Source organism: Mesorhizobium sp. M0060, from assembly GCF_040323155.1.
Taxonomy (GTDB): domain Bacteria; phylum Pseudomonadota; class Alphaproteobacteria; order Rhizobiales; family Rhizobiaceae; genus Mesorhizobium.
Genome location: NZ_JAMYUP010000010.1, coordinates 1 through 54,923, shown reverse-complemented (window position 1 = coordinate 54,923; position 54,923 = coordinate 1). Strand labels below are relative to the sequence as shown.

The window sequence follows — 54,923 nt, the reverse complement described above, 5'->3', positions numbered from 1 at the left end:
CAGATCGGCCGGACCGAACCGGTCCTTCGCCGTGAACTGCTGGTGCCAGTAGGGATAGAGCACGGGTGGCCTGCTGACCGCGTCGAGGCGTGTGCGCTCCTCATCGGCAAGCACCAGGCTTGCAGCAGCGATATTGTCCTTGAAATGCGCTTCGGTTCGTCCGCCGATCACCAGCGAGCTGACAGCGGGCCGGCCGAGCAGCCAGGCAAGCGCCACCTGCGCCGCCGACACGCCATGGTTGTTGCCGACGTCGATCAGCACATCGACGATCCGCCACAGCCGGTCCTCGTCGCGGATCGGCGGTTCCGACCAGCCGCTGAGCTGGCGGGCGGTCGGCTGGTCGCGGCGGTATTTGCCGGACAGCAATCCGCCGGCGAGCGGGCTCCAGACCAGCACACCGAGCCCCTGGTCGACCGAGATCGGCAACAATTCATACTCGGCTTCGCGCGCTTCCAGCGTGTAATGGATTTGCTGGGTAACGAAGCGCGGCTGGTGCTGACGGTCGGCGATGCCGAGTCCCTTCATTACTTGCCAGCCCGAATAATTGGAACAGCCGACGTAGCGAACCTTGCCCTGCGTGACCAGAGTGTCTAGCGCGGCAATGGTTTCCTCGAGTGGTGTCAGGCCATCCCACTCGTGCAGGAAATAGATGTCGATGACATCGGTTCTGAGCCGCTTCAGGCTCCTCTCGCATTCGCGGATCAGATGGTAGCGCGACAGGCCTTCATCATTAGGGCCTTTGCCGATCCGCATGCGCGCCTTGGAGGCGATCAGCACGTCGCCTTTGCGCTTGCCGCCGAGCGCCTCGCCGATGATCTCTTCCGACAGCCCGTTCGAATAGACGTTGGCGGTGTCGATGACATTGATGCCGGTGTCGATGCAAAGGTCGATCATCCGGCGCGCCTCGTCGAGATCGGTCTTGCCGACCGCCGAAAACGCGCCGCCGCCGCCGAAGGTCATGGTGCCCATGGTCAGCGTCGAGACCTTCAGCCCGGAATGGCCGAGAGTGCGGTATTCCATGTCGTATCCTCACGATTTATTGGAAAAGGCCGCGCTTCAAGCGTCAGCCCTGAATGAACCGGGCATTTGTAGGACAATTCGTGCCGCTTGTCTCCCATGCTGCAGGGGCAAGATCGATCACATCTTGCGGATTGGACGCGCAGCCGGCGCAGGGTGGGCTGCAATAAAACCGTCATTGCCGGCCTATAGTAATTTCGGTTCGGCGCTTTGTTTTCCGGCCGCCCGGCCGGGCGGCAGAGCGTCTGGCGGCTGTAAGCGGAGCGGCGCAAATGACCGAGACAAAACAGAATTCCCCGGCCAGGGACTGGCTCGAAGCGGAACTCGCCGACACGCTCGACGAAGACTATGAGCTGGAAATCTCGGAGCCGGCGCTGTCGATGGAGATCGCCAAGATCTACAAGGATGCACATCCGCCATCGATCGACCGCCTGCAATATTTTCGCGATCTCATCACGCTGCAATCCGAATTGATCAAGCTGCGGTCCTGGGTCGCCTATCACAAGAAGAAGCTCGTCGTGGTCTTCGAGGGCCGCGACTCGGCGGGCAAGGGTGGCGTCATCAAGCGCATCACCCAGCGGCTCAATCCGCGTATCTGCCGCGTCGTAGCACTTCCGGCGCCGACCGAGCGGGAGAAGTCGCAATGGTATTTCCAGCGCTACGTTCCGCATCTGCCGGCCGGCGGCGAGATCGTGCTGTTCGACCGCTCCTGGTATAACCGCTCCGGCGTCGAGCGGGTGATGGGCTTTGCCCAGCCGGATCAGGCCGAGCAGTTCTTCCGCGACGTGCCGGATTTCGAACGCATGCTGGTCCGTTCCGGTGTCACGCTGGTCAAATACTGGTTCTCCATCACCGACGAGGAGCAGCAGATGCGCTTCCTAATGCGCATCCACGACCCGATGAAGCAGTGGAAACTGTCGCCGATGGACCTGCAGTCGCGCGTGCGCTGGGAACAGTACACCAAGGCCAAGGAAGAGACATTCGCCCGCACCAACATTCCCGAAGCCCCGTGGTTCATCGTCGAGGGCAACGACAAGAAGCGGGCACGGCTGAACTGTATCGACCATCTCCTCAAGCAAATGCCCTATGAAGAGGTGCCGCACGAGGAGATCACGCTACCGGAGCGCGTCTTCAATCCCGAATACGAGCGCCAGGTGCTGCCGCGCGAGCTGTATGTGCCGGAGAAATACTGAGTAAACGAGCGAGGAAGGCGCTGCCTCAGTGGCGGCGCCCTGCAACAAGCTAGGCGCGCTTGATGATGACGTGCGTTGCATTCGACGTCGCAACCTGGTCGCTGCACCGGTAGCCGAGCTTGAGCATGTCAATGCCGGCAAAAAGGTTCTCGCCTGAGCCGAGCAGCATTGGCGATATCGCCAGATGCATGTCGTCGATGAGCTTTTCCTGGAGATATTGCCGGATCGTGGCGACGCCACCGCCCAGCCGTACATCCTTGCCGTCAGCCGCTGCTTTCGCCTTTTCCAGCGCTGAGTGGATACCGTCGGTCACGAAATAGAAGGTCGTGCCGCCCTCCATGACGATAGGGTCCCGCGGATGATGCGTGAGCACGAAGACCGGCACATGATAGGGCGGATTGTCCCCCCACCAGCCTTTCCAGCTTTCATCCTTCCAGGGTCCGCGGATCGGCCCGAACATGTTGCGGCCCAGGATCCACGCCCCGATATTTTCGAAACTGCGCGCCGCGAACGCGTCGTCCGTGTCCGTGGTCCCGCCATCTTTGCCAAACATGTCGCGGAAGGTTCGGGTGCCGATCATCCATTTGTGCAGGGCTTCCCCGCCGACACCCAGCGGGTTCTTCAGATCCTGATCGGGACCGGCGCCGAAGCCGTCGATCGACAGGGTGAAAGCTTTGACAGTCAGCTTGGGCATGATTTCCTCCTAACCAGTTGTGATTTGCAATCGGTAATTTTCTAGCTTGACTGATTGCGTTTCGCAAGCGGTATTTTCGGGCGGCGAGCAGCGGCGGCGCAGCTGCGCAATCGCTTCAGACAATAGGGGCCGCGACCTCGCCGCACTTTCTGCAACGCTGGCAATTGGCGAAACTTTTGTGAAGGCGTCTTTCTCCCGTCACTATACGGCGAGAAATGCCCGGCAGGGCAATGAGGGGCAAACCTGACATGATCTCCCTGCGGCGAGGACGAAAACGAAGGAGCGTTACTCGACGTTGGCGCTACGGAGGCGCATCACCCCTTCAGCATCTCAGCCACTTCCGGCGCGAAGTAGGTCAGGATGCCGTCGCAGCCGGCGCGCTTGAAGGCCAGCAGCGATTCCAGCATCGCCCTGTCGCCGTCGATCCAGCCATTGGCGGCGGCCGCCTTGATCATCGAATATTCGCCCGAGACCTGATAGGCGAAGGTCGGCATCTGCAACTCGTCCTTCAGTCTGCGGATGATGTCGAGATAGGGCAGGCCGGGCTTGACCATCAGCATGTCGGCGCCCTCGGCGAGATCCTGCTCGGCCTCGCGCACCGCCTCGTCGGAATTGGCGTGATCGATATAATAGGTCTTCTTGTCACCCTTGAGCAGGCCGGCAGTGCCGACCGCCTCGCGATAGGGCCCGTAAAAGGCGGACGCGAACTTCGTCGCGTAGGACATGATCGCCACGTCCTGAAACCCATTGGCGTCGAGCGCATCGCGGATGGCACCGATACGGCCATCCATCATGTCGGAGGGCGCGATGATGTCGGCCCCCGCCGCTGCCTGGATGACGGCCGCCGCCGTCACCTGCTCCACCGTTTCATCATTGACGATGATGCCGTCGCGCAAGATGCCGTCATGGCCGTGCGAGGTGAACGGGTCGAGCGCGGCGTCAGTGATGATGCCGATCTCCGGGACGGCATGTTTGATGGCGCGTGTGGCGCGGTTGATGATGTTTTCCGGATCGAGGATGTGCGAACCGGTCTGGTCGCGCAGGCTGAGCTCGACGTTGGGAAAGGTGGCGATCGCCGGAATGCCGAGCTTTGCCGCCCGCTCGGCCTCCTTGACGGCGAGATCGAGCGACAGGCGGAAGACGCCCGGCATGGCGGCGATCGGTTCGCGCACATTCTTGCCGTCGACGACGAAGATCGGCCAGATAAGATCGTCGACCGAGAGCCGGTTCTCCTGGACAAGGCGGCGCGACCAGTCGGCCTTGCGCATGCGCCGCAAACGGCGGCTGCCGGTGATCTCGTCGACGCTGCGCGCGCCGGCAGGCCTTGCGGGGGTGAATTTGTTCATCGCCAAAACTCCGGATCGGCGGCTTTTACCACGAGCCTCCACCGCTGACCAATGCGACACGATTGTGCCAGGGCTTGTTCGAATCCTACTCCGGTTGGCCGTTGCCGGACAGCACCTGCGCCGCGCCGCGGATGGCGACGCGAAATGCCTCGTCGAAGCTGACGCCGCGCACTTGCCATCTATAGGCTTTGGCATTCATGGCAAGCCGCCAATCGGCTATCCAGCCCAGTTCCTTGTCGCTCCAGATGATGCTGCCGGCAAGCGCCTGGTCGCCACCGGCTTTTCTGGCAAGCTGATCCAGTGTCGCCATATCGGCATGGCTGAGGCTCCGGTCGTCCAGCTTTGAGGCGGAGAGCAGCGACGCTTCGGGAAATACAATCCGCATGATCAGCGGACCGGTGGCGTTGGCGAAGGATTCGCGCATCGGCGCCCCACGCTGATCGTCGGCGGTCAGCGCGAAGTGCCTCGCGCCTTGCTCCGCCACCAGAAAAATTGCCAGGCGTGGCCGCTCGGCAAGCCGTGGCTTGCTGCCCAGCGCTGCAAGCACCGGATCGATAACGTCAGGCTTGTACAGGCAGGTGAGATCGTGCGGCCGGTCATGAGTGCCTTGTTCGTCATGGACCGGAATGCCTTCCAGGCGGTCGTGATAGCGGAATCCGGCAACGAAACTGCCGGCCTTGTCGCGCAGCGCCGCCATATCTGGTCTTTTCGGCAGCCGCTGGTCGCCGGAGACACGGACCAGCACCGCATCGAGGCAGGCCTTGAAACCGATCTGGCGGTTCTCTTCGCCCTGGCCGGTGACGATGGTCTGCGATTGGTAGAGCTCGTCGACGGTTGCGGCCGATACGGGAGAAGCGGTCGCACCGATCAGGCCGACCACCACAACAGCAAGGCACGGCAACCAAGGCAAGGGCTCAAACTCCGGTTCAAAGAACCAGCTTTAGCACCGGCTGCTGCCAACGGCCAAGCAGCGGGATTGGCCGCCGCCATTGACGCGGCCATGCAGCACGCTTTAGCACTTCATTCCCGCGGGGCGCGGGGAGGGAGTCTCTGGCGATGGATTTTGGCGGAGGCGACGAGATTCGCTTCGAAAGATTGGGCAGGGCCGGCGTCGTCACGCTGACGCGGCCGCAGGCGCTCAATGCCGTAACCCATCGCATGGTCCAGGCGCTGGACAAGGCGCTGCGCAGCTGGGAACGCGACGACCGTGTCGACGTCGTCATCGTCAAGGCCGAGGGCAGGGCGTTTTCGGCAGGCGGCGATATCCTCCACATCTACGAGGCCGGCCGGGCAGGAAAGCCTCCGGTCGATTTCTTCGCAGACGAATACCGGTTGAACGCCCGCATCGCCCGTTTCAAAAAACCCTATGTCGCGCTGATCGACGGCATCGTCATGGGCGGCGGCGTCGGCATCTCCTTCCATGGCTCGCAGCGGGTGCTGACCGAGAACGCACAGTTCGCCATGCCCGAAGTCGGCATCGGCTTTTTTCCGGATGTCGGCGCCAGCCATCTGTTGCCGGATCTCGGCGGCAGCTTCGGCATGTATCTTGCGCTGACCGGCAACCGCATCCGCTGTGGCGATGCCTTGTGGTCGGGCCTCGCCACGCATACGATCAAGGCGGAGGATCAGGCCGGCTTTCTCGACCGGCTGGCTGCCTCAGGCGATCCGGAATCGGTGCTGCGCGGCTGCTTCGTCCCGGCCAAACGCGAGACCGACAGGCCGACGCTGGAAGCCATCGCCCGGCACTTCGCGCAGCCGTCGCTGGCCGATATCATCGCCAGCCTGGAGCGGGCAGCCATCGCCGACGAATTCGCGGCAAAGACGCTGGCCACCATCCGCACCCGCTCGCCGACCAGCCTGCATGTCGCCTGGCGCCAGATCAGTGCCGGGCTGACATTGTCGATGGACGAGTGCATGAAGATGGAGTTCCGTATCCTCAACCGCATGCTTGCCGGGCACGACTTCTATGAAGGCATCCGCGCCGCCATCATCGACAAAGGCTCGACGCCGCAATGGCGGCCGGCAGGCATCGATAAGGTCAGCGCCGCCGATATCGACGCCTATTTCGCATCGCTCGGCGAACGGGAACTGAAGCTGTGAGCGAGGTCGCCTCGAGACGCGTGGTGCTGCAGCCCTCGACGGTCGAGGTCATCTTCGCCTGGTTCCAGCGCGTCATCGCCGGCTACTGCCTGCTGTTCGGCGTCTTGTACTGGATCCGGCTGATCGGCTTTTATCCCGGCTCGCTGTGGCGCTTCGACCTTATGCCGGTGCACTGGCAGGTGGCGGCGGTGGTGCTGGCGGTGTTTTTTCCATTCGCCGCCGCCGGCCTGTGGATGCTGGCGTCCTGGGGGCCGGTGATCTGGTTCATCTGCGCGGTGACCGAGAGCGTCATGTATGCCGGCTTCCCCGAGCTGTTCGGCCACCGGCTGCTGATCGTAGCCTCGCACCTTGCGGTGGCGCTGCTCTACATAGTGTTCCGCGTGGTGATCTGGATCCAGAAGCGGCAAGCCCGGCGATAGCAATTCCGGCCAGAATCATTGGCTAAATCTTTAGGTTAATTATCCTTGCTCGGGTGACTGTCCGTTAAGCCTCTTTCGAAACCCCTTACCGGTAAGCTCTTGTTAGCCTTGGCGTTTAAGTCGAATTTTATGAGTATTCGATAGTGTCGCGATCAAGGTGAAGAACAAAAAATCACCGGGCGACAAACGAGAGGCAAAGACAATGATCAATTCGCGTCCGGCGGCGAAGACCGCCAACGTATCCGATGACCGCCGCGAGGCGATCCGTTCGCTGTACATGGAATCGCTGCAGCTGGTCGAGCGGCTGCATCGCCGTCTGCTTGATGTGATCAAGGACGAATTCGACCGCAACGGCCGCTCCGACATCAACGCCATCCAGGCGCTGCTCCTGTTCAACATCGGCAACTCGGAGCTGACCGCCGGCGAACTGCGCTCGCGCGGCTATTATCTCGGCTCGAATGTCTCCTACAATCTGAAGAAGCTGGTCGATCTCGGCTTCATCAATCACCAGCGCTCGCGCATCGACCGCCGTTCGGTGCGGGTCTCGCTGACGCCGAAGGGCAATGAGGTGGCGGAAGTCGTCGCCGGCCTTTACGAACGCCATGTCGGCTCGATCGAGCAGGTCGGCGGCATCAATACCGAAGAGTTCAAGCAGATGAACCGCGCCCTGCAGCGGCTCGACCGCTTCTGGAACGATACGATCGCGTATCGGATGTAATCGCATCCGCTGCATCAAGATCTGAAGCCATGCCACGGAAGCGCTGCCGCGGAGCAGATCAAAGGCCGGTGCCGAAAAGCACCGGTCTTTCCGTTTCGTCAGGCCGGCCGATTCAAATTCGAGCAACAGCCACGTTGCCGCCATATTCCAGTGGAACCGAAGATGCGGGTGATGCTGGGGCCAAAGCCGCGCATTTGTCCTGTGCTCAAGTCACTTCCCATGTGTTTTTACACCGAAGTGATGCGGGCCATGGTTGGCTAATTGTTAAGAAAGCCAACTCTAGAGTGCGGGCGAGACCGCCCGGTGAGTTGAATTGTAGCAAGAATGTCTGGAACGTCCATGAGAACCAGCCGCCGTTTCTTCCTTTCAGGGGCCTCCGCGCTCGCAGCCGCTATCGTCGCCGGCCGCGCCAGTGCGCAGGATGTGATCGGCGACATCCTGAAATCCTCGGCACGCGGCAATTGGGACGACCAGTTCGACGCCCGCCCCAGCCAGGGCGGCAAAGTGGCCTCTACGCTGCCAATCTTCAGCCTGCAGACCGTTTCGTTTACCGAGCAGGCCGTCGCGCAATACCAGAACATCGTCGCCCAGGGCGGTTGGGAGCCGGTTCCCGACACCAAAAAATTGCAGCTCGGCGTCGATGATCCCGACGTGGTCCCGCTGCGCAAGCGTCTGATGATTGCGGGCGATCTGGCGCAGAGCGCCGGCATTTCGACAGCTTTCGATTCCTATGTCGACTCCGCGGTCAAGCGCTTCCAGGCGCGCCATGGCCTGCCTGCCGACGGGACGCTGGGCCAATATTCTTATGCCGCGATGAATGTTTCGGCGCCAATTCGGCTCGGCCAGTTGCAGACCAATTTGCAGCGGCTGCGCGAGCGCGCCGGCACGCTGGGCAACCGTTACGTCCTGGTCGACATCCCGGGCGCTCAGATCGAGGCGGTCGAGAACGATCGCGTCGTGCTGCGCCATACCGCGATCGTCGGCAAGATCGACCGCCAGACGCCGATCGTTAATTCCAAGATCAACGAGATCATCGTCAATCCCTACTGGAACGCGCCGGTCTCGATCGTGCGCAAGGACATCATTCCGCTGATGCGGAAGGACCCCAACTATCTCAAGGACAGCCACATCCGTCTGTTCGCGCCGGATGGCAGCGAGGTTGATCCGTTGACCGTTGACTGGTCGACCGACGACGCCGAGAAGTACCGCTTCCGGCAAGATCCGGGTGCTGGCAATGCAATGGCCTCGGTCAAGATCAATTTCCCCAGCCCGGACGGCGTCTACATGCACGACACGCCGCAGCAGAGCCTGTTCGGCAAGATGATGCGCTTCGATTCCTCGGGCTGCGTGCGCGTCCAGAACGTGCGCGATCTCGTCACCTGGATTCTGCGCGACACGCCGGGCTGGAATCGCCAGCACTTCGAGGCGGCGATCAAGAGCGGCGAGAACGTCCCGGTGCAGGTCACCAATCCGGTGCCGGTCTATTTTCTCTACATCTCGGCCTGGTCGACGGGACCGGGCGTGGTGCAGTTCCGCGATGACATTTACGGCCTCGACGGAGCCAACGAGCTGCAGATCACATCGGCGCTCTAAAGATCTGATTTCTTTCTGAAAAGGCCGCCGGCGAGGGCGGCCTTTTTCGTTGCTGGGTCTCTCGGGGCAATCTTTGCTGGACCGATCGCCGGGCAAAAGGACGCGCGGCGCCGTAGTCGGAATCGCATCATGCATGTCGCTATGTTCATTCTGGTCGTGCTCATCTTTGTCGCGGTTTCCGGCGCGCTGGTCCGGATGGTGCGGGTGCCGCTGCCGGTGCTGCAGATCGCTATCGGTGCAGCACTCGCCTGGCCGGTGCGCGGCATGCATGTCGAGATCGATCCTGAGCTGTTCCTGCTGGTGTTCATCCCGCCGCTGCTGTTCGGTGATGCCTATGGAGCGCCCAAGCGCGAACTGATCGCACTGCGCGGGCCGATCCTCGACCTAGCCATCGGGCTGGTCTTCTTCACCATTGTCGGCTTCGGCTACGCCTTGCACTGGCTGGTGCCGAGCATCCCGCTCGTCGTCGCTTTCGCGCTTGCTGCGGTGCTGTCGCCCACCGATGCGGTGGCCGTCTCCTCGATCGTCGACAAGAGCGTGATTCCGGCCCGGCTGATGCATATTCTGGAGGGCGAGTCGCTGCTCAACGACGCGTCGGGCCTCGTTATGTTTCGCTTCGCCGTGGCAGCTGCATTGACCGGCAGCTTCTCCTTCGCAGCCGCGTCAGTAACCTTCCTCTACGCCGTCGGAGCCGGCATCCTGGCCGGCGTGGCGGCGTTGTTCGTCGCCGCCAAGGTGCTGCAATTGCTGAACCGTATCGGCGGCGTTCCGGCCGAGGCGCAGGTGCTGGTCATGGTCCTGCTGCCGTTCATCGCCTATCTCGGCGCCGAGCATGTCGGCGCCTCGGGCATTCTGGCGGCGGTCACCGCCGGGTTGCTCACCGGCGGCTCCGGGATTTTCCGCTTTCTCGGCGTCTCGGCGCGCATGCAAACGATATCGCTGTGGACGACGCTTTCCTTCGTTTTCAACGGTGCCCTGTTCATCCTGCTTGGGCTGCAGCTTCCCGAAATCATTGGCAACGTGCCGCCTGAACTCGGCAGCCGCTATCCGGTCATCCAGCCGATCGCCACCGTGGTCGCGCTGACGCTATGCCTGATCGGGCTGCGTTTCCTGTGGATCTGGATCGGCGATATCGCGACGCGCCTCTCGGCGCGATTGCGCAAGCGCAAGGCCGAGCCGTTCGGGCTGCGCGTTCGGATCGCCGGCTCTGTCGCCGGCGTGCGCGGCGCCATCACGCTGGCCGGCATCCTGTCGCTGCCGCTCGCCATGCCGGACGGTTCGCCCTTTCCGGCGCGCGACGTGGTGGTCTTCCTCGCCGCCGGCGTCATCATCTGCTCGTTGCTCATTGCCAGCCTTGCCTTGCCCAAGGTGGCACGTGGGCTGGTCGAGCCGGGCGAGGATCCTGGCGCTGCCGAGGAGCGTCTTGCGCGTGTCGGTGCGGCCAGGGCCGCCATTGCCCGCATCGAGAGCATGGCCGGCGCGACCGACGGCGACGAACGGGAAATACCCGGCGCCCGGCTTGCCGCCGCCGACAGCATCGTCGCCGGCTACCGGCGCCGCATCGCTGCCTCCGACGAGGCGGACGAGGCGCGCGCCGAGGCCCGCGAAGCCGGACGGCTGGAGCTCGAATTGAGGCTGGCCGGCATCGAGGCTGAACGCGCGGCCGTGCGCGCAATGTTTCGCAGCGGTCAGATCAACGACCATACGATGCAGGCGCTGTTCACCGAAATCACGCTCACTGAGGCGTTGCTGAAGGGCCGGCAGGCAAGGAAATAGAGACCTGCCAACCCCGCTGCCGCAATCCGGCCAGCAAATTTCGCGCTGCAAACGTGGCGGGCCGAAAGCAACTGTGTTAATGGCGCGACAGACCCCGAACTTGAGGATTTCAACCCATGGCAACAGCAGCGGCAGTGTCGAACAAATTCGAATCCTTCTTCGAAACCACGCTTGCCGATGCCGACCCCGAGATTTTCGGCGCGATCCGCAACGAACTCGGCCGCCAGCGCCACGAGATCGAACTGATTGCCTCCGAGAACATCGTCTCGCGTGCCGTGCTCGAGGCGCAAGGGTCTATCATGACCAACAAATATGCCGAGGGCTATCCGGGCAAGCGCTACTATGGCGGCTGCCAGTTTGTCGATGTCGCTGAGGGCCTGGCCATCGAGCGCGCGAAAAAGCTGTTCGGCTGCAACTTCGCCAACGTCCAGCCGAATTCCGGCAGCCAAATGAACCAGGCGGTGTTCCTGGCGCTGCTGCAGCCCGGCGACACCTTCATGGGCCTCGACCTCAATTCCGGCGGGCACCTGACGCATGGCTCGCCGGTCAATATGAGCGGCAAGTGGTTCAAGGTCGTATCCTATGGCGTGCGCAGGGACGATCATCTGCTTGACATGGACGCGATCGAGAAGACCGCCCATGAGACCAAGCCGAAGCTGATCCTGGCCGGCGGCACGGCCTATTCTCGCGTCTGGGACTGGAAGCGTTTTCGCGAGATCGCCGATTCGATCGGTGCCTATCTGATGGTCGACATGGCCCACATCGCCGGTCTGGTCGCCGGCGGCATGCATCCGTCACCGCTGCCGCATGCCCATGTGGTGACCACCACGACGCACAAGTCGCTGCGCGGCCCGCGCGGCGGCATGATCCTGTGCAATGACGAGGACATCGCCAAGAAGATGAATTCGGCCGTCTTCCCCGGCCTGCAGGGCGGTCCGCTGATGCACGTCATCGCCGCCAAGGCGGTGGCCCTTGGCGAGGCGCTGAAGCCGAGCTTCAAGGCCTATGCGGAGAGCGTCGTCGCCAATGCCAAGACGCTGGCCTCCAGCCTGCAGGAAACCGGTCTCGACATCGTGTCCGGCGGCACCGACAACCATCTGATGCTGGTCGATCTACGTCCCAAGAACGCCACCGGCAAGCGCGCCGAGGCTGCCCTTGGCCGCGCCAACATCACCTGCAACAAGAACGGCATCCCCTTCGATCCGGAAAAGCCCTTCGTCACCTCGGGCGTTCGGCTCGGCACGCCGGCCGGCACCACGCGCGGCTTCGGGCAGGCCGAGTTCCGCGAGATCGGCAAGCTGATCGCCGAAGTGCTGGATGGGCTGAAAGTTGCTAATTCCGACGAAGGCAATGCTGCAGTCGAGGCGGCGGTCAAGGCCAAGGTAGCGGCATTGACCGATCGTTTTCCACTCTATCCATATCTTGGTTGACCGACGCCGGGTGTCATCTGTGTCCGTGACAACCCCGGTGCGGCAGCACGGCAACTGCGGAGACGCTTTATGATGCAAACTCTCCGTTTCGCCGGCTTTGGCGTCGTGCTCACACTCGCCACCTTGCAGGGGGCCGCCTTGGCGCAGACCGAGCCGACCCCGGCAGCACCCAAGACAGAGACCTTCGGCAGGTGGTCCATCACGGTGGACGAGGTCAACACCGGTGAGGATGTGCGCAAGACCTGCGCCGCCTCGACGGTCTTTTTCGACGCAAACGGCACCAGCGGCACCCTTACGCTGGCCATCTCGAATGGCGACGTACTGCCGCCCGAGGGCTATCCGAGCCTCATCATCGCCGTGAAAAACAGTGATTTGCCCAAAGGCGAGAACATCCCAGTGGTGTTCCGCGACGTCAACGACAAGATCAAGACCAGTTTTCATCTCAGCGCCGATGGACAGTGGATGATGAACAACAAGACCGAGACCACGCTCGCGGTCCTGCGTGCCATGCGCCGTACCAGCGCCCTCGATGTCAGCTTCGCCGACAAGCCGGTCGCGACCATATCGATGGACGGCTTCACCAAGGCCTATCGCTATCTCGGCACATCCTGCGGCTTCCCGACCGGCGACGTCGCGCCCTGATCGGCGTATCGCCGGCCAACTGACTGCCGCTCTCGCAATTTTCCTCGTGCTTCGCTATCTCTGAGGCGCGAGAGGCCGTCTCCGACGCTTTGCCACCGTCACAAAAACCTCTAAGCCTTTCGCTCCACGAGAATCGCGAACCGAAGGCTCTCCATGCGCTGCCCCTATTGCCAGTCCGAAGATACGCAGGTGAAGGATTCGCGCCCCGCCGAAGACGGCGCGGCGATCCGCAGGCGGCGCGTCTGCCCAGATTGCGGTGGCCGCTTCACTACTTTCGAGCGCGTGCAATTGCGCGACCTCGTCGTGGTGAAGAAGTCTGGACGCAAGGTGCCGTTCGACCGCGACAAGCTGCTGCGTTCGGTCGAGATTGCCGTCCGCAAGCGCAATGTCGACCCGGAGCGCATCGACCGCGCGGTGACCGGCATCGTGCGCCAGCTCGAAAGCTCGGGCGAGACCGAAGTGGCCTCGGGGGAAGTCGGCCGGCTGGTCATGGAGGCGCTTAAGTCGCTCGACGATGTCGCCTATGTGCGCTTTGCCTCCGTCTACCGCAATTTCCGCGAGGCCAAGGATTTCCACGACGTGCTGGGCGAGCTCAAAGGCGACGAGCTCAAGGGCGAAGAGGTGAAGAGCGAAGAGGACGCCGGCTGAGCATGGCACGGTCCCAGCGCAGCACCGCCGAGCAAGAGCTTCTCGATCGCCGCTATATGGCGGCAGCCCTCAGGCTGTCGCGCAAAAATGCCGGCCGGACCTCGACCAATCCTTCCGTCGGCACGCTGATCGTACGCGACGATGGCGACGGGCCGATGATCGTAGGCAGCGGTGTCACTGCCGTCGGTGGCCGGCCGCATGCCGAAACCGAGGCGCTGGCCGAGGCCGGCGAATTGGCGCGCGGCGCCACCGCCTATGTGACGCTGGAGCCTTGCGCGCATCACGGCCGCACGCCGCCTTGCGCCAATGCGCTGGTCAGTGCCGGCGTCGCGCGGGTGGTTGGCGCCGTCAGCGATCCGGACCCGCGTGTTTCCAGCAAGGGCTACGCCATCTTGCGTGCCGCTGGTGTCGAGGTGGTCGAAAAGGTGCTGGCCGCCGAGGCCGCAGAGCAGATGGCCGGCTATTTGATTCGATCTATTAAAAAACGTCCGGAAGTGATCCTGAAGCTTGCGCTTTCGAGCGACAATAAGATCGGCGTGAAAGGTGAGGGGCAGGTCTCCATCACCGGCGATATTGCCCGGCGCGAAGTCTATCTGATGCGCGCCGAAGCCGATGGCATATTGATCGGCATCGGCACGGCGCTGGAGGACGATCCGGCACTGACGGTGCGGCTGCCGGGACTTGAGAACCGTTCGCCGGCGCGCATCGTGCTTGACCGCCAGATCAGGCTGCCGGAGACCTCGAAACTGGTTGCCGGCGTCGACCGTGTTCCGCTCTATGTCGCGGCCTGCGCCGAGGCCGATCCGCACCGGCGGGCCGCGCTCGAACGCGCCGGCGTGCGCTTCATCGGCACTGAGACGTATGAAGGCGATATTGCGCTGCCGGAACTGCTCGAGGATCTGGCGGCACTCGGCATGGCCAGCGTCCTGATCGAGGGCGGCGCCAAGGTCGCCAAGGCCTTCCTCGCCGAACAAGTAGTCGACCGCATCGTGCTGTTTCAGGGGCCGGACGCGATCGGCGAGGGCGGCATTGCATCGCCGATCGATGCCAACCATATCCCGCCAGGGTTTCGTAAATTGCGCGACATGCGTTTCGGCGAAGACACGTATGCCGAATGGATAAGGGACATCTAGGGCCAAGCCGATGTTTACTGGGATCGTCACCGACGTCGGCACTGTCGCTGCCGTGAAGCCGCTCAGGGAAGGCGTCGGTTTGCGCATCGACACCGCCTACGATCCGCAGACCATTGCTATCGGCGCCTCGATTTCCTGCGGCGGCGTCTGCCTGACGGTCACCGCATTGCCGGAAGATGGCGCCAACGCACGCTGGTTCGAGGTCGAGGCCTGGGAAGAGGCCCTCAGGCTGACCACCGCGATGGGCTGGAAATCCGGCACGCGTATCAACCTGGAACGTGCGCTGAAGATCGGCGACGAGCTTGGCGGCCATATCGTGTCCGGCCATGTCGACGGCATGGCCGAGATCGTGGCGCGCAAGGAAGAGGGCGACGCCGTTCGCTTCACCCTGGAAGCACCGCGCGACCTCGCCAAATTCATCGCCCCCAAGGGTTCCGTCGCGCTCGACGGCACTTCGCTCACTGTCAACAAGGTCGAAGGCACCCGCTTCGACGTGCTGTTGATCCACCATTCGCTGACCGTCACCACCTGGGGCGAGCGACAGGTCGGCGACCGCGTCAACCTCGAGATCGACACCATGGCCCGCTACGCGGCGCGACTGGTGGAGGCGGCGAAGGAGGGGCTTTGATGGACAAGAGCGGACGGACTTCCAACCTGGAGGAGCAACTGACGCGCGGGGCAATGGCCGATGTGGACGCCGGCCGTGTGATTGATCACCGGTTGGTACAGGCTTGGGCTTCGAGCCTCGGTACCAGTCATCCGCTTCAGGTGCCGCGCTGGGAACAAGACAGTTCCGCAGACCTTTCCACCTTCGGCAATCTTCCGCTTGCGATCAAACCGGCTTCGGCCTAAGTCACCGGCGATCCCCGGAGACATCTATGGCTGGCACCTCCCAACACGGCAAAGCGTTCATCCGTCCGAAGAAGAAAGCGCACCTTCTTGTCATCGAGGCGCGATTTCACGACGATCTTGCCGACGCGCTGCTCGAAGGTGCGACCAGCGCGCTCGACGAAGCGGGCGCGACATACGATGTCGTCACCGTTCCTGGCTCGCTCGAAATCCCGGCGGTGATTTCCTTCGCGCTCGACGGCGCCTCCGAAGGCGGGACGAGCTATGACGGTTTCGTCGCCCTCGGCACGGTGATCCGCGGCGACACCTATCATTTCGATATCGTCGCCAATGAATCCAGCCGTGCGCTGATGGACCTGTCCGTGCAGGACTCGATCTGCATCGGCAACGGCATCCTGACCACCGAAAACGACGAACAGGCCTGGACGCGGGCCAGGCGTTCGGAAGGCGACAAGGGCGGCTTTGCAGCGCGTGCGGCGCTGACCATGATTGCGCTCAAGCAGCAGTTGGGAGAGCGATCGTGAGCGAACCCGCTTCGCCCGGCCAGCCTGCGGTTCGCCACGCCAACAAGCGCGGTGCTGCCCGACTGGCCGCCGTACAGGCGCTCTACCAGATGGATGTCGCCGGCAGCGGCGTGTTTGAGACTACCGCCGAATACGAGGCGTTCAGGCTCGGCAAGGAAGTCGATGGCGCGCTCTATCGCGAAGCCGATGCGCAATGGTTTCGCGCCATTCTTGCCGGCGTCGTCGAGCACCAGAAGACCATCGATCCGATCATCCGCCAGGCGCTGACCGAGGACTGGCCGCTGTCGAGGCTCGATTCGACGTTGCGCGCCATATTGCGCGCCGGCGTCTACGAGCTGATGAAGCGCGAGGACGTGCCGGTGGCGGTCATCGTCTCCGAATATGTCGACATCGCCAAGGCATTTTACGAGGAAGACGAGCCGAAACTGGTCAATGCGGTGCTTGATCGCGTGTCGCGCCGGGTGCGTGGCGAGGGCCGCGGCAAGGACGCCTCATGACTGCTGTCGTCGCCGTTGAGGCGGGCAAGGAAGCGCGTCGCACCGCCTTCATCCTCGCAGCCTCGCAGGCGATCATCGGCTCGGCCGCACCCATCGCCATTTCCATGGGCGGATTGGCCGGGCAGTACCTGCTCGATGCTGACAAGTCGCTGGCAACCGCGCCGATCACCGGTTTCAATGTCGGCGTGGCGCTCGGTTCCCTGCCGGCCGCGGCGATCATCCGCCGGCTCGGCCAGCGCGACGGCTTCATGACCGGCACAGCGGTCACGGCGCTTGGCGGGCTGGTCGCCACGCTGGCGCTGTTTCATGCCAGCTTCTGGCTATTCGCTTTCGGCTTGGCCGTGATCGGCATCGGGGGCGCCTTCGTCCAGCAGTTCCGCTTTGCCGCCGCCGACAATGCGCCGCCTGAATTCAAGGCGCGCGCCATCTCCTTCGTGCTGGCCGGCGGCATCGTCACCGCCATCCTTGGGCCGCAGATCGTCATCTTCACCGGCGACCTGTTCTCGCCGGTGAAGTTTGCCGGCTCGTTTGCGTCCATCCTGGTGCTGGCGGCGGTTGGCGCCGCCATTCTCTCTTTGTTGCGCATCCCGGCCAAGGCAACCGACAAGGTGGAAATCGCCGACAGCGACGCCCGGCCGCTCTCGGAAATCGTCACCAGGCCGCGCTTCGTCGCGGCGCTGTTTTGCGCCGTCGGCAGCTACGCGCTGATGAGCTTCGTCATGACCGGCGCGCCGCTGGCCATGGTCGGCTGCGGCCTGTCGACGGACGACGCCACGCTCGGCATTTCCTGGCATGTGATGGCGATGTTCGCGCCGAGCTTCTTCACGGGGTCGCTGATCTATCGCTTCGGCGCTGAGCGGATCGTGGCCATCGGCCTGGTGCTGCTGATTGGCTGCGCCATAGTGGCGCTGTCAGGGTTGGCACTGTGGCAGTTCTGGACGGCGCTGATCCTGCTCGGCCTTGGCTGGAACTTCAGCTTCATCGGTGCCACCGCCATGGTGGCCGACAGCTACCAGTCATCCGAAAAAGGCAAGGTCCAGGGGTTCCACGATTTCGTCCTGTTCGGCTCCGTTGCCTTCGCCTCGCTGATGTCGGGGGCGGTCTACAATGCCTGGGGCTGGGAGATGTTGAACTGGATGATTTTCCCGGTCGTCGTGCTGTGCTTCGTGGCACTGGGCGTGTTGAAGATGACGGGTTTGCGCGCGGCCAACTGACGTCACGCTGTCGGGACGAGGCAACAGCGGAGTCACTCGCATCCGAACAAAATTATTGCGCCCATCCCCCTTCTTATGAAACCGTGTACCCCGACGGGGCATCGAAGCCATGCTCATATGCGGCAGCCGTATTCCGGTTCACAGCAAGGGATTTGTGAGATGTTTTCAATCAGGGTTCTGGCCGGCGCTGTACTAGCGCTCGGAATTGCGTTGGCCTCGGCGAGTGCCCAGGTGGTGGTGTCGTCGAAGATCGACACCGAGGGCGGCGTACTCGGCAATATCATCCAACTGGTGCTGAACGCCAACAATATCCAGACCACCGACCGCATCCAGCTCGGCGGCACACCTGTGGTGCGCAAGGCGATTACAGCCGGCGAGATAGACATCTATCCGGAATACACCGGCAACGCCGCCTTCTTCTTCGAGAAGGCCGACGATCCGGTGTGGAAAGATGCCGCCAAGGCCTACGAGACTGCCAAGAAGCTCGACTACGACGCTAACAAGATCGTCTGGCTGTCACCGTCACCGGCCAACAACACCTGGGCGATCGCCCTGCGCAAGGAAGTCGCCGATACCAACAAGCTCGTCACCCTCTCCGACTTCGGCAAATACGTCTCGGGCGGCGGCAAGGTGGTGCTGGCGGCCTCTGCCGAGTTCGTCAATTCGGCGGCCGCGCTGCCCGCTTTCCAGAAGACCTATGGCTTCACGCTGAAGCCGGACCAGTTGATCACGCTGTCGGGCGGCGATACGGCGGCGACCATTGCCGCTGCGGCCAACCAGACCAACGGCGCCAACGCCGCCATGGTCTACGGCACCGACGGCGGCATCGCGCCCTCCGGCCTCGTCGTGCTTGAAGACGACAAGGGTGTGCAGCCGGTCTACCAGCCGGCGCCGATCATCCGCGAGGCGGTGCTGAAGGAGCATCCCGAAATCGAGACGTTGCTGAAGCCGGTCTTCGCCAAGCTCGATCTCGTCACGCTGCAGGAGTTGAATGGCCGCGTGCAGGTTGGCGGCGAGCCGGTCAAGGGCGTCGCTGAGGACTTTTTGAAAAAGAACGGCTTCCTGAAGTAAGGCGATTCCGGCGCTCCGCTTTCGAGGTGCGCCGGATCGGCCGATGGGGGAGGGCGTGCGCATCCGGTTCGACAAGCTCGGCGTGGTCATCGCGGCGATATCGGCCTATGCGGCTTTTGCGGCGCCATTCGCCACCTTCCGCGCCAATCGCATCGTACCCGGTGAGGCGCGCTCGATCCTCGAATCTTTGCCCGCGACGGTCGGTCCGCTGTTGATGGCGATTGTTGTCGCAGCGGCGCTCATTGCGCTGCTGAAAACGCCGCTTGCTCTGCGCCTCGCCGCCAGTGTGGTTGCACTTGCGGCGCTGGCGCTGCTGATCGGCGTTGCCGGCAGCTTCCTGACGCCCGCCGGCAACACCTTCGCCCGTATCTCGCCGGCTTCGGGCTTCTGGCTGCTTATCTTCGCCTTCACCCTTCTGCTCGCCGACGTGCTTACAAGGCTGTACCTGTCGCCGCAGGCACGGGTCGGCGTGCTTGTTGTCGCCGCAGCGGCGATCGGCCTGCTGCTCGTCTCGGGAAGCTGGAACAGCCTGTCGATCCTCAAGGAATATTTCAATCGCTCCGATAGTTTTTGGGCGGAAGGCTCCAAGCACGTGACGTTGGCGCTGGGTTCGCTGGCGGCTGCGGTGATTATCGGCCTGCCGCTCGGCATCCTCTGCCATCGCGTCGAGAAATTGCGGGCCGGCGTGCTCAACGTGCTGAACATCATCCAGACCATTCCTTCGATCGCGCTGTTCGGCCTCTTGATCGCACCGCTCGGCTGGGTCGCTTCGCATGTGCCGGGTGCTGCCGCGCTCGGCATTCGCGGCATCGGCACAGCGCCGGCTTTCGTCGCCCTGTTCCTCTATTCGCTGCTGCCGGTGGTGGCCAACACCGTGGTCGGCCTTGCCGGTGTGCCGCGTGCCGCCAACGACGCAGCGCGCGGCATGGGCATGACCGACCGCCAGCGGCTGTTCGACGTCGAGTTTCCGCTGGCCTTCCCGGTGATCCTCACCGGCATCCGCATCGTGCTGGTGCAGAATATCGGCCTCGCCACGATTGCCGCGTTGATCGGCGGCGGCGGCTTTGGCGTGTTCGTGTTCCAGGGCGTCGGTCAGACGGCGATGGACCTGGTGCTGCTGGGGGCCGTGCCCACGGTGGCGCTGGCCTTCGCCGCCGCCATCATCCTCGATGCAGTGATCGAAATGACCGCCAGCAAGCGCAGGGTTGAAACGGCATGATCGAGATCGAAGGCATCACCAAGCGCTACGGCGAGACGACAGTCGTCGACGACGTGTCGATAGTAGTCGAGCCGCGCAGCATCGCCGTCATCGTCGGCACCTCCGGCTCCGGCAAGACGACGCTGCTTCGCATGATCAACCGGCTGGTCGAGCCGACATCGGGCGTGATCAAGCTCGACGGCGCCGACAACCGCTCGGTGCCGGATTATGAGCTGCGTCGCAGCATCGGCTACGCCATCCAGGGCCACGGCCTGTTTCCGCATCGCACGGTGGCGCAGAATATCGCCACGGTACCGGTGTTGCTCGGCTGGGATGCCAAACGCATCAAGCTCCGTGTCGACGAGCTGATGACGCTTTACCAGCTCGACCCGGAAGCCTACGGGCCACGCTATCCGCATGAGCTTTCCGGCGGCCAGCAGCAGCGCGTCGGCGTCGCCCGCGCGCTTGCCGCGGAACCCAACGTGCTGTTGATGGATGAGCCGTTCGGCGCGCTCGATCCGATCATCCGCAACAAGGCGCAGGAGGATCTGCTGGCGATCCAGAAGCGCTTCGGCACCACTATCATCCTTGTCACCCATGACATGGAAGAGGCCGTGCATATGGGCGACAAGATCGCGGTAATGGATGGCGGCAAAGTGGTGCAATATGCCGGGCCGGCCGAGATACTGGCGAAACCGGCCAGCGCGTTTGTCGAGACCCTGGTAGGCGCCAGCGAAAAACCGTTCCGGCTGTTGTCGCTTGGCCGGGTTCGCGACGCGGTGGAAAAAGGCACGGCCGCAGGTGAGGCAATCCCCGGTGACGCCAGCCAGCGCGACGCACTGGCCGAACTCCTGTGGTCGGGCCGCCCGGCGCTGCCGGTGAAAGATACCGACGGCAAGCCGCTTGGCCGCGTCACGGTGGACGGGCTGGTTAAGCGCGCGGCGAGGCCGGCATGAAAGCCTGGCTTCCGTCGCTGCTCAGGCTTGCCCTGGTGGTGCTACTTATTGCCTTCGTCACCAATCCCGGATGGTTCGAACCGCTGCTGAAGCCGCTGACCGAGAACAACGCGCCGGTAATCTACAATCAGGGCAGCCTGTTGACGCTGACGCTGCTGCATCTGCGGACCGTGCTGATCGCGACACTGGCCGCGACCTTCGTCGCGGTCGCGCTCGCCATCCTGGTCACCAGGCCGGCCGGCGTCGAATTCCTGCCGCTGTCGCGCAGCCTGGTCAATATCGGCCAGACGTTTCCGCCGGTGGCGGTGCTGGCATTGGCGGTGCCGGCTGTCGGCTTCGGCGAGAAGCCGACGCTGATCGCACTGTTTCTCTACGGCCTGCTGCCGATCTTCGAGAATGCGCTGACCGGTCTGACCACGCTGCCGGAGAATGTAGTCGAGGCGGCGCGCGGCGCCGGCATGACCGGCTGGCAAAGGCTGGTCAAGGTCGAACTGCCGCTCAGTGCGCCGATCATCCTCGGCGGCATCCGGCTGTCGGTGGTGATCAGCCTCGCCACGGCGACCATCGGCTCGACGGTGGCGGCGAGGACACTGGGCGAGGTGATCATCGCCGGCCTGCTGTCGAACAACCTCGCCTTCATCCTGCAGGGCGGCCTGATCGTCGCCGCCCTTGCCGTGCTGATCTATGACGGGCTGTCGGCGATCGAGCGCTACACCGCGCGGCGCATGGGACGCGAGGTGGAGTAGCCTCTCGGGCAAAGTTCGTTCTTTTCAGTGGCCGCTCGAACGCGCCGGATGATCGAGCGTCAGTTCGAGCCTTGTGCCCGTCTCGCTGGTGATCCAGCGACGGCGGATGATGGCGAAATCGTGCTGTGTACCGGCTCCCACCACGGAGACAAGGTCGCCCACGGCACAATGTCTGTCGAGATCAAGGGCTTCGACAGTCTCGGCAATGTCTTGCTTGCCGGCATAATGTCTCGCGACAGCCGTGAGCACTATGATCACTGGACTCCCCGTTGCGCGATCTTCGGGACTCGGCGATTGATGAGTGCGATGCTCCGATCTTTCAGCAGGAGTTCTTGCCATGACCGCGCGTTTCTCCAAGATCGTCATGTGTTTGTGTCTGGGGGCTTTCGCCTTCCTCGTCGCCTTTGGCAACATCACCGATTACGGCTCAAACTTCGCCTTTGTCCAGCATGTGCTGAGCATGGATACGACCTTTCCCGGCAATGCGCTGATGTACCGCTCTATCACCAGCCCAGCCTTGTGGACGGCAGGCTACTGGCTGATCATCCTTGGCGAGGCGCTGACCTGCCTGCTCTATCTGATCGCCGCCTGGCAACTCTGGCAGGCGCGCAACGCCAGCGGACAGGCTTTCAATGATGCCAAGACGTTCGCCATCATAGCCGCCACCATGGGTTTCCTCGTTTGGTATTTCGGCTTCATGGTCGTTGGCGGCGAGTGGTTCGCCATGTGGCAGTCTTCGACATGGAACGGTCAGGAAGCTGCGTTCAAATTCTACATGACAATGCTGGCGGTGCTGATCTTCGTCATCCAGCCGGACCGCGACCTGCGCAAAGCCTGACCGGTCGTTCGCCGATTTCAATCGATCTAATCGGACGGCAGTGTCGAGAGGCGCGCTGCCGTCCAGCCTTTTGGGCGAAACCCGGGGTCTTTTGGGGGAAAGCCGGGCAAAAACCGAACAATATCTTGACGTTCCGAGCCCTGTTTCGCATAAGCCGCTGCGAAGGGACGGATTCCGGTTGCGGAAAATTCGTCCCCTGTCTCAACGGCCCGGGGAGGGGTTCTTTTGGGCCACCAATCGAGGAAAATTCGGCAATGACCATAATTTCAGCTGTCATCGCCTGCGGTCTGCTTTCAGTCCTTTACGCCATCTGGGCGACACGTTCGGTCCTCGCGGCCGATCAGGGCAATGCACGCATGCAGGAAATTTCCGCGGCCATCCGCGAAGGCGCGCAGGCCTATCTGGCGCGCCAGTACACCACCATCGCCATCGTCGGCGTCGTGGTCCTGCTGCTCGCCTGGTGGCTGCTTTCGATCACCGCCGCCATCGGCTTCCTGATCGGCGCCGTTCTATCGGGCGCCGCTGGCTTCATCGGCATGCACGTCTCGGTGCGCGCCAATGTGCGCACCGCGCAGGCCGCCTCCAACAGCCTTGCTGCCGGCCTTGAGATCGCCTTCAAGTCGGGCGCCATCACCGGCATGCTGGTTGCTGGCCTGGCCCTGCTTGGCGTTTCGATCTACTATTTGATCCTCACCCAATTCATGGGCCTTCAGCCCGATGACCGTGTCGTCATCGACTCGCTGGTTTCGCTCGGCTTCGGCGCCTCGCTGATCTCGATCTTTGCCCGTCTCGGCGGCGGCATCTTCACCAAGGGCGCCGACGTCGGCGGCGATCTCGTCGGCAAGGTCGAAGCCGGCATTCCCGAAGACGATCCGCGCAACCCGGCCACCATCGCCGACAATGTCGGCGATAATGTCGGCGATTGCGCCGGCATGGCCGCCGACCTGTTCGAGACCTATGCGGTAACCGTCGTCGCCACCATGGTGCTCGCCGCCATCTTCTTCGGCGGCACCGCCGTTCTCGGTGCAGCTATGCTCTATCCGCTGGCCATCTGCGGCGCCTGCATCCTGACCTCGATCGTCGGCACCTTCTTCGTCAAGCTCGGTTCCAGCGGCTCGATCATGGGCGCGCTCTACAAGGGCCTGATCGTCACCGGCCTGCTGTCGATCGTCGGCCTTGCCGTCGCCACTTCGGCATGCATCGGCTGGGGCGAGATCGGCACTGTCGCCGGCATGGCCATCACCGGCACGAACCTGTTCATCTGCGGCCTGGTCGGCCTTTTGGTAACCGGCCTGATCGTGGTGATCACCGAATATTATACCGGCACCAACAAGCGCCCGGTGAACTCGATCGCCCAGGCCTCGGTCACCGGTCACGGCACCAACGTCATCCAGGGCCTCGCGGTCTCGCTGGAATCGACGGCGTTGCCGGCGATTGTCATCGTCGGCGGCATTATCTCGACATACCAGCTTGCCGGCCTCTACGGCACGGCGATCGCGGTGACGACGATGCTTGGCCTCGCCGGCATGATCGTCGCGCTCGACGCCTTCGGCCCGGTTACCGACAATGCCGGCGGCATTGCCGAAATGGCCGGCCTGCCCAAGGAAGTGCGCCAGTCCACCGACGCGCTCGACGCGGTCGGCAACACCACCAAAGCGGTAACCAAGGGCTACGCCATCGGTTCGGCCGGACTTGGCGCGCTGGTGCTGTTCGCGGCCTACTCTAACGACCTCAAGTTCTTTGCCGCCAATGGCGACAAATACCCCTACTTCCAGGGCATGGGCGAGGTCTCCTTCGACCTCTCCAATCCTTATGTCGTCGCCGGCCTGATCTTCGGCGGCCTGATCCCGTATCTGTTCGGCGGCATCGCCATGACCGCCGTCGGCCGCGCCGCGGGTGCTATCGTCCAGGAGGTGCGCAAGCAGTTCCGCGAGGATCCGGGCATCATGGCCGGCACCTCGAAGCCGAACTATGCGCGCGCCGTCGACCTTCTGACCAAGGCAGCGATCCGGGAGATGATCGTTCCATCATTGTTGCCGGTGCTGGCGCCGCTGGTGGTCTATTTCGGCGTCCTCCTGATCTCCGGTTCGAAGGCATCCGCCTTTGCCGCCCTCGGCGCCTCGCTGCTCGGCGTCATCGTCAACGGCCTTTTCGTTGCCATCTCGATGACCTCCGGCGGCGGTGCCTGGGACAACGCCAAGAAGTCGTTCGAAGATGGCTTCGTCGACAAGGACGGCGTCAAGCACCTCAAGGGCTCCGAAGCGCACAAGGCCTCGGTGACCGGCGACACGGTTGGCGATCCCTACAAGGATACTGCTGGCCCGGCGGTCAACCCGGCGATCAAGATCACCAACATCGTCGCGCTGCTGTTGCTGGCCGTGCTCGCGCACGGCTAAGCTCGGTCGCTACGGCTCGAAACAAAAACCCGCGGGATCGCTCCCGCGGGTTTTTCATTGCCTGAGATGTGCTGCTTCCGGGGAGGGAAGAGAAAAGAAAGAAGCCGATACCGTCGGGGTGGATCAGGTGCCGCCGAGCGTGCTGCCACCGCTGCCGCCGGGAACACCGGGCGCCAGCTTGCTGGCGCCACTGATGATCTGGCTGAGGAAGTTCTGGTCCTTGCCGCCGGTCGGCGTGGTGCGCGAGATGAAGTCGAACACTTTGCCGTCCTTCAAGCCGTAATTGGCGATCTGGGTGACGCGCCCATCATCGCCGAAATAGACCGCCAGCACATGCTGGTCGACCAGCCGCGGCTTGTCGAAGGCGACATAGCGCTTGCGCGTCTGCGAAATGTAATAAAAGGCCTCGTTGTCGAAGGTCGCCTTCGTCGAGGGAGTGCCGAGCGCCAGCAGCACCTGTTCGCGGCTCGAGCCGACAGGCACCAGGTCGATCGCCTGCTGGTCGATGACGTAGCCCTGCGTCAGCGTCTCGCTGGGATTGAGATCGCCGATCATCTTGGACGAATTGCAGGCGGAAAGCGCCGCAGCGATCACCAGCAGCGAAACCGCACCGGCGGGCCTGGGCAGGAAAGTCGACTTGAATTTCAGCGCGTGCAACTACAACTCCACAAGCTGGCCGCAACTTGCGCTGGGCCGCAAAACCGGTAAACCAGCTTGCTTGCCGATGCAACAAGGCCACTTCAACAAACGGTCCCGGGAGACCACCCTCAATGTTCCAGCGCCTCTTTGGCCGCGAACGTCATGCCAACCGCGCCATCACCGAGGCGCTTTACGCACAAATCGTGGCGGCGGCGCGGCAGACGGTGTTTTATTCCGACTGGAACGTGCCGGACACGCCGCTTGGCCGCTTCGAGATGCTGTCGTTGCATATGTTCCTGTTCCAGCACCGGCTGCGCGGCGAGGGCGGTGCTGCGGCAGAGGTTGCGCAGGTGCTGATCGACGAGTTCTTCATGGATGTCGAACATTCTCTGCGGGAACTGGGCATCGGCGACGTCGGCGTGCCGAAGCGCATGCGGAAACTGGCGAAGATGTTCTACGGCCGCACCGCCGCCTATGACGATGCGCTGAAACGAAATGACCATGATGCACTTGCCACCGCCCTTGCCCGCAATGTCAGGCCCGATGCCGGCGTCTGGCCGCAGGCATCGCAGCTGGCACTCTATGCCGCCGATGCATCAAGGCAACTCACGGAACAGCCGACTGAATCGATCGTTTCCGGCACGGTGGCATTTCCCGTGGCCAACTCTGAGCGAAGGCGGACTGAGTGAAGGCGGCGCAGTGGAGGCGAAGATGAAACATCCTGATACCCACAGCCCAGTGTCCTTCCTGGCAAATGTCGCCCGGCTGCCGCAAAAGGGGCTGCCGGTGGTGATCGACGCCGACGCCGGGCAGCGCGCCGTGCTGGCCGTCGAGCACGAGCTGCTTTCGGTCGAGAACTATCGCGCCGAACTCCTGGTCGAGCCGTGGAAGCGCAATGGGGTGAAAGTCAGCGGCCATGTCGAGGCCGATATAACGCAGGCCTGCATCATCACCCTCGACCCGGTCCAGGCGCATATCGACGAGCCGGTCGAGGCGCTGTTCCTGCCGGAACACTCCAAGCTCGGGCGGCAAGGTTTCGACAGTGGCGGTGAGATCCTGCTCGACGCCGAAGGGCCGGACAGCCCGGAAACGTTTTCCGGCGACGCGATCGACGTCGGGGCGCTTGCCGAGCAGTTCTTTGGCTTGGCGATCGATCCCTATCCGCGCAAGTCGGGTGTGTCGCTGGAGGCTGCCGGCGATGCCGAGCCTGTGGAGAATGAATTCCAGCAAAAGCTCAGATCACTGCTGGGAAAATCCTGATAGCTGACCCAATTTGAGAAAAGTTGGTTGTGCGGCAGCCCAAAACCGTTATTTTCGCCGAACCTTCGCGAGCCCCGTACCCTGGCAAGCCCGCTGGCCAAGCAACCGTGAGATGAACACCGCGTGATCAGGATTTCCATCGATGCCATGGGCGGCGATCACGGGCCAAGCGTGGTCATCCCGGCGCTCATGACCGTCGCCACCCGCCGTCCGGATATACGCTTCGTCATCTATGGGCGTGAAGAAGTGGTAAGGCCCGAACTCGCCAAATTCCCCAAGCTGGCGGAAGTGAGCGAGTTCATCCACTGCGAGATCGCGGTCAGGATGGACGACAAGCCGAGCCAGGCGCTGCGCCATGGCCGCTGGAAATCATCGATGTGGAAAGCCGTCGAGGCGGTCAAGGCAGGCACTGCCGACGCCTGCATCTCGGCCGGCAATACCGGCGCGCTGATGGCGATGTCCAGATTCTGCCTTCGCACCATGGCGACCATCGACCGCCCGGCGATCGCGGCGCTCTGGCCGACATTGCGCGGTGAAAGCGTCGTGCTTGACGTCGGCGCCACCATCGGTGCGGATGCGCATCAACTGGTTGATTTTGCCATTCTGGGCACCGGCATGGCGCGCTCGGTTTTCGGCATCGAACGGCCGAGCGTCGGCCTGCTCAATGTCGGCGTCGAGGAGATCAAGGGTCAGGAGGAGGTCAAGGAGGCGGGTCGTATGCTGCGCGAGGCCAACATGGCCTCGATGAACTACCATGGCTTTGTCGAGGGTGACGACATCGGCAAGGGCACTGTCGACGTCGTCGTTACCGAAGGATTTGCCGGCAATATCGCGCTCAAGACGGCGGAAGGCACGGTCAGGCAGATCGCCGGCTATCTGCGCGCGGCGATGAACCGGACGCTGATGGCCAGGATCGGCTATGTCTTCGCCAAGACCGCCTTCGATCGCCTGCGCGAGAAGATGGATGTCGGCCGCTCCAATGGCGGCGTCTTCCTGGGATTGAACGGCATCGTGGTGAAAAGCCATGGCGGGGCTGATTCGGATGGCTTCGCGGCGGCGATCGAGCTTGGCTACGACATGGTGCGCAACAATCTGCTTGACCGCATCGAGGCTGATCTCGACCTGTTCCACGCACGCAATCCGAATGCCCAGACAATCCGGAAATCCGACGTCGTCATCGACGCAAAGGAATAGGAAAGAGCATTGATCAGATCAGTCGTGCGCGGCACGGGCGCCGCGCTGCCCCGCCGCATCATGAAGAATGCCGACTTCGAAGGCATGGTCGAGACCTCAGACGAGTGGATCGTCCAGCGCACCGGCATTCGCCAGCGCCACATCGCGGCCGACGACGAGACGACGGCCTCGCTGGGCGAGGCGGCCGCGCGCGCAGCCCTCGACAGCGCCGGCCTGACTGCAGCCGACATCGATTTGATCGTGCTGGCGACCTCCACGCCCAACAACACCTTTCCCGCGACCGCGGTCGAGATCCAGAACCGGCTCGGCATGCACCACGGTTTTGCCTTCGACCTGCAGGCGGTCTGCTCGGGCTTCGTCTATGCGGTGACGACCGCCGACCTCTATATCCGCGGCGGCTTGGCCAGACGGGTGCTGGTGATCGGCTCGGAAACGTTTTCGCGGATTCTCGACTGGAACGACCGCTCGACCTGCGTTTTGTTCGGCGACGGCGCCGGCGCAATGGTGCTGGAAGCAGGCGCTGGGGCAGGCGGCATCGCCGACCGAGGCGTTCTGGCGGCCAGCCTGCGCTCCGACGGCATCCACAAGGACAAGCTTTTCGTCGACGGTGGGCCGTCGACCACCGGAACGGTAGGACATCTCCGGATGGAGGGCCGCGAAGTGTTCAAGCATGCGGTCGGCATGATCACCGACGTCATCGAGGCGACGTTCGCACAGGCCGGCATCAGCGCCGCCGATCTCGACTGGTTCGTGCCGCATCAAGCCAATAAACGAATTATTGATGCTTCGGCCAAAAAGCTCGGGATAGAGGAGCGGAAGGTGGTGGTGACCGTCGATTTGCACGGTAACACCTCGGCTGCTTCCGTGCCGCTGGCACTGTCCGCGGCCGTCGCCGACGGCCGCATCAAAAAGGGTGACCTGGTGCTGCTTGAGGCGATGGGCGGGGGCTTCACCTGGGGGGCGGTGCTGCTCCGTTGGTAAGTGCCGAACTAACGGGTTCGGGTCCTTGACCTTGACGGATCAATTACTTAGGCTCTGCCGTTGCTTGTATCGATTTATTTTTTTGAGCTGATGGGACGGTTCGTATGGGGGGAAAGACACTTACGCGCGCCGACCTCGCCGAAGCCGTTTACCGCAAGGTTGGGCTGTCGCGTACTGAATCGGCCGAGCTTGTCGAGGCGGTGCTGAATGAGATCTGCGAGGCGATCGTTCGCGGCGAGACGGTGAAGCTGTCGTCCTTCGCGACCTTCCATGTCCGCTCCAAGAACGAGCGCATCGGGCGCAACCCCAAGACCGGTGAGGAAGTGCCGATCCTGCCGCGCCGGGTGATGACCTTCAAGTCGTCGAACGTGCTGAAGAACCGCATCCTGCGCTCCCATCAAACCAGCAAGGCCAAGGGCAGCAAGTAGACGCCCAATCTCCCTTGCCGAGAATCATGCTCCAGGCTTCGGTTGAAAAACGAACCCTGCTTTTACGCCGGGCTTGAATATTGTTTCATAAACCGCTGAAATAAGATGCGATTCGGCAGGCCGGATCGGTATTTGGGTGTGATCCGTTCCGGTGGGGCGGAAAGCTGATCTCTTTGTTTAAGCATGATGTTGCCCGAAAACCGGTTCCCGCCTTTCGCGATCATGCTCTAGCGTGAGGATTTGCCCATGGACAAGAGCCCCGATGCTTTCCGCACCATCAGCGAGGTCGCGGAGGATCTGGATTTGCCGCAGCACGTGCTGCGCTTCTGGGAGACGCGTTTCAACCAGATCAAGCCGATGAAGCGCGGCGGCGGCCGCCGCTACTACCGGCCGCAGGACGTCGAGCTGATCAAGGGCATTCGTCATATGCTCTACGATCAGGGCTATACGATCAAGGGCGTGCAGAAGCTATTGCGCGAGAACGGCAACCAGTTCCTGATCGCCGTCGGCAGTGGCGATATGGCGGCGGTCGAGGCGATCTCGCAGCGCCGACAGGCTGACGCGGTGCCGCTGACGCAAGCGGCGCAGCCGCGCGGCCCGGACGACGAAATGCTGGTCGGTCAACCGAGGGTGAAACCCAGCCGTCGTTTTTTCGGCATCGGCAAGACCGACGAGGAAGGCCCGGTTCCGCCGGACGCGTCAAAACTTTCCCGTGACAATCGCGCATTGCTGCAGGAGGCGCTGTTCGACCTCTTGGAATGCAAGCGCCTGCTCGATCAGGTTCGCTAGAGCCCGCCGGGGCAAACCGGAACGGTCTTCGGGGTCATGCGTTAGGCTTCCTTCTGCAGATGAAGGAACCACGTCATGGCATCGCTTTCGAGCATCTCCGACACCGATCTGGACAAGCAGGTCGCGGCCCTGACCAGAGAACTGGCCACCTTGAAGAAAGCCGTGTTGAAGCGAGGCGGCGCCTATTACGAAGACGGGCGCGATACCGCGTCGGACTATTATTCGGACATCACCGAGCGCCTCGGCGACGCCTTGCCGGCGATCAGAAGGCAAGGCCGGGCGATCGAGAAGACCGCCCGTGATCACCCGGCGACGGCGGCCGCTGTTGGGCTGGTTCTGGTCGGGCTCGTCGCCAGTCTGTTCCTTGGCGGCGGGCAGCAAAAAACGCCGCGAGCGCGATCAAGGTCGGCACATTGAGACATGGGAAATTGCGGTCGTCAGCGGACGGCCGCATTTTTCGCTGACGCGGCAAACCCGGCAAGCTGGCCGCCCTTGATCAAAGACCAAGAATGCCTGCTTGCCGGCTGTCTGTCCTAAGGTGTTTTCAGTACTTCTTCGCCACAACCTTCTTGTGATGATGGCGGTAGTGGTGGACGCGGTGGTGGTAGTGATGGCGATGATGCTTCTTGACGGTGGTGTGCATCGTCGCCGCATTCGCGTTGCTCGCGCCGATGATCGGCATCGAGAAGGCAAGTGCGATTGCAAGTCCAAGGGCGGAGAGAAGAGACTTCTTTATGACGTCGTTTCCTTTTTTGCGCAGGCGGAATTTGAGCGTCACTGATTTAGGTCGGTGACTCGAGCGCTGCGGTTAGGACTATCGCCCTGGAATTTTTCGCCAGTGTCTCCGGACTGTAGAATTTTGTTTCTGAGCCGTGTCTGAAGACCTTTGCCCCACCGGGCTACCGGTCGATCACGCCTCGGCACGCCATTCACCTCACATCGGTGGCACCACGCCATTGTTTCCGACGACGACCCGGCCGGATGTCAGTGTGCCGCCCTTGCCGCGCTCGGCGTTGACGAAGACCGTCGCGCCGGGCTTGAGGTCGGCCGGTGTCGCGGCAGCGAAGGTCACGATCGGCGTGGCTTGCGGGATCGAGATATTCTTCTGCTGGCCATTGTCATAGATCAACGTCACGGTGCGGCCGTCGACATTCGTCACATCGGCGATGGTGCCGTTGGTCATCCGGCTGTTGGGCTGCAGGTCCCAGGGGCGGTCGCCTTCGCCGGTCCCCTTGAGGGCCGCAGGAAAGATCACCACTTCCAGCCCCCCGCTGCCGCCGTCCGCCTTGGCGACGGAGGCGATACCGACGAAGTCGCCCTGCTTGATATCGTCTGCCGACGCTTTGGCAACGCCGGAGATTTTCCAGCCGGGCGCAAGAGCTATCGTGTCGGCGTCGCCTTGGCGCGTCTTCACGGTCAGCGTCGACCCGGCGAGGCTGACGACCGTGCCGCGCACGCGCATGGTGTCCGCCGCCTGCGTCACGTCTAATGTGATCCCGATAAGGCCGGAAATCGTGCCAAGCACGATCGCGAAGGTCTTCAAATTCATGGGATTGATCCTTTTCAAAACGGCTGGCGCGCCAGCAACAGCCGCTTAACGAGTTGGCGGCTCGAAATCGTCGAACGATTCGGCGTCCGGCCATTCAAAAGAACTTGATAGGAAAGACGTGCCGTATGACCATTCCTGCGTCGGTTCACGATGCCGTGACGCTATCTTTGATGCTTGGCAAATCACCAGCGAGCAGGCATTCTCCCGACCGTCTCAGGCAACAACATGATTTGATCTAACTCTTTCATCCCACGGAGTTGCCAATGCCCCAAATAGCAAAACGCGAACCTTACTCCGAACTGGCGGCGAGCGCGGTTACGCCTGAACGCAGTGCCGTCCGAACCGCCCGGGAAGCCCGTGGATACAGCATCGAAGAGCTGTCCCTGGCGTGCGGGCTGGCAGCCTATGAGATTGCCGACATCGAAAGCGGCAAGGATGCCGATCCTTCGAAACGTCGGCGTATAGCCTCCGCGCTTCAACTTCCGGAAAGCGCTCTGTTCGACGAAGCCGTCTTGCCTGCGGAAAGGCGATCGGTCTCGTAGCCTAGTGCCATGCGTTTATTCGACGAGCTCGCCATGGGTTGCCCTGGCGGGCTTCGTTTTGCCGGCCGCTTAGCGGACTTGCCGGCCGCCATGGCAACGCGAGACGGGAATTGTCGGAGATGAGCCTCGAATCCGTTCGCGCCTTCTTCGCTGCCCGTGCGCCCGACATCGATGTCATCGTCACGGAAGCCAGCTCGGCGACGGTGCCTCTGGCCGCCGAAGCGCATGGCGTAGCGCCGGCGCAGATTGCCAAGACGATCTGCTTGCGCGCCGGCGACCAGACGATGCTCATCGTCGCCAGCGGCATCTCCAGGCTGGACAATCGCAAATTCAAGGACCGGTTCGGCGGCAAGGCGCGAATGCTGGACGCCGAGCAGGTGTTCGCCGCGACCGGACATCCCGTCGGCGGGGTATGTCCGTTCGGCCTGCCCGCGCCGCTGCCGGTCTATTGCGACATGTCGCTGCGCGCTTTTGACGAAGTCGTGCCCGCGGCAGGCGCAGCGAATGCGGCGGTGCGTCTCAGCCCGCAACGCATGGCCGAACTCGTCGAAGCCGAGTGGGTGGATGTTTGCCAATAGTCAATCATCGAGGTCCCAACCCTGACGACTGCAGCTGGATGGAAACCGGGATTGAGAGGAAGGGACTTTGGGGGCAAGTCCTTGTTGAAATGGTCGGAGTGGCCGGATTCGAACCGACGACCCCTTGACCCCCAGGAATGCCAAAGCCGTTTTCAGGCCATTTCAGTCAAGTGCGCTATCTTTCAAAAGCCTTGCAACATAAGGGGTTGAGCGGTAACCCTGTTTTCAGGGCTTTTCGATTGGGGCCATGGGTTTTCAAAAGAAAGGCCCCAAAAAGGCCCCAAGCGGAAAAGGCCCCAAAATGATACCAGCAAGGGGCCGACGAAAAAATGCCGAGAGTTCTCCTCGACGATACCTTCGCCAGGAAGGTCGACCGATCCGCAGCCAGCCAAATCGAATTCACTGACGAACGCATCCGAAGCTGGAAAGCCCGCATCTATGCCGACAGGATTGTCGGTTCGCTGCGCTACAAGCCGCTTGGTTCGACAGTGAAGAAGCGCTTTCCCCTTGGCGAGTATCCGAACATCACCATGGCAGAAATGCGCCGCAGGGCCGAGGCCGCGCTCGGCAAAATCCGTACTGGCGCTGACCCCGCAGCTGAGCGCGAGGCGATCCGCAAGGAGCGCCAGCAGCAGGAAAAGGAATCGGCGCTAGATCTCGGGGGCCTGCTCGACCTCTACTATCCGGCGTTGGCCAAGCAGAAATCATCGTGGGAGCAGGACAAGGGCTATCTTGAGCGCGATATCCGCTCGCAATGGGCCAAACTGAAGCCGCGCGACATCACCACAGCCGATTGCACCACCCGGCTCCAGATTGTCGCCGTTCGCGCGCCGGTCGCCGCCAATCGGCTCCGCTCCGCCCTTCTTCGCTTTTTCGATTGGGCCATCGACCAGAGCCACCTCACCGTCTCGCCCATGCTCGGCGTGAAAAAACCGACCAAGGAGAGAAAGGACGGCGAGGTCGACCGCGTGCTGTCCGACGCCGAATTCGTCGTGCTTTGGCGGGCAATCGAGACATCCAGAATGATCCCCGGTATGCGCGCGGCCCTGCAAGTGCTGGCGCTGACCGGCAAGCGACCCGATGAAATCGCCGGGCTGTCGCTGGCCGAATTGCAGCACCTCGATGACCCGGCCGAGGCGATTGCCGATTTCCCGGCCAGCCGCATGAAAGCTCGCCGGCGACATATACTGCCGCTCTCCGCACCTGTCATTCGGATTATCAAGGAACAGATCGCCCGCCAAGCGGCGGAAGCGCAAGCCGAGCGGCGGGCCATGCTCGATCATATTTTCGCTTCCCGCTTCGCCGACCGCAAAAGGATCGCCCGCCATTCGCTTTCGCAATGCCTGCGCCGCATTATCCCGGCGCTCGACCCGAACGGCGAGGACGGCGAGATCGTCAAGCGCCTGCAAGCCGATCCGCCGACGCCGAAGGCTTTCCGCGCCACTTGCGCGACCGGCATGGCCCGGCTCGGCATTCCGCGTGAGGATCGCAAGGCGGTGCTGGCACACGTTGAGGATGACGTGATGGCCAAGCACTACGACGCCTACGACCGCTTGCACGAAAAGCGAATCGCGTTGGAGGGATGGGCTCGGCATGTCGAAAGCCTGTTGTCCGGCGACAGGAAAACAGGCGCCGTCATTCCGATCCGGGTGGCGCGGTCATGACCAGCGAGGTTGACCGGCTCGCCCTAATCGCCCGCGTGCGAAAATTGCGCGCGCAAGCTGCCGACGGTGAAGCGGTCGTCGCTATGCGGCAGTTGGTGGATCTGCTCGATGAAGTCATTGACGCGCTAGCAGTAAAGCACCAGCCGCGCGGCCGCCCTCCCGGCCGGCTGAGCGTGCATGCCATTGTTGCGACCTTCCTGATCCGTCAAATGCGGTGGGACAAAGAGGAGGCCCTGGAGTCGGCCGCTAGCGTCGCGGACGTCGAATTGACCAAGGACGAGGCACGAAAATTCCGGATCATGGTGAATGCGCTTCTGCGAAAGGATCGAGAGAGTTGGGAGGCGTATTATCGCCGAAAAACAAACCCCGGCGCGGAAAGAAAATCGGCTGATTTAGTTTAGCTTGCAGGCAGTTTCCGACACACGCATGCTTTGGCATGAAAGCAAATCTTGCAGTGTTTCGGAGGAGCTGCTCATGAACAATACCCTCAAAAATTTTATCGACGACGACGACCGGATTCTTAGCGAAGACGAACTCGACGTGCTGACCGGCATTTCGAGCACAACGCGGTGGCGGGAGCGCAAGGCTGGCAGGTTCCCGCTCTTGATGGAGCTGTCGCCGGGCCGCAAAGGCAACACGCTGCGGCAGGTTCGCGAATGGCGAAAGGAACGTCAGGCCGCCGCCGAAGCGCACGCCAAGGCCAAGTGCTTGGAGCCTCCGGGGCGCGGCAGGCCGCGCAAGAACGCCGCCGGGCTACCCCCGGCCATCTGAAACGAAAAAGGCCCGACCGCGCTGGTGACGCGATAAGGCCGAGGAAAGGCATTCTTTCTGAGGGCGGGGCAAGTATGCCTTCCACGGCCTGAAATCGTCAAGCAGCGCGGCGTCCAAACCCGGACGAACCGCATGTCCAATGTCGCACTCGCTTGGGCTTATAGGCAGCAAACCCCCGACGCGGGGGCCAAGGCCGTGTTGGTGTGTCTGGCATGGCGGGCCGACTCGAAAACCGGCAAATGCTGGCCGTCCATAGCTACGATCAGCGCCGACACCCAAATCCCCGAACGCACCGTCAATCGGAAGATCAAAGAACTCACCAAGGCCGGATTGATAACCGCAAAGCGGCGGCGAAGGGTTTCGAATGTCTATGCCTTGATGTGCCACGGTGGCGTTTCTAAAGCGGACGGAAAGCCGGTTCTTGAAACGCCAAATAGGCAACCAAGAAACGCCAAATCCGGCGCTTCAATAGCGCCAAGCTCTGGCGCACAAACAATAAAAGAACAAAAAAATGAACAGGGCGTGCGCGCGAGACACAACGGCGAAGGGACGGCTTTTGCCGCGATGAACGGGCAAGCCGTCCTCGACCTTGCCGCGATAGAAAAAGCCACCGTCAGCGCCGAGCTGTTCCGATCCGAGCGCGCAACATTTCCGGCCGAGCAGCGGGCGCGGACCGATGCTGAACGGCGCTGGCTCAACGATCTGCTCAAACTCGATCCGGAGCTTTACCAGACCGTCGTGCCCGAGATGACGCTGGAAACCAGCGCAGCCGTAACCGACGCCGAGCTGGCGCGGCGCGGCGGCGGCCTCCAGATGCTGATCGGCACCGGTCCGCCGAAGAGGCCATGAAATCCCGGCGCCAATCCCGGCGCCGGCAAAACAGGAGGAACAAGGATGATCGAAAGGAAGGAAATGATGAGCGACGCCAAGCGTCACAATCGCCTCGTCGAGTGGCTTGAACAAGCCGCCCTCGACATGCCCAAAGAGGAACTCATAGGCGCGGCGGCGGCGGCTTTCCCCGGCCTGACGGTCGGCGAATTCAAGCGCTCCACAATCGACATGGTCGCTCGCATTCGCGAGCGCGACGAAGAACGAGCGGCGATGGGACTTCCAAAGGCGATCGGATGATCGCACCCGCCGGCCTGATCGCGGCCGATCCGCGCTATTTCGTGGAGCGGCGGCAGTGACCTCGCCAATATCCGTTACGAAACGTTACGGTTGGCCAATGCCCTGCTGCGTCATCTGCGGTGCTCGATTGCGGTCCAAGCGGCGCGACGCGCGCTATTGCTCGAACGCCTGCCGGCAGCGGGCGGCGCGGGCACGTGAGCAATTCCCCGACCTTGGCGAACTCGACAAAGCGATTGAGGCCGCCCGGCTCGATTATTGGGCATTGATCGCCATGAAGGCGCGCGCGACGGGTCGTCATGAGGGCGAAGTGCTGACCGACGAAGCGGTGTACGTCGATGGCGGCGGCAATGTCTTTCGCTGTGGCCGGAACATGGGCCCAAACGGGCGCTGGGCAGGCAAGGTCAAGCCATCTCGTCCCGGTTGGGACGCATGGGGAGTCGAGGCTGCCGGGCCGCCGCACAATCCGCCGCCGCCCGGTTCGGATGTTACGAAGCGAAAACGACGGACGGAAAAGCGCTTGCGCCGTGTCTCTCGTCGCGCTGACGACCAATAGTGAGGTGATGATCGATGTCCGTTGATCTCAACCTCCTCGACCGTGTGATAGCCGACCTTCAGACGCTCCGGGGCTCGCTCGCGTCGGAGTCGATAGCGCCTGCGGATGAGCCTGACCAGGATGATGATCTGCTCGACACGGCGACGGCCGCGAGCCGCTTCAACATACCAATCGACACATTGCGATGGCTCGCGCGCGAGAAGGGCATGGGCGAGAAGAGCGGCGGGCGCTGGCTGATCAGTGCGTTGGCTCTCCGCGACTACCTCAAACGCGAGAAACGCGAGTAGATGGGCCTGAAACGCGAGAGAATGGCGGTTTTCCACTCGCGTTGCGGATTGCACCATCCCGGCAACGAAAATGGAGAACCCACCATGCAGCCCGCCGCCACCATGTCATCCGATCTGCCGATGGTCGCCAAATTCCTGCTTGCAGCAAAGGGCGATCACATCCTGGCGCACACGATCGCAGCTAACAACCGGGCTTCTGACCGCGTGTTGCGCATTTTGGGCAAGGCGGCAGTCAGCGCCGGCACAACGCTCGATGGCGACTTCGGCGAAGTGCTCGTCGACGTGAGAATCGCGCAATCCGCCTTCTTTGGCAGCCTTCGAACCCGCAGCGTGTTCTTCCGGCTGTTGGATTCGGGCTTCAGGCTGGTGCCGTTACGGACATATTTGGGCATCGTCAGCGCGAGCGCCACAGCATGGGTGGTCGGCGAGGGCGCGCCAAAACCGCTATCGCGGCTGACGCTCAGCAGCCCGTCGCTCGCCCCGAAAAAGGTCGCCGCGCTCGTGTGCATGACGCAGGAAGTTGCGCGCGACACTAGCGCGGCCGGCATGTCAGTGGTCAATCAGGAACTGCGCGGTGCCGTCAGCGACGTCGTCGATGAAGCCCTTTTCGGCATCGTCATGGCAGGCGCGCCGAGCACGCCAAGCGTGGACATGACTGCCGACCTCACCACGTTGCTCAACACCGTCAACGTCAGCGGCGCCGGCGCCCTGTTCTGGGCGATGAGCGTCGACGTTGCCAATCGGGCGGCCGTGCTCGACACCCGGAACGGCGCCATGTCGCCTTTAGGTGGCGAGATGCTGGGTTTGCCGGCCTTGGTGTCAAGCACGATTCCGGCCGGCACCTTGCGATTGATAAACGCAGCTGCCATTGCGGCGAATGCCGACTCCATCGGCCTTGAGGTTTCCGATCAAGCCGACATCGTGATGGCCGACGATCCGGCCATGCCCGCCGCGATGGTATCAATGTTCGAGACAAACAGCATCGCGTTGAAGGCGGAGGTTTCGTTCGCAGCCGAGAAAACTCGCGCTGACGCGGTTGGCGAGATCACCGGCATTACGTGGCCGGCTGCCTGAAAGGGAGCGGCGTCATGGATAACATCGATCCCGAGATCCTCGCAAAGATGAAGGCGCAGCAACCGCGTATTGACGCGCTCGCCAAAGCTATGGCAGGCGATCTCACTGCTGAGCAGCTCGCGCAGCCAGCCAGTAAGCGCCTCGTTCACCTGCTGATTGCCGACCTCGTCGTGGTAATGCGGGACGGGCTGATCAAACAGGTCAAAGACCTTCAGGCTCGCGTCGTCGAACTCGAAGCCGGCGGCGTGAAATACTGCGGCACGTGGCAACGCGCCTTGCCGTATCGCAAAGGTACGGTTGCAACGAGCGGCGGCTCCATGTGGATTGCTCTGCGCGACACCGTTGAAGGCGAACAGCCCGGCAAGGCACTGGATGCATGGCAACTCAGCGCGAAAGACGCAAAGCCTACCAAGCGCGTGAAGGCGAACGGCAGGCGGCAGGCATGACCACCTTCAGCCGCGAAGACATGGTGGCAGCCTCGCAGAATGCCGTTACCGCATTTATCCGCTCCTTCGGCCGCGCACCTAGCCAGAGCGAAAGGGAGATGATCATCTCAGCGCTCACGCGCTATTTCGACGAGCCCAATGCACCAACGACGAGGCTTCAGTGACGCTGCCGCGCTCGCTTTCGCCCGTCGGGCGGCGGGCGGCTGAGGCGATCATGCCGCCCGCTGGTACCGAGGCGGAATTACAGGTTCCGACCCGATGGGGGCTTCCGCCTCTACTGGAATAATGTTCCGCAAGTGCTGTCTCGCCGCTTCAACTGCCTCTACAAGAGCTACATTGTTCGTGGCGCAACAGACGGAATTGGCAAGCTGGGATGGGTTACAGGGAAGATATTAGGCATGAGGTCGCGCTGCGCGGAATCCAGTATCTGGTGCACTTCACCCAATTTGGGAACCTGCACAGCATCGTCACGCACGGCCTTCTTTCGCGCGCGGATCTGCATGCGCGCGGCCTCGGCGCTTTCACGAGCGCTAGCCACAGGCCCGACGAGAAGTACGAGGCCAACTCGGTATCGATTTCTGCAATCAACTACGAAATGTTCATGGCGAAGCAAAAGACCTGTGGGCGGACCGATTGGGTCGTCCTCCTTCTCGATCCGAGTATCCTCTGGACGCACAACTGCCGATTTTGCAGCCGCAACGCAGCGAGGCGGGCAATGAAGGAGCACAGAGGCCGTTTGGACGGCCCTTGGGGCCTTGCGCAGATGTTTTTGGACGACATGTCTCACCCGCAGTTCCAGGGAGCGTCCTACCGAAAGGAGACCGGCATTCCAGACTGTCTGACGACCCATCCCGATGCGGAGGTGCAGGTGTTCGGACCAATCCCGCCCGAATCTATTCTCTACGCATGGGTTGAACGACGTAACCTGGTTGAAGCCGTTCAAGCGGAACTGAACCGATTGCCCGGCCCGGAACGCAAGGTTCAGGAGCAGGAGTTTAAGCCCCGGTTTTGGAATGACTACTCAGCATGGGGCTAGGTCCGCGAAGCGGTTTAGCGACACGTCAGCCGTGAACGGCTGCTTTCGACCTAAGCGTTAGTTTAGCATGGGGGGCGGTGCAAAGTCACCAAAGCCGCCGTTTGCAGGGCCCGCGGGGCCGCCACGCGGAGAATTTTTTTTCTGCCGCTCTAAAAAATCCGAGGGGGAGTTTTTCCAGTCTGTGGATGCAAAATCGAGATTCGCTTGTGAAATCCGGCTCTGCGCCGAGCGGCCGGCCATCTTTGAGGTATATGCGCAGCGAAATCGAGCGCTACCTTGCCGGCGGGCCGTCAAAGAAATGCGCGAGGAAAATATCGACAAGGCGGTCGAGGCCGCCGCCCGCCGCAATGCCAATGGCAGCGGGGCGCGGCCATGACCGGCCTTGGACTGCTTACCCGCTCGTCTCAGATGGACGCTTCGCTGCGGCCATTGCGTCACGGAATGCTCGTGCCACGTAGTCTGGGCCTTGGTCCGATGTCCGTCCTGTTTCCACCAGCATGGCTCTCATTTCATTGGTCATCGCCATGATGTTTGACATAGACTCGGCGTGAGCAATGGCGGCCTCGATTCCAACTGGCTCCCCAGCCTTTTGCAAAAGATGTACCTGAAAGCGGTACACCTGTGCGACGATTTCGCCAACGTTGCCATTGGTGACGGGATCCACGCTCTCAAATTCCAGTCGGGCATCAGGATCGTAGATGGGAAGGACCCTATCATCGAGTTGCCGGAAGATAATTCCGGCACCGCGAGAGGGATTCGACATGTGGTTGAGATGATAGCTCTCGTTCTGTCGCAATGGGCCGAGGAACTCACCGCCCCCGCCGCGCTGGGCGATGGGTTGAACAATACGAAGGGCCGCCTTTAAGAGGGGATAGTCAACCACCGGGTGCGCGATTTTCCTCGTCATCGCGTCACCGAGGAAGCCCACGAGCCCCGCGAATTCACCGTCGATGTACCTTTCGACACGTTCCGGATGCCAAAAGCCACAGCCGCGAGAAAACGCATAATCGCTGGACGCGTTGAACAGGATGATATCATTCACCCTAAGGGCGAAGCTGCTGGGATGGTGCTGAAAGATCAGGCTGTCGATCCCAAAGCCGTTCAACCCTTTGCCGCTCCCATCGATCGTATACAAATAGAGCAGCCGATCCTTCTTACCTATCCTGTTGCCTACATGGAGATGAGGGTCGATCGTCTCCATGGTGCTCTGCAGGATGATCTGGCTAAGCCAAAGGCAGACGCGAACTTTGTCGAGCCAGTCGAGGAGAGCGAATGCCTGACGTGAGGTTATCGGCCTTCTGTCCAGCAGAGCCAGGACGATAGGCTTAACCGTCTCCTCAAGTGCGCCGTATTCAGAATTGCACGCCTTGCATGCGGGCATAACCAAGGCGGACCAAGCGAACTTAATCGGTTCGCCGGACTCTGGGTTGATGGCCATCGTCACCACTCGACTCGGATCGCCGGTTAGTTCGAGTAGCCATTTGGGCAGTACATGTTCTCGATTTTTGTTGGTCGCAGGTTGCCCGCAGAAGACGCACTGACGCCTCTTGAAGCTCCGTTGCTTGCTCATCCGGTAAAGCCCTTGCCGTGATTCTGGGTTCTGCTCGGCGAAACCCGCATCTTTCGCCAACCGGTAGTCAATGGCGGCCCGGCGGGAACTGACCTTGGTGAAGCTCTATGCGCATTACTGAGGCAGCCGCTATGGGGCGTCGGGGCGGGTTATCGTGAGCGCGCTCGTCTCGCTCGCTCATCAACCATGGGTTCATGGAGAGCGAAAATGCTATCAACGAATAGCCTTCGATTTTTTGGGGACAGCGAGCCCATCTGCAAAAGCGGACCTAGGGGAAATTGAAACACAGCCTCTCGAATAAGGCGTTCGATGGTTATGAAATGTTTCTGGAGATCGTCAGGAAAGTCGGCCGCCCGCAGTGGCAGAAGCCGCTCGGCAGCATAGTTGGCGCGATCTTCGTACTTCTTGGCTCCCCGCGCGAGCACAATCACGGAATCCCGCAATCGAAAAAATATGCTGGAATCGTTCGCCCATTCCTCCCGCGATCTTGCCATTCAGGTTCAAATTCCTCCGGCAACATCCATAAAGGGTATGCCGATTGTCTCGCACAGCGACTTCATGGAGGAAGCATGAGTGCCTGTGTCTGCTGACACCATCGCGCATTTTGGCATGGTTCCATTTTGCGCACAGTGCACGAGGGCGATCAGCGGCATCTTTTCATTTGCAGCTGCGTTCATCGGATGCCCCTGAGCAAGAACAAGTTCGGTCAGACTCACAGCCGCCGCATATACGTTGCCGTCGATCTCCAAGACCTCGATTTCCGACGCGCTGATTTCGTCGGCAAGCTCTTTGTCGAAATCTCTGACCTGATCGAATACCTCCTTTGAGATCACGACCCGTTCATCCTGTGCTCTGAGAAACAAATTCGCTTTCAGATTGCCGCCTGCTGCGCTGTGATACATGCAGCCCTCCAGATCAAGAACGAAATGGATATCCCCCTCTTTCGGCAAGCTATTGCCCCAACCGGTTCAGACCGATCTCGGCAATCTGCGATATCGTGGAAGGCTTGAGGTTTGTCAGCCGGTAGGCGTCATACTGGGAGATCGCTTTACTCTTGACCGCCCCGATGAGCATGTTTGGAAGGAGGTATCCAAATCGTGCGATCTGAGAACTGATCCCGCCGCCGCCACCCTCGCTCTCGTCCTCATCTTCCTCTTCTATGGGCGGCACCTTGGCGGGCAACGATGCCGACCATTTTGTGTAAAATTCGGTATCTATCCCAAGATCTGTGACCCGAAGCGCGGTGGCCTGCTTGCTGGCGCCAAACTGGCGGGAAAGGCTGTCCACAGCGGTTCTAACATCGCGATTCTTGACACGCGAATAGAATGCTTGAAACTCGTCCGACGGCATCATGACAGCTGCTGCGACGCTGTTGCAAAAACGTTCAAGTCGGTTGTTCAAGATGCTCGGGTCGGAAATGCCTGTCGACCCGGTGACGACGTGAACGGCCTCATGGAGTAACGTGAACAGTTTCGTCGCTGGCCGCTGACCGGACGTATTGACAAAGATCACTGGGAATTCACGCGGCATGGCGTAGCAAAATCCCCGGAAAGCGTCGCTCACCCGGTCGCAGAGAACAATTATCCCGCTAGATTCCAGCGAAACGCGCGTTTCGCGGAAAGTATCTTTCGGATCGACAGCACCGCTGGGACGCCTCACCGGTCTATACAGTGCCGAAATCAAGGCGATCGCCCGATCAGTATCTCCTACACGGACTGTGCCCACATTCTGAAAGCGCGCATCCTGATCGAACGTGTCGTCTGCCAGATAGTTTGTAATTGAGCGCGTTCGAGCAAGGCGAGCCAATCCGGATGAGGTCAGAACCGCTGGCCGATTTCCTGCGGTCCGGAAATCCGGGATGTTAGTGTCGACCTCAACGTCATCGGAAAACAAAGACTGAATCGGAACTGCAAGGGATTTGGCCACAGAAAACGCCATGCGCTTGCTGATGGCTGTGGGCGCAGTTTCAATTTGCGATATGGTCGCCAGGGGAATGTTCGCCTCGATTGCCACTGCTTCTTGTGACATCTGGCGAGCCTTGCGAATCTTGGCGACAGCGCTTGGATGGGGGATCAGGGTAAATGCCATTTCAATCAGCAACCACAGAGTGTTTCCGTCTGAATGAGTTCTCGGGTCTTTTACAATTGGCCTTTGGCCTCAATTTGGCGCTGCCAATTCTTCGTGAGTTCAGCATCCTGCCGCGCCTTCCGATCACACGTCGACTTACGGCAATCGAGCAACTGATCGGCTTTAGGAAATATGCAAGCGCGACCGTTACTGCCGATTTAAGAAAAAGAATAGAAGCCGCAAAGCGTCAGGTCATAATAATTGATGGAGGTCTAAAAAACTGGATCAATGGCTGCGCGGTGGGCACATTCTTCTTCGCGCTCACAGCGCTCTATTTTTCATTCTATGCCGCGCTGGACACGTCCTGCATGGGTCGCAGTTTGTCGTTCGCCGCAACAATAATCCATTTTGTCCCCCTCCCAGTAGCAATGTTCATTCTGTTCCTCCGGACCCGCACTGTCTACGGGGAGTTATCAACAGATGTGGCGGCGATCAAGGAAGACGCCATAAGCAAATAGCGGCCCCCAGCCGCAGGGCGCCTTCACGGTGGCGTCTTCTGGCGATTAGGCCGCGTTGTAGCGCGCGGCTGACTTGCGCCTGCGCGGCGATCTTGGCGCGCGTCAAGCCGCGCGACTCGATGCCCCGCAATCATGACGGCGAAGGAACCGGATTGCGGCATGGCCCCAAAATGCCACTGTAATGGAAAGGAAAAGGCCCCAGAAAGGCCCCAATTTCCCGGTTTCGCGTCGTTGCTAGCTTCCCCGGATTTCAAATAAGCCCTATTTTTCAAGGGCTTATTTGGTCGGAGTGGCCGGATTCGAACCGACGACCCCTTGACCCCCAGTCAAGTGCGCTACCGGGCTGCGCTACACTCCGGACCGGTCGCGATGTATCGTGATAGACCGGGTCCGGTCAACCGAATTCGGCTGCTGTCCTGCCCGAAGCAACAGTAGTTGCAGCTGCCGGTCGCCGCGCCGCCCGCAACTGCCACTGATGGCGGTATTCGAGCGCGATGGCGCCCCAGATCAGCCCGAGCAGCAGGTAGACATGCCGCCAGTGATCGATGTCGATGAAGGTGCCGAGCCCGATATTGCCGATGAAGGCGACATAGGCGCATAGGAGATAAGGTTGCCAGGGCCGGTCGCGCAGCAGAATGCGGAAGCCGGCGGCGATCGTCCAGCACGTCAGCGTCAGGAACGACACGAAGCCGAGCCAGCCGTAATCCATCAGCATCTTCAGCCAGATGTCGTGCGTGTCCTCGCCGAAGATCTTGCCGAAGACGAGCGGGCCGATGCCGAACGGATGCTCCAGTGCCATCTGAAAGCCGATCGTGTAGCGGGCGAAGCGGCCGAGGCGGGCGGTGTCGTAGCTTTGTTCGAGTTGGGCGCGGTTCGAGAACATCTCCGCCACGCCCGGCAGCTGCAGGATGACGATCATTGCAACGACCAGCAGCGCGACGGCGGCGATGGTCATGACGACGACGCGCAGCCGGAACTTGCCGCTGGCGCTCTGCAGGAACAAGGCCCCGGTCAGCAGAATCGCCGAAACGGCGAACATGCCCCAGGCGCCGCGCGAAAAGGAAAAGAAAATGCCGGCGGTGATGATCAGCAGCGGCAACGCCAATAGCGGCATGCGCGCGATCGAACCCGTAAGTAGCAGATAGAGCAGGTAGATGCCCGGCAGCACCAGGAACGGCCCGAACACGTTCGGGTCCTGGAAGGCGCCGGCGGCACGGTCGTATTTGGTGAAGATCTCCGCTCCTGGAAAGGCATGGAAATAGCCGGCAATGCCGACCAGCGAAGTCAGCACTGCCGACACCACATAGGCGACGAAGATCACCCGGTAGAGACTGGGCTGGACGGCAGTGACCGAAGCGAAGAAAACCGCGGTGAGGGCCAGGAACAGCGAGACGGCGAGATAGAGCGGCGTGCCGGCGAGGTCCGACATCTGCGTCATCGAGATCATACCGCCGACGTTCATGATCACCAGCAGCACGAGCAGCGGCACCGCCGCGCGCTGGATGCGCAGGCCGAACAAGGGCCACACCACGATCAGCCCGATCATATAGAGGTCGTATGGCGCCGGCTCGGCAATGACGAAACCAGATAGGAAGACGCCGAGGAAAACCGCCCCCGACGCAATCAGGGCGATCAGCTTGGCGTTGACCGCTGCCGCCGGCAATTCGTAGGCCATCGCGCTCAATACGCGTTTTCCGTGTTGAGCAGGCGGATCGGCGTCAGGAACAGGATTCTCAGATCGAACAGCAGCGACCAGTTCTCGATATAATAGAGGTCGTATTCCGTGCGCATGCGGATCTTCTCGTTGGTGTCCATCTCGCCGCGCCAGCCATTGATCTGAGCCCAGCCGGTCACGCCGGGCTTGACCTTGTGGCGGGCGAAATAGCCGTCGACCACCTCATTGTAGAGAAGGTTGTGCGACTGCGCGGCAATGGCGTGCGGGCGCGGCCCGACCAGCGACAGAGAACCGAACAGCGAATTGAAGAACTGCGGCAATTCGTCGATAGAGGTCTTGCGGATGAAGCGGCCGACGCGGGTGACGCGCGGATCGTTCTTGGTCACGGTCTGCTTCGCCGTCGGGTCCGCCTTGTCGGTGTACATCGACCGGAACTTGTAGACCTCGATGATCTCGTTGTTGAAGCCGTGCCGCTTCTGGTGGAACAGCACCGGCCCCTTGCTGTCGAGTTTGATCGCGATCGCGGTCGCCAGCATCACCGGCGAGAACACGATGATGCCGATGATCGAAAAGACGATGTCGAAGGCGCGTTTCGCGACCGAATCCCAGTCGTTGATCGGCTTGTCGAAAATATCGAGCATCGGCACCGAGCCGATGTAGGAATAGGCGCGCGGCCTGAACTGCAGCGCATTCGAATGCGCCGACAGCCGGATGTCGACCGGCAGCACCCACAGCTTCTTCAATAATTGCAGCACGCGCGATTCGGCGGTCAGCGGCAGCGAAACGATCAGCATATCGATGCGCGCGATGCGGGCAAATTCGATGAGCTCGGAAATCGTGCCGAGTTTGGGATAGCCGGCGACAACCGGCGGCGAACGCTTGTCACCACGGTCGTCGAAGATGCCGCAGATGCGGATGTCGTTGTAGGGCTGCTTTTCGACTGAGCGGATCAGCACCTCCGCCGCCTTTCCGCCGCCGACGATGACGGCGCGGCGCTCCATGCGCCCGTCGCGCGCCCAGCGCCGGATCAGCTTCGACATCACCAGCCTGAGACCCAGGATCAGCACGAAGCCAATAACGAACCACGTGCCGAAGAGCAGGCGCGAATAGTCTTCCGACATTTTCATGGTGAAGGCGGTGAGCGCCATCAAGGCGAAGGTTCCGGCCCAAACCAGCAGAAGACGGCCGAAATTGGCGATCGGCCGCATCAGCGCGACGATCTGGTAGCAGTCGGTGACGTCGAGCAGAACGACCGCGAGGAACGAGGTGGCGGCGATCGTCAGCGAGTATTGCCAGGCAAGATAGTTGAAAAAGCCGACATAATAGAAATAGACGGCAAGACCTGACACCAACAGCAGCGCGAATTCCACCATGCGCAGGACGCCGCTCACCATGATCGGCGACATCGTATCGCGCCGGTATTGCGAGGCGACCTGACGGGCGACGTCGTTCATGCCGCCGGCCGTGTTGTTCTCGGCAGGGGCGTCGAATTTGCGCACCGCGTCTAGCGAAAAACGGCGCGCGGGGTCGATTTCGTTCATGGGGCGTCCGTAGGTTTCCCTCAGGTGAATAGCAAAAGAGAGCTAAGAAACCCTTGAAACAACAGATGGCTTTGGAGACGCTTTCACCGGGAGCATTTTGCGGCCGAGTGGAAATCAGTTGCTCTACTGTCTGAGCGCGGCGAAATAGGCCTTTTCGATTTCGGTGGCCATTACATTGGCGCCGAAGCGTGCCTTGAGGTCGGCGGCGCCGGGCATCAGGCCTTTGTAGGCGTCAAGATCGGCCAGCGCAGCGCTTATCTTGTTGCCAAGTTCGCGCGGGTCGGGCCGGATCAGGGCAGGGGAGCCGGTGCCGAAGATTTCCGGTATGCCGCCGACCGATGTCGCGATCAGCGGCTTGCCGGCGGCGAGCGTTTCCAGAACGATATAGGGCATGGCTTCCGCGCGCGAGGGAACGACGACCAGTTCGGCCAGCGCGAAGGCGAGCCTGGCTGGCATCGGCGGCAGGAAGCTGACGTCGAGGCCGAGCTGATTTACCTGGGCGCGATAGCGCGGCAGGTCGTCGCCGTCGCCGACCATCAGCGCTTTCAATGGGCGGCCGAGTCGTGTTGCGGCTAGCCCCAGCGCATCGATGAAGATGTCCGGGCCTTTGAGGTCGCGCATCATGCCGATATAGAGGAGGTCAACCGCATTGTGTTCGGTCCGCACCGGCTCGAACTCGGCGGCGCGCAGGCCGTTGTGGACGAGCGCGTTCGGAATGGGCGGCTCGCCGACCTTCCTGCGATAAGTTCGCCGCTCATAATCGGAAACAAACAGCAGGCAATCGGTGAAGCGAGCCATGAAGCGCTCGAGGGCGAAGAACAGCTTCCCCATGGCGGTGGTCTCGTCATAGTGGAGCGAACCGCCATGCGGCGAATAGAGGCGGGCTACGCGAGACCTGGATACCCGCAACAATGAGCCGAACAGACGGGCATAGGCGCCACCTTTGGCGCCATGCCCGTGCAGCACGTCCGGCCGCAATTCTTTTATGATCCTATAGGTGCGCCGGGCCGACGCGAGATCGCCTGGCCCGACATGCCGCTGCATCGGCGTGCGGTGAATGCCGAGTGCCAGGCTGCCTTTCATCTGTTCGAACAGCCGTTCCTCGAAATCACCGCCCGTCGTCGAATCGCAGACAATGCCGACGGCATGGCCGGCGGCGACCTGAGCCTCGGTCAGGTCGCGCACATGCCGGAAGATGCCTCCGACCGGTGAGCGAAAGCAGTGGACGATCCTGAGTGTGTCCGCCACTTGGTCAGCACATCAAAACAGGCGTTCGCGAACGTAGACTGTATCGCCGGGCAGTAGCGGGTCGGAGGTCACCACGCGTCCGGTTATCACCTTGCCGTTGATGTCGCGGGTAATGTCGACGCTTTCTTGGTTGGCGCGCGGCGTGAATCCGCCGGCGATGGCGATGGCTTTCTGCACGGTCAGGCCCGGAACATAGGAATACTGGCCCGCCGCACCCACTTCACCCATGACGAAGATCGGCCGGTAGCGATCGATTTCGACCGAAACGTCAGGATCGCGCAAATAGCCCTGGCGCAGTTTCTCGGCGATCTCGCCCTCGAGTTGCTGGGCGGTGTGGCCGCGCGCCGGCACGTTGCCTACGAGCGGCAGCGAGAGATAGCCGGACTGGTCGACGCTGTAGGTGTTGGTCAATCCGTCCTGCTCGAATACGGTGACGCGGACGCGGTCGCCGGCACCGAGGCGATAGGGCTGGTCGAGCACTTCATGGAAGGCAGCCGGCGTCGGCCGGTAGCTGGAGCAGCCCGAAAGCATCGATACGGCAAGCAGCGCGCGGAAAAGGGGAGCAGTGCTTTTCATGAGCGGACACGTACCTTTGAATAGCCGGCGACTCTGCGGCAAACCTTAACGATCGAGCTCGGTTATCATCCTGTTAGGGTTAATGGCCGGTAAAGGCGCAGGGCCGATGCGGGGCGGATCGATAAATGCAGATGGTTTTCAGCCTCTTGTTTGCGGCTTGTCAGTAAAACCTAACAGGTGCTTACCGCCATATTAACAACTGAGTTACCATAGTTGTTTACGCTGCACCCTGACTCAGTACCGGAGCAGGGATGCATGTCCGTTCAATCCGCGGCCGCAGATGTCGACGTCGATCTCAGGCAGCTTTTCGCCAGCCTGGCGCGAAACTGGCTGCGCATCCTTGTCGTCGCGCTGGTTGTAACCGGCCTGGCCTTTGCGCTCGCCTGGCTTGCAACGCCCGAATACAAGGCGGCAGCCAAGCTGGAGATCGGACCTCGCGAATCGGAGTTCACGCGGCCAGCCGGTGCCAACGACAACGAGAGGTCGATTCCCGACGAAGAGGCTGTGGCCACCGAGGTCCAGATCATTTCGTCCCCTGACATCCTCAAACAGGTGGCGGCGAAGCTCAACCTCGCGAAATTGCCCGAATTCGACGAGACGCTGAAGATGTCGGCCCTGAGCCGCGCCCTTGTCCTCGTTGGTTTGAAAAGCGATCCCTTCGAGATTCCGCTGGAAGAGCGCGTGCTGGACGCAATGCATGAGAAGCTCAACGTCTATGGCGTTGAAAAAACCCGCGCGATCGCAATCGAGTTCTCGTCAGAGGATCCAAAGCTTGCCGCCGCGATCCCGAACGCCATTGCAAACGCCTATATCGCCTCCAAGGGCAATGCCAAGCTCGAATCGAATTCCGCCGCCACCGACTTTCTGGCGCCGGAAATCGCCGACTTGCAGAATCGGGTGAAGGAGGCGGAAGCCAAGGTTGCCGCATTCCGTGGGCAGTCCGATCTTTTGATGGGCGGCAACAATTCGGTGCTTGCCACTCAGCAGCTGTCTGAATTGTCGAGCGAACTGTCACGGGTGCGCGCCAACCGCGCTTCGGCGGAAGCGACCGCTGACAGCGTGCGCAGGGCGCTGCGCAATGGCGGCTCGCTGGACGCCGTGCCGGAGGTATTGTCTTCCGACCTGATCCAGCGCCTGCGCGAGCGGCAAGTCGAACTCAAGAACAACATCGCCGACCTCTCCACCACCTTGCTCGACAATCATCCGCGCATCCGCGCGCTGAAGTCGCAGCTCGCCGATCTCGACCGCCAGATTCGCAACGAAGCGGAAAAGATCATGAAGGGTCTGATGGCGCAGGCCGATACGGCGAAGGCGCGAGAGGCTCAACTTGTGGCCGACGTCAACACGCTGAAGGCGGAGTCCGCCCGCGCCGGCGAAGAGCAGGTGGAACTCGATGCGCTGCAGCGTGACGCCGCGACCAAGCGCCAGCAGCTCGATCTCTATTCGTCCAGCTATCTCCAGGCCGCCGCACGCAAGGATCGCAACTACCTGCCTGTCGACGCTCGCGTATTTTCGAAGGCCCAGGTGCCGACCGAACCCTATTTCCCCAAGATTGGTCCGATTGTCGGTGCGGCCTTTGTCGGTTCGTTGCTGCTCATGGCGATTGTCACGCTGCTGCAGGAACTGTTTTCCGGCCGCGCCATGCGTCCGGCCGCCGGCGCCCATTTCGAGCACATCGAGCAGGTTGCGATGCCGGCTGCCCAGGCCGAACGCGTAATTGCCCAGCCCGACCCGCCGGTTGCCCGGCCCGAACCGGCAGTCGCCGAGATCGATGAGACCGACGACGACGGTATCATTGAAACCAAAGTGGAGCCGGAACCCGTCGCGGTGGCGGAAGCGGCTGCCGAGAAAATCGAACCGGAGTACTCTGAAATGGCTGCTGGAGACGTTGAAGCGGAACGTTCTACCCTCGGCGAGGTCGACGTCGACAAGGCCACGGAAAAACTGATCGCCACTGGTGCCGCACGCGCCATATTCGTGTCGCCGGAAGGTGACGAGGCGGCCGCCTCGGCGGTGCTGGTGGCGCGCGCAGTCTCCGACGCTGGGTTGCGCGTGCTGCTGCTTGATCTCACCGCTTCGGGTGCTGCCTCGCGGCCGATGCTGGACAGCGGGCTGTTTCCGGGCATCACCGATCTGCTAGCCTCGCAAGCGCAGTTCAGCGATGTGATCCACCCCGATCTCTATTCGGACTGCCACGTTATTCCCGTCGGCACAGCCGATCCGGTCCGTGCCATGCGCGCCGCCGACCGGCTGCCGATCATCATGCAGTCGCTGACCACCGCCTATGATCTGGTCGTGGTCGAATGCGGACCGGCCGACGCGCAAGGCATCAGCCGCCTGGTGGGCGAGGGCACCGAGGTCTTGCTCTCCATGCTGGAGCCGGACGACGAGGTGGCGCAGGCTGCGGTCGCGCTCATCGAGAGCGGCTATCCCGACCTGACGCTGGTGACGCCGATCGGCCATGTGGCGCCGGGACCGATGCCGGGACGGCGCTCGGCGGCCTGAGACGGTTTTCTCAATCGAAATCAGCTGTCGTTTTCGCCTGCGACCGGCGCTGTCTGCCCAACTGCCTTGCGGCGCAGCAGCTTGGTCAGCTTCCAGACTGTCGGGCTGTGCTTGATGAACGCCTTCAGGCGCGCGCCGTGCCTGAGCGCAAGCGCCAGCGCGCGACCTTTCAGCGTCAGCGGAACCAGGACCTCGAAATGCTGCGTTTCGACATCGCACCACAATCGCTTGTAGGGTTCGTCACCGACCGAGAAATCATAGATTTCGAAACCCGCCTCGCAGGCTTCCTGGATGTTGTCGAAGAACAGGAAGTCGCCCGGGCTGGTGTGGGCGAGGTCGTCCTCGGCGATCGCCCCGAATTCGCAGATCAGCCGCTTGCCCGAACGGCTCGAGCCGGTGACCGCACGAAGCTTGCCGGCGACTTCCAGTCCATGCAGCACGAAGGACGGGTTTTCCTCTTGAAGCGCCTCGGTAAACAGGGAGCGGAAAAAAGCGCGCACCTCCGCTTCACCGAAAACATTGGCGATGCCCATCTTGCGGAAGCGGAATTCCTTCATCTCGAAAAAGGCGTCGAGCAGCCTGTTCACCTCGTCCGCAGTCCTCGCCTCGATGCGGCGATGGCTGCCGACGGCCTCGAACTTGCGCGCCTGCGAGCGATGCTTCTTGCGCCTGCGCTTGCCGCTCACGCGGGTGAGCAGTGCATCAAACCCTCCCACAAGACCGGCAGCCAGCGACAGATTGGGGCTCGAAAAATGCGGCAAAGCGGAGAGCGGGTTGGCAACGCCGTCGAGATCGGGCAGCAGCCGCTCCAGCGCGACAAGATCGATGTCGCGCCGCGCCTTGGCAATCGCAGCCAGCATCGAACGGATCGCCGCGATATCGGCATTCGCCAGCCATTGCGGGTCGGCGGCGGCAAAATTGCCGTTGGCATGGCGGCTGCCCATGAAGCGGGCAACGCGGAATGCTCCGCTGCGGGTGACCTCCAGCGCCAGCGAGAAAACCGGCCTGTCGTCGGCGCGCAGCGTCGCAACGACAACGTCGGCGCCGGTATGTGCGGCCCAGTTCAGGATCCAGCCTGCGCTCTGCGCCGGGGCAAATAGCGCCGAACAGCAGAATTCGGCATACGCCGCCAGCGCCGCACTATCGGCAACCGAGGTCGACAGGCCGGCTTTGTCGGCCGGCAAGGCACACGGCGACGCCTCGCTGACTGCCAGCCGATTGCCGTCAAATGACGCGGTGGCGTCAACCATACCTCAATCCTTAGGGCGTATTCGTCGCGATTGGAGGTCCGCGCAGGGGCATTTCCATGCTTGATGAGCCTAGGCGCAAAAGGTGAATGAATGATCGACGGGGGCGAGGCAATCCGCAAACTGGCGCTCAATCTCGCCCGCTATTCCGGTCTCGCGCCTCTGGCCAAGCCGTTTATCGGCGGCATCGGCGCCATCCTGATGCTGCATCGGGTCACCGCGACGCCGGAAAAGCCGAACGGCGTCAACCGCCACTTGAACATCGCGCCCGGGTTTCTCGATGCCGTGATCGCCGACATGAAGGCGAACGGCTACAAGTTCGTCACGCTAGACGAGGCGATCGAGCGCATCAAGGCCGGCGACAAGGACGGCCAGTTCGCGACGATCACCGCCGACGACGCCTATCGAGACAACATGACCGAGGCGCTGCCGGTGCTGGAGAAGCACGGCGCGGCGATCACCATCTACGTCGCGCCGGGACTGATCGACGGTGCTGCCGATTTGTGGTGGGACGTGGTCGAGGACATCGTCAATGCGCGCGATCGCCTGACGCTGACGACGCCGGACGGCCCGGTGACGGTCGACTGCTCGAGTCCGGGAAAAAAGGTCCAGGCCAATGCGCGCCTGCACGCCTATCTGACGCTGAAGGTGCGCGAGCAGGATCAGCGTGCGGTGTTGCGCGATCTGGCGCGTTCGAACGGCATCGAGTTGGATGGGCTGCGCCCGAGCACGCTGATGAATTGGGACGAGATCCGCACCATGGCCGCGCACCCGCTGGTGACGATCGGCGCGCATAGCGTCAATCATTGCAATCTGAAGCGGCTTTCCGAGAGCGACGCGCGGCATGAGATCGGCGACGTCAAGCGCATATTGCAGGCCAAACTCGGCGAGGCGCCGCACCATTTCGCCTATCCCTACGGTTATGCCAGCGCCGTCGGCCGCCGCGAAGTAGGCCTTGTCCGCGGTGCCGGCTATGCCTCGGCGGTGACGACCCGCCACGGCATACTCCGCGCCGAGCATGCCGGCTTCCTGCATGCCCTACCGCGCATTTCGGTCAATGGCCGCTATCAGAGCGTCGCCCACATCCGAACCATGTTGTCGGGCGTGACGACGCCGCTGGCCAATGCCGGCAAGATGGTGGTGACAATCTAGCTGTGGCCTCGGCCCTTCGGCCGCGGCTCCAGGATCAGCCATTTGATGATACCCATTGCCGGCAGCACCCACAAAAGCCCGCTGAGCAGGAAGAAGATAAAGTGCGTCAGGGGCCCGGACTGCGACAGCTGCGCAACCGCCACGATTGAGGCGACCAGCGCATAGACGACGACCAGCACAACCAGCAGGAAGCTTCCGATCAGCTTTTTCAGGCGAATGGGCATGGCGCGATCTCGTTGATCGCTATCGCTTAGGCCGAACAGCCGATACGCGCAACCCGCCAGAAACGGCGCGACGGCGTGCCGCGCCGCCCGGCCTTGCAAGCCGGGTTGCGATGGTTCACCAATCCGCGACTTCAACTGCCGGGGCAAACCCATGGCTGCTGCCATATCCGACGCCGCGCCTTTCGCGGCCCGCGATCGCGACCTTCGCAACCGTGCGCTGGTGCGCGGTTGGCTCTATGTCGTGCTCCTGGTGCTGTTTGCGCTGGTGCTGGTCGGCGGCGCCACAAGGCTCACCGATTCCGGCCTGTCGATCACCGAATGGCAGCCGATCCATGGCGTCATCCCGCCGCTCAATGATGCCGAGTGGCAGGAGGAGTTTCAGCGCTACCAGCAGATCCCGCAGTATGCCGAACTCAACAAGGGCATGAGCATCGAGGCGTTCAAGTCGATCTTCTGGTGGGAATGGGTGCACCGCATCCTGGCGCGCAGTGTCGGGGTGGTTTTCGCCTTGCCGCTGCTGTTCTTCTGGGTGACGCGGCGCATCGAGCGCGGCCTCGGCACGAAATTGCTGGGCATTCTCCTTCTCGGCGGCCTGCAGGGCGCGATAGGCTGGTGGATGGTGGCGTCCGGGCTGGCCGACCGGGTTTCGGTCAGCCAGTACCGGCTGGCGACACATCTGACGC

The 54,923-nt window shown here is 62.0% G+C and carries 62 protein-coding genes and 1 tRNA gene (1 of these 63 running past the window's edge); 45 read left to right on the top strand and 18 right to left on the bottom strand.

Going from position 1 to position 54,923, the window contains the following annotated elements; genetic code table 11:
• Positions 1 to 1,020, bottom strand: the 5' portion of a protein-coding gene (locus NKJ94_RS12440; RefSeq protein ID WP_352525317.1) for an aldo/keto reductase. It extends 24 nt beyond the left edge of the window; the window shows 1,020 of its 1,044 coding nt (coding positions 1-1,020); the start codon lies at positions 1,018 to 1,020; the stop codon falls past the left edge of the window.
• Positions 1,021 to 1,289: 269 nt separating this feature from the next.
• Between NKJ94_RS12440 and ppk2 the strand changes: the two genes are divergently transcribed.
• Complete coding sequence (gene ppk2 / locus NKJ94_RS12435) at positions 1,290 to 2,210, top strand: polyphosphate kinase 2 (protein WP_352525316.1); 921 nt, start codon at positions 1,290 to 1,292, stop codon at positions 2,208 to 2,210.
• A gap of 49 nt (positions 2,211 to 2,259) precedes the next feature.
• Here ppk2 and NKJ94_RS12430 read toward each other — a convergent pair whose 3' ends face one another.
• The 3 genes from NKJ94_RS12430 to NKJ94_RS12420 form a co-directional block, all read right to left on the bottom strand.
• Positions 2,260 to 2,904, bottom strand: coding sequence for a dihydrofolate reductase family protein (locus NKJ94_RS12430; RefSeq protein ID WP_352525315.1), 645 nt, complete (start codon positions 2,902 to 2,904; stop codon positions 2,260 to 2,262).
• A gap of 314 nt (positions 2,905 to 3,218) precedes the next feature.
• Positions 3,219 to 4,250, bottom strand: a complete 1,032-nt coding sequence (gene hemB / locus NKJ94_RS12425; RefSeq protein ID WP_352525313.1) for a porphobilinogen synthase — start codon at positions 4,248 to 4,250, stop codon at positions 3,219 to 3,221.
• Positions 4,251 to 4,335: 85 nt separating this feature from the next.
• Positions 4,336 to 5,160, bottom strand: a complete 825-nt coding sequence (locus tag NKJ94_RS12420) for a DUF8605 domain-containing protein (protein WP_352525312.1) — start codon at positions 5,158 to 5,160, stop codon at positions 4,336 to 4,338.
• Between the two features lie 146 nt (positions 5,161 to 5,306).
• Between NKJ94_RS12420 and NKJ94_RS12415 the strand changes: the two genes are divergently transcribed.
• From NKJ94_RS12415 to NKJ94_RS12330, 18 genes are all read left to right on the top strand, one after another.
• Positions 5,307 to 6,350, top strand: a complete 1,044-nt coding sequence (locus NKJ94_RS12415; protein ID WP_352525310.1) for an enoyl-CoA hydratase/isomerase family protein — start codon at positions 5,307 to 5,309, stop codon at positions 6,348 to 6,350.
• Positions 6,347 to 6,769 carry a DUF6163 family protein gene (locus NKJ94_RS12410; protein ID WP_352525309.1) on the top strand — a complete coding sequence of 141 codons (423 nt, stop codon included), beginning with the start codon at positions 6,347 to 6,349 and terminating at the stop codon, positions 6,767 to 6,769. The genes NKJ94_RS12415 and NKJ94_RS12410 overlap by 4 nt, the downstream gene beginning before the upstream one ends.
• A 202-nt stretch (positions 6,770 to 6,971) precedes the next feature.
• Positions 6,972 to 7,487 (top strand): transcriptional regulator LdtR, encoded by a 516-nt coding sequence (gene ldtR, locus NKJ94_RS12405; RefSeq protein ID WP_023674486.1) that lies wholly within the window; start codon positions 6,972 to 6,974, stop codon positions 7,485 to 7,487.
• Between the two features lie 339 nt (positions 7,488 to 7,826).
• Positions 7,827 to 9,080, top strand: a complete 1,254-nt coding sequence (locus NKJ94_RS12400) for a L,D-transpeptidase family protein (protein WP_352525307.1) — start codon at positions 7,827 to 7,829, stop codon at positions 9,078 to 9,080.
• A 129-nt stretch (positions 9,081 to 9,209) separates the two neighbouring features.
• Positions 9,210 to 10,856, top strand: a complete 1,647-nt coding sequence (locus NKJ94_RS12395) for a Na+/H+ antiporter (RefSeq protein ID WP_352525306.1) — start codon at positions 9,210 to 9,212, stop codon at positions 10,854 to 10,856.
• A 116-nt stretch (positions 10,857 to 10,972) separates the two neighbouring features.
• On the top strand, positions 10,973 to 12,286 hold the full coding sequence (glyA, locus tag NKJ94_RS12390) for a serine hydroxymethyltransferase (RefSeq protein WP_352525305.1): 1,314 nt from the start codon (positions 10,973 to 10,975) through the stop codon (positions 12,284 to 12,286).
• A gap of 69 nt (positions 12,287 to 12,355) precedes the next feature.
• The gene (locus NKJ94_RS12385; RefSeq protein WP_352525304.1) at positions 12,356 to 12,928 is read left to right on the top strand and encodes an invasion associated locus B family protein; all 573 of its coding nucleotides are present in this window, start codon (positions 12,356 to 12,358) and stop codon (positions 12,926 to 12,928) included.
• A gap of 153 nt (positions 12,929 to 13,081) precedes the next feature.
• The gene (gene nrdR, locus NKJ94_RS12380) at positions 13,082 to 13,576 is read left to right on the top strand and encodes a transcriptional regulator NrdR (protein WP_352525302.1); all 495 of its coding nucleotides are present in this window, start codon (positions 13,082 to 13,084) and stop codon (positions 13,574 to 13,576) included.
• Positions 13,577 to 13,578: 2 nt separating this feature from the next.
• Positions 13,579 to 14,709 (top strand): bifunctional diaminohydroxyphosphoribosylaminopyrimidine deaminase/5-amino-6-(5-phosphoribosylamino)uracil reductase RibD, encoded by a 1,131-nt coding sequence (gene ribD, locus NKJ94_RS12375; protein ID WP_352525300.1) that lies wholly within the window; start codon positions 13,579 to 13,581, stop codon positions 14,707 to 14,709.
• 10 nt (positions 14,710 to 14,719) lie between these two features.
• Entirely contained in the window at positions 14,720 to 15,337 is a 618-nt protein-coding gene (locus tag NKJ94_RS12370) for a riboflavin synthase (protein WP_352525298.1), read from the top strand.
• A complete protein-coding gene (locus NKJ94_RS12365) occupies positions 15,337 to 15,561 on the top strand; it encodes a hypothetical protein (protein WP_352525296.1) in 225 nt (74 codons plus the stop codon). Before NKJ94_RS12370 ends, NKJ94_RS12365 begins: the two co-directional genes overlap by 1 nt.
• Before the next feature lie 26 nt (positions 15,562 to 15,587).
• A complete protein-coding gene (gene ribH / locus NKJ94_RS12360) occupies positions 15,588 to 16,082 on the top strand; it encodes a 6,7-dimethyl-8-ribityllumazine synthase (protein WP_352525294.1) in 495 nt (164 codons plus the stop codon).
• The gene (gene nusB, locus NKJ94_RS12355) at positions 16,079 to 16,579 is read left to right on the top strand and encodes a transcription antitermination factor NusB (protein WP_352525293.1); all 501 of its coding nucleotides are present in this window, start codon (positions 16,079 to 16,081) and stop codon (positions 16,577 to 16,579) included. Before ribH ends, nusB begins: the two co-directional genes overlap by 4 nt.
• Complete coding sequence (locus NKJ94_RS12350; protein WP_352525292.1) at positions 16,576 to 17,793, top strand: MFS transporter; 1,218 nt, start codon at positions 16,576 to 16,578, stop codon at positions 17,791 to 17,793. The genes nusB and NKJ94_RS12350 overlap by 4 nt, the downstream gene beginning before the upstream one ends.
• 159 nt (positions 17,794 to 17,952) lie before the next feature.
• A complete protein-coding gene (osmF, locus tag NKJ94_RS12345) occupies positions 17,953 to 18,864 on the top strand; it encodes a glycine betaine ABC transporter substrate-binding protein OsmF (RefSeq protein ID WP_352525290.1) in 912 nt (303 codons plus the stop codon).
• Between the two features lie 43 nt (positions 18,865 to 18,907).
• Positions 18,908 to 20,083 (top strand): ABC transporter permease, encoded by a 1,176-nt coding sequence (locus tag NKJ94_RS12340; RefSeq protein ID WP_352525288.1) that lies wholly within the window; start codon positions 18,908 to 18,910, stop codon positions 20,081 to 20,083.
• Positions 20,080 to 21,018, top strand: a complete 939-nt coding sequence (locus NKJ94_RS12335) for an ABC transporter ATP-binding protein (RefSeq protein ID WP_352525286.1) — start codon at positions 20,080 to 20,082, stop codon at positions 21,016 to 21,018. The genes NKJ94_RS12340 and NKJ94_RS12335 overlap by 4 nt, the downstream gene beginning before the upstream one ends.
• Positions 21,015 to 21,764, top strand: a complete 750-nt coding sequence (locus NKJ94_RS12330; RefSeq protein ID WP_352525284.1) for an ABC transporter permease — start codon at positions 21,015 to 21,017, stop codon at positions 21,762 to 21,764. Before NKJ94_RS12335 ends, NKJ94_RS12330 begins: the two co-directional genes overlap by 4 nt.
• A 24-nt stretch (positions 21,765 to 21,788) precedes the next feature.
• Here NKJ94_RS12330 and NKJ94_RS12325 read toward each other — a convergent pair whose 3' ends face one another.
• Positions 21,789 to 22,022, bottom strand: a complete 234-nt coding sequence (locus NKJ94_RS12325; protein WP_352525282.1) for a hypothetical protein — start codon at positions 22,020 to 22,022, stop codon at positions 21,789 to 21,791.
• Between the two features lie 79 nt (positions 22,023 to 22,101).
• Here NKJ94_RS12325 and NKJ94_RS12320 point away from each other — a divergent pair, with 79 nt between their 5' ends.
• Both NKJ94_RS12320 and NKJ94_RS12315 read left to right on the top strand, forming a co-directional pair.
• Entirely contained in the window at positions 22,102 to 22,602 is a 501-nt protein-coding gene (locus tag NKJ94_RS12320) for a DUF2165 family protein (protein WP_352525280.1), read from the top strand.
• A 254-nt stretch (positions 22,603 to 22,856) separates the two neighbouring features.
• Positions 22,857 to 24,998, top strand: coding sequence for a sodium-translocating pyrophosphatase (locus tag NKJ94_RS12315; RefSeq protein ID WP_352525279.1), 2,142 nt, complete (start codon positions 22,857 to 22,859; stop codon positions 24,996 to 24,998).
• A 123-nt stretch (positions 24,999 to 25,121) separates the two neighbouring features.
• On the opposite strand, the gene NKJ94_RS12310 is transcribed toward NKJ94_RS12315, so the two are convergent.
• Complete coding sequence (locus NKJ94_RS12310; RefSeq protein WP_352525278.1) at positions 25,122 to 25,655, bottom strand: outer membrane protein assembly factor BamE; 534 nt, start codon at positions 25,653 to 25,655, stop codon at positions 25,122 to 25,124.
• Positions 25,656 to 25,768: 113 nt separating this feature from the next.
• Here NKJ94_RS12310 and NKJ94_RS12305 point away from each other — a divergent pair, with 113 nt between their 5' ends.
• The 7 genes from NKJ94_RS12305 (at position 25,769) to NKJ94_RS12275 (ending at position 30,706) form a co-directional block, all read left to right on the top strand.
• Positions 25,769 to 26,326, top strand: coding sequence for a ubiquinol-cytochrome C chaperone family protein (locus NKJ94_RS12305; protein ID WP_352525277.1), 558 nt, complete (start codon positions 25,769 to 25,771; stop codon positions 26,324 to 26,326).
• A 22-nt stretch (positions 26,327 to 26,348) separates the two neighbouring features.
• Positions 26,349 to 26,897 (top strand): YceD family protein, encoded by a 549-nt coding sequence (locus NKJ94_RS12300; protein ID WP_352525275.1) that lies wholly within the window; start codon positions 26,349 to 26,351, stop codon positions 26,895 to 26,897.
• A gap of 123 nt (positions 26,898 to 27,020) precedes the next feature.
• Positions 27,021 to 28,091: a phosphate acyltransferase PlsX gene (gene plsX / locus NKJ94_RS12295; RefSeq protein ID WP_352525273.1), complete on the top strand. Its 1,071-nt coding sequence runs from the start codon at positions 27,021 to 27,023 to the stop codon at positions 28,089 to 28,091.
• Positions 28,092 to 28,100: 9 nt separating this feature from the next.
• Complete coding sequence (locus NKJ94_RS12290) at positions 28,101 to 29,072, top strand: beta-ketoacyl-ACP synthase III (RefSeq protein ID WP_352525271.1); 972 nt, start codon at positions 28,101 to 28,103, stop codon at positions 29,070 to 29,072.
• A 104-nt stretch (positions 29,073 to 29,176) separates the two neighbouring features.
• Positions 29,177 to 29,500, top strand: a complete 324-nt coding sequence (locus NKJ94_RS12285) for an integration host factor subunit alpha (protein WP_352525270.1) — start codon at positions 29,177 to 29,179, stop codon at positions 29,498 to 29,500.
• Between the two features lie 246 nt (positions 29,501 to 29,746).
• Positions 29,747 to 30,289: a MerR family transcriptional regulator gene (locus tag NKJ94_RS12280; RefSeq protein WP_352525268.1), complete on the top strand. Its 543-nt coding sequence runs from the start codon at positions 29,747 to 29,749 to the stop codon at positions 30,287 to 30,289.
• 75 nt (positions 30,290 to 30,364) lie between these two features.
• Positions 30,365 to 30,706, top strand: a complete 342-nt coding sequence (locus NKJ94_RS12275) for a hypothetical protein (protein WP_352525266.1) — start codon at positions 30,365 to 30,367, stop codon at positions 30,704 to 30,706.
• A 127-nt stretch (positions 30,707 to 30,833) separates the two neighbouring features.
• Here the strand turns inward: NKJ94_RS12275 and NKJ94_RS12270 are convergent, their stop codons facing one another.
• On the bottom strand, positions 30,834 to 31,067 hold the full coding sequence (locus tag NKJ94_RS12270; protein ID WP_352525265.1) for a hypothetical protein: 234 nt from the start codon (positions 31,065 to 31,067) through the stop codon (positions 30,834 to 30,836).
• A 156-nt stretch (positions 31,068 to 31,223) separates the two neighbouring features.
• Complete coding sequence (locus tag NKJ94_RS12265; protein WP_352525263.1) at positions 31,224 to 31,838, bottom strand: hypothetical protein; 615 nt, start codon at positions 31,836 to 31,838, stop codon at positions 31,224 to 31,226.
• Positions 31,839 to 32,101: 263 nt separating this feature from the next.
• Between NKJ94_RS12265 and NKJ94_RS12260 the strand changes: the two genes are divergently transcribed.
• From NKJ94_RS12260 to NKJ94_RS12200, 13 genes are all read left to right on the top strand, one after another.
• Positions 32,102 to 32,380, top strand: coding sequence for a helix-turn-helix domain-containing protein (locus NKJ94_RS12260; RefSeq protein WP_352525262.1), 279 nt, complete (start codon positions 32,102 to 32,104; stop codon positions 32,378 to 32,380).
• Between the two features lie 119 nt (positions 32,381 to 32,499).
• Positions 32,500 to 32,958, top strand: a complete 459-nt coding sequence (locus NKJ94_RS12255) for a YbaK/EbsC family protein (protein WP_352525261.1) — start codon at positions 32,500 to 32,502, stop codon at positions 32,956 to 32,958.
• 329 nt (positions 32,959 to 33,287) lie between these two features.
• Positions 33,288 to 34,622 carry a tyrosine-type recombinase/integrase gene (locus tag NKJ94_RS12250; RefSeq protein WP_352525260.1) on the top strand — a complete coding sequence of 445 codons (1,335 nt, stop codon included), beginning with the start codon at positions 33,288 to 33,290 and terminating at the stop codon, positions 34,620 to 34,622.
• The gene (locus NKJ94_RS12245) at positions 34,619 to 35,023 is read left to right on the top strand and encodes a hypothetical protein (RefSeq protein ID WP_352525258.1); all 405 of its coding nucleotides are present in this window, start codon (positions 34,619 to 34,621) and stop codon (positions 35,021 to 35,023) included. Before NKJ94_RS12250 ends, NKJ94_RS12245 begins: the two co-directional genes overlap by 4 nt.
• Positions 35,024 to 35,096: 73 nt before the next feature.
• A complete protein-coding gene (locus NKJ94_RS12240; RefSeq protein WP_352525257.1) occupies positions 35,097 to 35,393 on the top strand; it encodes a helix-turn-helix transcriptional regulator in 297 nt (98 codons plus the stop codon).
• A gap of 132 nt (positions 35,394 to 35,525) precedes the next feature.
• Positions 35,526 to 36,242, top strand: coding sequence for a helix-turn-helix domain-containing protein (locus NKJ94_RS12235; protein WP_352525255.1), 717 nt, complete (start codon positions 35,526 to 35,528; stop codon positions 36,240 to 36,242).
• A gap of 63 nt (positions 36,243 to 36,305) precedes the next feature.
• Positions 36,306 to 36,521, top strand: a complete 216-nt coding sequence (locus NKJ94_RS12230) for a hypothetical protein (protein WP_352525254.1) — start codon at positions 36,306 to 36,308, stop codon at positions 36,519 to 36,521.
• 127 nt (positions 36,522 to 36,648) lie between these two features.
• Positions 36,649 to 37,074 (top strand): hypothetical protein, encoded by a 426-nt coding sequence (locus tag NKJ94_RS12225; protein ID WP_352525253.1) that lies wholly within the window; start codon positions 36,649 to 36,651, stop codon positions 37,072 to 37,074.
• Positions 37,075 to 37,088: 14 nt separating this feature from the next.
• The gene (locus NKJ94_RS12220; RefSeq protein ID WP_352525252.1) at positions 37,089 to 37,361 is read left to right on the top strand and encodes a helix-turn-helix domain-containing protein; all 273 of its coding nucleotides are present in this window, start codon (positions 37,089 to 37,091) and stop codon (positions 37,359 to 37,361) included.
• Positions 37,362 to 37,445: 84 nt separating this feature from the next.
• Positions 37,446 to 38,435 carry a phage major capsid family protein gene (locus NKJ94_RS12215; RefSeq protein ID WP_352525251.1) on the top strand — a complete coding sequence of 330 codons (990 nt, stop codon included), beginning with the start codon at positions 37,446 to 37,448 and terminating at the stop codon, positions 38,433 to 38,435.
• A 14-nt stretch (positions 38,436 to 38,449) separates the two neighbouring features.
• Positions 38,450 to 38,881: a transposase gene (locus NKJ94_RS12210; RefSeq protein ID WP_352525250.1), complete on the top strand. Its 432-nt coding sequence runs from the start codon at positions 38,450 to 38,452 to the stop codon at positions 38,879 to 38,881.
• The gene (locus NKJ94_RS12205; protein WP_352525249.1) at positions 38,878 to 39,045 is read left to right on the top strand and encodes a hypothetical protein; all 168 of its coding nucleotides are present in this window, start codon (positions 38,878 to 38,880) and stop codon (positions 39,043 to 39,045) included. Before NKJ94_RS12210 ends, NKJ94_RS12205 begins: the two co-directional genes overlap by 4 nt.
• Positions 39,046 to 39,254: 209 nt before the next feature.
• Positions 39,255 to 39,917 (top strand): DarT ssDNA thymidine ADP-ribosyltransferase family protein, encoded by a 663-nt coding sequence (locus NKJ94_RS12200; protein ID WP_352525248.1) that lies wholly within the window; start codon positions 39,255 to 39,257, stop codon positions 39,915 to 39,917.
• Between the two features lie 391 nt (positions 39,918 to 40,308).
• Here NKJ94_RS12200 and NKJ94_RS12195 read toward each other — a convergent pair whose 3' ends face one another.
• The 3 genes from NKJ94_RS12195 to NKJ94_RS12185 form a co-directional block, all read right to left on the bottom strand.
• Entirely contained in the window at positions 40,309 to 41,547 is a 1,239-nt protein-coding gene (locus tag NKJ94_RS12195; RefSeq protein WP_352525247.1) for a hypothetical protein, read from the bottom strand.
• 440 nt (positions 41,548 to 41,987) lie between these two features.
• A complete protein-coding gene (locus NKJ94_RS12190; protein WP_352525246.1) occupies positions 41,988 to 42,389 on the bottom strand; it encodes a hypothetical protein in 402 nt (133 codons plus the stop codon).
• A gap of 49 nt (positions 42,390 to 42,438) precedes the next feature.
• Entirely contained in the window at positions 42,439 to 43,587 is a 1,149-nt protein-coding gene (locus NKJ94_RS12185; protein WP_352525245.1) for an ImmA/IrrE family metallo-endopeptidase, read from the bottom strand.
• Between NKJ94_RS12185 and NKJ94_RS12180 the strand changes: the two genes are divergently transcribed.
• Positions 43,569 to 44,072 carry a hypothetical protein gene (locus NKJ94_RS12180; protein WP_352525243.1) on the top strand — a complete coding sequence of 168 codons (504 nt, stop codon included), beginning with the start codon at positions 43,569 to 43,571 and terminating at the stop codon, positions 44,070 to 44,072. The genes NKJ94_RS12185 and NKJ94_RS12180 overlap by 19 nt on opposite strands.
• A 281-nt stretch (positions 44,073 to 44,353) precedes the next feature.
• Here NKJ94_RS12180 and NKJ94_RS12175 read toward each other — a convergent pair.
• From NKJ94_RS12175 to NKJ94_RS12155, 5 genes are all read right to left on the bottom strand, one after another.
• A tRNA-Pro gene (locus tag NKJ94_RS12175) sits at positions 44,354 to 44,430 on the bottom strand.
• A 36-nt stretch (positions 44,431 to 44,466) separates the two neighbouring features.
• Positions 44,467 to 45,756 (bottom strand): O-antigen ligase family protein, encoded by a 1,290-nt coding sequence (locus NKJ94_RS12170; protein WP_352525242.1) that lies wholly within the window; start codon positions 45,754 to 45,756, stop codon positions 44,467 to 44,469.
• Positions 45,753 to 47,288 carry an undecaprenyl-phosphate glucose phosphotransferase gene (locus NKJ94_RS12165; RefSeq protein WP_352525240.1) on the bottom strand — a complete coding sequence of 512 codons (1,536 nt, stop codon included), beginning with the start codon at positions 47,286 to 47,288 and terminating at the stop codon, positions 45,753 to 45,755. The genes NKJ94_RS12170 and NKJ94_RS12165 overlap by 4 nt, the downstream gene beginning before the upstream one ends.
• 123 nt (positions 47,289 to 47,411) lie before the next feature.
• Positions 47,412 to 48,536, bottom strand: coding sequence for a glycosyltransferase family 4 protein (locus NKJ94_RS12160; RefSeq protein WP_352525239.1), 1,125 nt, complete (start codon positions 48,534 to 48,536; stop codon positions 47,412 to 47,414).
• A gap of 12 nt (positions 48,537 to 48,548) precedes the next feature.
• Entirely contained in the window at positions 48,549 to 49,112 is a 564-nt protein-coding gene (locus NKJ94_RS12155) for a polysaccharide biosynthesis/export family protein (protein WP_352525237.1), read from the bottom strand.
• A 255-nt stretch (positions 49,113 to 49,367) separates the two neighbouring features.
• On the opposite strand from NKJ94_RS12155, the gene NKJ94_RS12150 reads away from it, so the two are divergent.
• On the top strand, positions 49,368 to 51,617 hold the full coding sequence (locus NKJ94_RS12150) for a GumC family protein (RefSeq protein ID WP_352525236.1): 2,250 nt from the start codon (positions 49,368 to 49,370) through the stop codon (positions 51,615 to 51,617).
• A 20-nt stretch (positions 51,618 to 51,637) separates the two neighbouring features.
• On the opposite strand, the gene NKJ94_RS12145 is transcribed toward NKJ94_RS12150, so the two are convergent.
• Positions 51,638 to 52,867, bottom strand: coding sequence for a GNAT family N-acetyltransferase (locus NKJ94_RS12145; protein ID WP_352525234.1), 1,230 nt, complete (start codon positions 52,865 to 52,867; stop codon positions 51,638 to 51,640).
• A 90-nt stretch (positions 52,868 to 52,957) separates the two neighbouring features.
• On the opposite strand from NKJ94_RS12145, the gene NKJ94_RS12140 reads away from it, so the two are divergent.
• Entirely contained in the window at positions 52,958 to 54,016 is a 1,059-nt protein-coding gene (locus tag NKJ94_RS12140) for a polysaccharide deacetylase family protein (protein ID WP_352525232.1), read from the top strand.
• Here NKJ94_RS12140 and NKJ94_RS12135 read toward each other — a convergent pair.
• Positions 54,013 to 54,240 (bottom strand): DUF2842 domain-containing protein, encoded by a 228-nt coding sequence (locus NKJ94_RS12135; RefSeq protein WP_352525230.1) that lies wholly within the window; start codon positions 54,238 to 54,240, stop codon positions 54,013 to 54,015. The two genes, NKJ94_RS12140 and NKJ94_RS12135, sit on opposite strands and share 4 nt — an antisense overlap.
• 151 nt (positions 54,241 to 54,391) lie before the next feature.
• Here NKJ94_RS12135 and NKJ94_RS12130 point away from each other — a divergent pair.
• On the top strand, positions 54,392 to 54,923 hold a 532-nt coding region (locus NKJ94_RS12130; RefSeq protein WP_352525229.1), incomplete at its 3' end, for a COX15/CtaA family protein.

Bases quoted from the DNA above. Each gene is read 5' to 3' on its own strand.
- ppk2 (WP_352525316.1), top strand. From the start codon at position 1,290: ATGACCGAGACAAAACAGAATTCCCCGGCCAGGGACTGGCTCGAAGCG.
- NKJ94_RS12430 (WP_352525315.1), bottom strand. From the start codon at position 2,904: ATGCCCAAGCTGACTGTCAAAGCTTTCACCCTGTCGATCGACGGCTTC.
- hemB (WP_352525313.1), bottom strand. From the start codon at position 4,250: ATGAACAAATTCACCCCCGCAAGGCCTGCCGGCGCGCGCAGCGTCGAC.
- NKJ94_RS12415 (WP_352525310.1), top strand. From the start codon at position 5,307: ATGGATTTTGGCGGAGGCGACGAGATTCGCTTCGAAAGATTGGGCAGG.
- ldtR (WP_023674486.1), top strand. From the start codon at position 6,972: ATGATCAATTCGCGTCCGGCGGCGAAGACCGCCAACGTATCCGATGAC.
- NKJ94_RS12400 (WP_352525307.1), top strand. From the start codon at position 7,827: ATGAGAACCAGCCGCCGTTTCTTCCTTTCAGGGGCCTCCGCGCTCGCA.
- NKJ94_RS12395 (WP_352525306.1), top strand. From the start codon at position 9,210: ATGCATGTCGCTATGTTCATTCTGGTCGTGCTCATCTTTGTCGCGGTT.
- glyA (WP_352525305.1), top strand. From the start codon at position 10,973: ATGGCAACAGCAGCGGCAGTGTCGAACAAATTCGAATCCTTCTTCGAA.
- NKJ94_RS12385 (WP_352525304.1), top strand. From the start codon at position 12,356: ATGATGCAAACTCTCCGTTTCGCCGGCTTTGGCGTCGTGCTCACACTC.
- nrdR (WP_352525302.1), top strand. From the start codon at position 13,082: ATGCGCTGCCCCTATTGCCAGTCCGAAGATACGCAGGTGAAGGATTCG.
- ribD (WP_352525300.1), top strand. From the start codon at position 13,579: ATGGCACGGTCCCAGCGCAGCACCGCCGAGCAAGAGCTTCTCGATCGC.
- NKJ94_RS12370 (WP_352525298.1), top strand. From the start codon at position 14,720: ATGTTTACTGGGATCGTCACCGACGTCGGCACTGTCGCTGCCGTGAAG.
- NKJ94_RS12365 (WP_352525296.1), top strand. From the start codon at position 15,337: ATGGACAAGAGCGGACGGACTTCCAACCTGGAGGAGCAACTGACGCGC.
- ribH (WP_352525294.1), top strand. From the start codon at position 15,588: ATGGCTGGCACCTCCCAACACGGCAAAGCGTTCATCCGTCCGAAGAAG.
- NKJ94_RS12350 (WP_352525292.1), top strand. From the start codon at position 16,576: ATGACTGCTGTCGTCGCCGTTGAGGCGGGCAAGGAAGCGCGTCGCACC.
- osmF (WP_352525290.1), top strand. From the start codon at position 17,953: ATGTTTTCAATCAGGGTTCTGGCCGGCGCTGTACTAGCGCTCGGAATT.
- NKJ94_RS12340 (WP_352525288.1), top strand. From the start codon at position 18,908: ATGGGGGAGGGCGTGCGCATCCGGTTCGACAAGCTCGGCGTGGTCATC.
- NKJ94_RS12335 (WP_352525286.1), top strand. From the start codon at position 20,080: ATGATCGAGATCGAAGGCATCACCAAGCGCTACGGCGAGACGACAGTC.
- NKJ94_RS12330 (WP_352525284.1), top strand. From the start codon at position 21,015: ATGAAAGCCTGGCTTCCGTCGCTGCTCAGGCTTGCCCTGGTGGTGCTA.
- NKJ94_RS12320 (WP_352525280.1), top strand. From the start codon at position 22,102: ATGACCGCGCGTTTCTCCAAGATCGTCATGTGTTTGTGTCTGGGGGCT.
- NKJ94_RS12315 (WP_352525279.1), top strand. From the start codon at position 22,857: ATGACCATAATTTCAGCTGTCATCGCCTGCGGTCTGCTTTCAGTCCTT.
- NKJ94_RS12305 (WP_352525277.1), top strand. From the start codon at position 25,769: ATGTTCCAGCGCCTCTTTGGCCGCGAACGTCATGCCAACCGCGCCATC.
- NKJ94_RS12300 (WP_352525275.1), top strand. From the start codon at position 26,349: ATGAAACATCCTGATACCCACAGCCCAGTGTCCTTCCTGGCAAATGTC.
- NKJ94_RS12285 (WP_352525270.1), top strand. From the start codon at position 29,177: ATGGGGGGAAAGACACTTACGCGCGCCGACCTCGCCGAAGCCGTTTAC.
- NKJ94_RS12280 (WP_352525268.1), top strand. From the start codon at position 29,747: ATGGACAAGAGCCCCGATGCTTTCCGCACCATCAGCGAGGTCGCGGAG.
- NKJ94_RS12275 (WP_352525266.1), top strand. From the start codon at position 30,365: ATGGCATCGCTTTCGAGCATCTCCGACACCGATCTGGACAAGCAGGTC.
- NKJ94_RS12265 (WP_352525263.1), bottom strand. From the start codon at position 31,838: ATGAATTTGAAGACCTTCGCGATCGTGCTTGGCACGATTTCCGGCCTT.
- NKJ94_RS12260 (WP_352525262.1), top strand. From the start codon at position 32,102: ATGCCCCAAATAGCAAAACGCGAACCTTACTCCGAACTGGCGGCGAGC.
- NKJ94_RS12255 (WP_352525261.1), top strand. From the start codon at position 32,500: ATGAGCCTCGAATCCGTTCGCGCCTTCTTCGCTGCCCGTGCGCCCGAC.
- NKJ94_RS12250 (WP_352525260.1), top strand. From the start codon at position 33,288: ATGCCGAGAGTTCTCCTCGACGATACCTTCGCCAGGAAGGTCGACCGA.
- NKJ94_RS12245 (WP_352525258.1), top strand. From the start codon at position 34,619: ATGACCAGCGAGGTTGACCGGCTCGCCCTAATCGCCCGCGTGCGAAAA.
- NKJ94_RS12240 (WP_352525257.1), top strand. From the start codon at position 35,097: ATGAACAATACCCTCAAAAATTTTATCGACGACGACGACCGGATTCTT.
- NKJ94_RS12235 (WP_352525255.1), top strand. From the start codon at position 35,526: ATGTCCAATGTCGCACTCGCTTGGGCTTATAGGCAGCAAACCCCCGAC.
- NKJ94_RS12230 (WP_352525254.1), top strand. From the start codon at position 36,306: ATGATGAGCGACGCCAAGCGTCACAATCGCCTCGTCGAGTGGCTTGAA.
- NKJ94_RS12220 (WP_352525252.1), top strand. From the start codon at position 37,089: ATGTCCGTTGATCTCAACCTCCTCGACCGTGTGATAGCCGACCTTCAG.
- NKJ94_RS12215 (WP_352525251.1), top strand. From the start codon at position 37,446: ATGCAGCCCGCCGCCACCATGTCATCCGATCTGCCGATGGTCGCCAAA.
- NKJ94_RS12210 (WP_352525250.1), top strand. From the start codon at position 38,450: ATGGATAACATCGATCCCGAGATCCTCGCAAAGATGAAGGCGCAGCAA.
- NKJ94_RS12205 (WP_352525249.1), top strand. From the start codon at position 38,878: ATGACCACCTTCAGCCGCGAAGACATGGTGGCAGCCTCGCAGAATGCC.
- NKJ94_RS12200 (WP_352525248.1), top strand. From the start codon at position 39,255: ATGGGTTACAGGGAAGATATTAGGCATGAGGTCGCGCTGCGCGGAATC.
- NKJ94_RS12190 (WP_352525246.1), bottom strand. From the start codon at position 42,389: ATGTATCACAGCGCAGCAGGCGGCAATCTGAAAGCGAATTTGTTTCTC.
- NKJ94_RS12180 (WP_352525243.1), top strand. From the start codon at position 43,569: ATGCCATTTCAATCAGCAACCACAGAGTGTTTCCGTCTGAATGAGTTC.
- NKJ94_RS12165 (WP_352525240.1), bottom strand. From the start codon at position 47,288: ATGAACGAAATCGACCCCGCGCGCCGTTTTTCGCTAGACGCGGTGCGC.
- NKJ94_RS12155 (WP_352525237.1), bottom strand. From the start codon at position 49,112: ATGAAAAGCACTGCTCCCCTTTTCCGCGCGCTGCTTGCCGTATCGATG.
- NKJ94_RS12150 (WP_352525236.1), top strand. From the start codon at position 49,368: ATGTCCGTTCAATCCGCGGCCGCAGATGTCGACGTCGATCTCAGGCAG.
- NKJ94_RS12145 (WP_352525234.1), bottom strand. From the start codon at position 52,867: ATGGTTGACGCCACCGCGTCATTTGACGGCAATCGGCTGGCAGTCAGC.
- NKJ94_RS12140 (WP_352525232.1), top strand. From the start codon at position 52,958: ATGATCGACGGGGGCGAGGCAATCCGCAAACTGGCGCTCAATCTCGCC.
- NKJ94_RS12135 (WP_352525230.1), bottom strand. From the start codon at position 54,240: ATGCCCATTCGCCTGAAAAAGCTGATCGGAAGCTTCCTGCTGGTTGTG.